Below are 57,671 nucleotides of genomic sequence, written 5' to 3'. Positions count from 1 at the left end.
TTGGCCAGGTAGTGGAGGTCCCAGCGCAAGAGGTTGGCCAGTAAGGCGGCGGCCATGTCGTCCAAGGTATGGCCGGTGGCCAGAGCATAGGCGTTAACGGCTAAAGCGTACTCGTTCATAAGGTGGCGTTTGGTTACCCCGCACAAAGCGCAAATCCGCTCCTGCCGACGGGCGACTTCGGGTATGGTCTTGCCGAACTTTTCTTTGAGGCTAAATACCTCCAAGGGGATCTCCTTTTCGCGACAAAAATCCTCCACCGCCCGGCGGGAGCTGGAGGAAAAATTATTCTCTTCGATTCCTAAATCGATAAAGAAGCCCAGTACCTCGTACCCCAGGCGCTTCAAGACAAAAGCCGTGACCAAAGAGTCCTTCCCCCCGGAGAGGGCTACCACCACCCGGGCGCCGGGAGGCAGCATCCGGTACTTCTTTATGGTGCGGCTTATCTGCCGGAGGAAGAAAGCATCGAAGTGCTCCGGGCAGAAGGCGGCATTGTGGGCCGGCAACTTGATAAAAGCCGGGCCCCGGCATACGCGACACTTCAAAGCTTCTCCAGTCTCCTTTCCGCTAGGCTCTGTTCCCTCCTTAAATTTTAAGGGCTACCCGCCGAAGGGGCAAAAATCTTCGCATGAAGTTAAGAAAGCGGCAACCTAGAAAGGTTGCCGCTCGGAGCTTGGGGAGCCGTTTTTTTACTTTATGGGTTGGGCGATTATCCCGCCGAAGAAGAGGTGGCTCAGGATAAAGCCCATGATCACGTTTACCAGCACTACTGTGGAGAAGGCGATTACCGGCTTTATCCCCTCCACTTTAAGATCTTTGAAGCGCGTGTTAAGTCCGATGCAGAGGAAGGCTAGGGTGAAGAGCCAGGTCCTCAATACGTTGAGGTTGCCTATCACGTGGGCGTTGACAGCCGTCCCGTAGGTGCTGACCCAGTAGGTGGAGAGAAGGGAAGCCACCAGGAAGGCCAGGACGAACTTGGGGAAGCGCTCCCAGATTACTCCGACACCAGGACGTCCGGCCTCTCCCTGACCGTTGCCCCAGCGGGTCACGGCCACGATGGCTAGCAGGAAGGCCACTATAGCCACCATAACGTCGCGGTTGAGCTTGACCAGGGTGAAGACCTGCACCGCCTTTTCCGACACCATGGCAGCTGCTGCCAGCCCGGCGGCGTCGGCCAGCTCCGAGCCGCCGATCCAAGCCCCGGCCACCACATCGGGCAGGCCCAGTAGACGGGAGAGAGCGGGCAGAAGGAAGATGAGCCCCAGGGCGTAAAGCACCACCAGGGAAGCTACGTACCCCACCTTTTTCTGGTCGGCCCCGATGGCGCAGCCCACGGCTATGGCCGCCGAAACGCCACATATGGAAGAACCGGCACCCAGAACTGCGGCGAATTCCCGCTCCAGGCCGAGCTTCCGGGAGATGAGGAAGGCTGTTGTGAACCCGGTGGCGATTATGAGGGCCGCCTCTAGGAATCCCCATACGCCACCCTTTACAATAGTAGTGAAGGGCAAAGCGGCTCCTAGAAGGACGATACCCGTTTTGATGTAAAACTCGGTGTGGTCGCTAGCCGCGCGGAGCCAGCGGGGTAGGGGAAGGAGGTTACCGATTATAAGCCCTAGAACCAAAGACCAGAAGGGATACTCCAGCCCGTAGTGCTTTAGCGTCTGCTGGCTACCTAAGATTAGTACTAGAAAAGCTCCTAGGAACAGTACGGTAAATCCTGCTATGTAGTGTAGCACATTTTCTCCCATAGCTCTGGCAGCTGTGGTGGTAAGGACCGTCAGTAGTGTGTATACTAATATATATGCCGGCAGGTTGCTAATAAGATGATTTGCTAAGTTTTTCTTGGGCCATTCTACCGGCATGGCATTTTTGATAATATCTGGGTTGGCAAAGTGCGTTACAAAGGCCATAAATACCAGCATAAGGAAGAAAATGCCCAAATAAACTGACCACCAGTCTTCACTGGTGATAAAGGGGCTTTTCTTTGTAGCAGGTTTGCAGACAATTTCGGCCATTGCGCTCTGTACCTCCTTGACCGTAGTGGTGCTTGTTGTAGGTTGTTTCCTTTTATTTCTTGTTTGGGCTTGTATCACCTCCTGGAGAGCCGTATGTGCTAGTAAAAACATTCGGATTGATGATAGCACATGCGACTTGCGATTGTTATGTATGCTTGATGAAGCAATTTTGTCTTCTTGCCGACAATAATGCCTTTAAGGTAATAAGAGAGGAGTCGACGAAAGGAAAGCGAAATCAAGAACAGGAGGAGATGAGGTTATTTATGCGCTTCTGGAACCGGAAGCTAGGTTTTGGTAAGCAACTTTTTCTCTTCACCTTCGTGCTCCTTGCTCTGCCAAGTTTTCTTACCTTTTACATGCTACACGTGATGCAGCGGGCAGAGCAGGGAATGATTGAAGGGGATAAAGCCAAATTGGAGCGGGCCATGGCTTTGCTGGATCACCGCTTTCATGGCACCTTTGAAGACATCTTGAAGGAGCACAACGTTCCGCCCGATGCCCGGACCCGAGATAAGGTGCGGGTGCTCAACGAGGCGCTCAAACCCATCATCGACTCGGTAGCGGTCGAGTACCCTGGGGTGGAGTTCGGCTTTTACTCCAAGGATCTGGACGTCATTCTTAATGGGCGCACCGAGACTTACGGGGAAAACTTTTCCACCCGGCGCAAGGCGGATATTGAACGCACCATCACTACCCGCAGTCCGGTGGCTACCGTGGTGGGACCTAGCGGCACGGGGCTTATAGAGACCTACCGGCCCCTCGTGCGCAACGGGGAGGTCATTGGTGCGGTGGTGGCGCAGGAGAATGCTAAAGACGTTTACCAGCGGCTGGCACGGGTGCGGCGGGAAGCCTACCTCACCATCGCCGCCGGTATTGTCATAGGAGTTGGAGGTTTTTTCTTTCTGCTTAACCGCTTTTTGGAAATTATCAGCCGAGTTAAGGAGGGGCTTTCTCACCTGGAGACCGATCTGAGCTACCGGCTCCCCCCGGCTTTCGGTGAGCTAGGGGAAATTGCGGCGGCCATTAACCATCTAGCTAACTGCTTGGCGGAAGTGAAGAGCTTCAACGAGCTTATCTTAGATAACGTCGAGGCGGGAGTCATAGCCCTGGATACCGAGGGCAAGGTAGTGCTGGTAAATCCGGCGGCTGCCCGGACCCTGGGGGTTAATGCCAAAGAGATGGTGGGGAGGCCGGTGGCGGAGGTCTTCCCACCGGGGCCGTTACGGGAGGTTCTGGAGCGGGCCTGGCAGAGAGGGGAAACAGTGCGCGAACTTTCTCTCAAGCACCCGGTAGGGGAAGGAGAAAGGGACCTTATCGTGGGAACCAACTTCCTCTCCGGTCCACAGGGGAACCCGGTGGGGGTGCTGCTCACCTTCAGAGACGTTACGGAAAGGCGCAGGCTGGAGGAAAGGGTGCAACGCCAGGAGCGCTTGGCGGCCTTGGGCAAGTTCGTGGCCGGCGTGGCGCACGAGATCCGTAACCCCCTGACCACTATAAGCGGCTATATCCAAATGTGGCAGCGCTACGGCAAGCCTACTCCTCACTCCCTTCCCTTGGTGGCTCAGGAGGTACGACGGCTTAATGCCATCGTGGACAAACTTTTGTTCTTCGCCCGCCCGGCAGAGATGAAGCTCAAACCTCACGATCTCAATCAGTTGGTGGTTCAGGTACTGCAGTTCATAGGCCATGCCCAAGACAATAAGGTAAAGGTGGAGATTTCACTTTCGCCGGAGCTTCCTAAGGTGTTCCTCGACCCCGAGCAGATGCGCCAGGTGCTCATGAACATAATCTACAATTCCTATCAGGCTATGCCTAACGGCGGGCTTCTCAGCGTCTCCACCGAGCTTACATCTGACGGCAAGTACGCAGTGGTGACGGTGAGTGATACCGGGTGCGGCATTCCGCCTGAGAACCTGCCCCGCATCTTCGATCCCTTCTTCACCACTAAGGCGCGGGGCAGCGGTCTAGGCCTGGCTCTGGCGCACGAAGTAGTTACCGCTCATGGGGGGCACATCGAAGTAGAAAGCAAGGTAGGGGTAGGCACCACCATGCGCGTCTACCTGCCCGTGGGAGAAAAGGAGGTGCTAGTAGATGGCCCGGCTGCTGGTGGTAGATGATGAGGAGAGCGTCTGCCAGATGCTGAGGGACCTTCTGGAGACCGAGGGTTATGAGGTAATCACGGCTTTGGAGGCCAAGGAGGCTCTGGAGAAGCTAGACCGGGAGGAGGTAAACGCAGCCCTGATCGATATCCGTATGCCGGACATCGACGGGCTGGCCTTTTTCAAGCTTCTGAAAGAGAAGGGGTACACTTTCCCAGTCATTCTCATGACCGCCTACGGCTCCACCGATACGGCGATAGAAGCCATGAAGCTAGGCGCTTTTGATTACGTGCTTAAGCCTTTCAACATAGAAGAGCTTTTGCTGACGGTGAAGAAAGCGGTGGAGGTGGAAGCTTTAGCGCGGGAGATGGAGGCGCTCCGGCGGGAGCTGGCGGGAGAGGCGCCTACTGAAGAGCTCCTTGGCCGTTCCCCGGCCATGATCGAGGTCTTCAAGCAAATAGGCAAGTTTGCCGACACCGATTACACCGTACTCATAACGGGCGAGACGGGCACGGGCAAGGAACTGGTGGCGGGGGCGTTACACCGTAACAGCCGCCGTCGCCAGGGGCCTTTTGTACGGATAAACTGCGCAGCTATTCCGGAGAATCTCTTGGAGAGCGAGCTTTTCGGCTACGAGAGAGGCGCCTTTACCGGTGCAGTCTCTCGCAAGATAGGTAAGTTCGAACTGGCCGAGGGAGGTACCCTCTTTCTGGACGAGATAGGGGAGCTCCCCCTTTCGATGCAGGCCAAGCTTCTGCGGGTGCTGCAGGAAAGGGAATTCGAGCGGGTAGGAGGCACCAGGACTATAAAAGTAGACGCCCGGATAATCGCGGCCACCAACCGAGATCTCGAGCGGATGGTAAAGGAAGGGAGCTTCCGCGAGGATCTTTACTACCGCCTAAACGTGGTGACCATCCACGTCCCGCCCCTCCGGGAGCGGAAGGAGGACATACCCCTCTTGGCGGAGCACTTCCTCCGGCGGGCGGCGGCCGAGCTGGGCAAGGCAGTGCAAGGCTTTTCCCCCGAGGCCATGAGGCTTCTGGAGGCCTACGACTGGCCGGGCAACGTGCGGGAGCTGCGCAACGTCTGCGAGCGGGCGGTGGTTCTGGCCCAAGGCCCCCTCATCCTCCCCGAAGACCTGCCGCTGACCTTGCGTCAGCCGGAAGAACTCGGCCTGGGGAAGGGGGAGATTGAGTTGCGGTTGCGCTCGGGGCAGACGCTGGCAGAGATTTTGCACGATGTGGAACGTACAGTCATCTTAAAGGCCTTGCGGGAGCACAACTACAACCGCACCCGTACTGCCCAGGCTTTGGGCATCAGCCGGCGCACTCTCCACTTGAAGCTTAAAGAGTACGGCCTGGGGGGGGAAGAGGATTCAGATTAAAATTTTGTGTAGTTGTCAGAAGTAGTGAGTTCCTATATAATTGATTAGTGAAAATTGTAACTTTCTCAGTTGGAGGGGTGGGAGCAATGAAGCTGCTGGTGCTCTATGACGGGTCCATGAACGCGCTGCGGGCAGCAGAGAGTGCGGCGAAGCTGGTAAAGGCCATGGGTGGCGGGGAAGTAGTCCTCTTGCAGGTGGTAGAGTTTTGGGAAACAGGGGCGTGGGGCTTTCTGACCTTGCCCGATGAGGAGCAGGAGCGGATCATCAACCAGGCCAAGGAAAAAGCATTGGCGGGTATGTGCAAGCCGGAACAGGTGCTTAAGGAAGTTGGAGCTAAGGTAGAGAAAGTGGTCCTGGTGGGCGAGGTAGTTCCTACAATTATCGAGTACGCCGATCAAATGAACCCTGATCTCATCGTTATGGGCAGCCGAGGTATGGGCCCCATAAAGGAACTGGTGCTGGGGGGGATTTGCCACAAGGTTCTGCAGTTAGCTAAACAGCCGGTTATGGTGGTGAAATAGCATCTTAGGACCGGGAGGGGGGTGTTAGGGAGGAGAAAGCTTTGAGAGGACGACCGGGACAAACAGAAACCTTTGATAAAGAAGAAAAAGCACTTTGTTTTTTGGCGTTATAGTTGCTTTTGGCTCACGATACTACCACGGTAGGGGGGAAAAACATGCTGGCTTTGCTTTCAGGCACCGTCCTGCTGGCGCAGGGTACGGCAGCGGGCCAGGCGGCTGCAGCTGCGGCTGACCCTAGCGGTTCCAACTGGTGGATTTGGCCTCTGCTCCTGTTCGTCTTTACGGTGGTTCTTGGAATAGTAGCTGTTTTGGGCGGCGTAGGCGGCGGAGTTCTTTTCACCCCTCTGGTGGGCGGCTTTTTCCCCTTCCACCTGGACTTCGTCCGTAGCGCGGGATTGTTGGTAGCACTTTCCGGATCTTTGGCGGCGGCACCAGGGCTTCTGCGCTCCAACCTGGCAAGCTTAAGATTGGCCTTGCCTGCCGCTCTGTTGGCCTCTACAGCTAGCGCCTTTGGCGCTCTGGTGGGCTTGGTCCTGCCCAAGAACGTGGTACAGGTTCTGCTTGGCATCACCATTCTCTTTGTGGCTTTCCTCTTCATCGTCTCCAAGCGGGCCGAGTTCCCCCACGTGCCCCACGCCGACAAGCTAGCGCAGGTCCTCAAGATCCACGGCATCTACTACGAGGCCTCTACTGGGCAGACGGTGGAGTGGACCGTCTGGCGCACACCTGTAGGGCTCATTCTCTTCGTCTTCATCGGGTTCATTGCCGGCATGTTCGGTCTGGGAGCCGGGTGGGCTAACGTGCCGGTGCTGAACCTGGTCATGGGCGCCCCCTTGAAGATCGCGGTGGGTACCAGCAAGTTCCTCCTATCCATCACCGATACTTCTGCGGCCTGGGTGTACCTCAACTCCGGGGCCTGTCTTCCCATGATTGTGGTGCCCTCGGTAGTGGGGATCATGCTGGGTTCCTTCATCGGGGTTAAGCTTTTGACCATCGTGCGTCCCAAGGCGGTGCGGTACATCGTCATCTTGCTCATGATAGTCGCCGGCATAAGGCCTCTGCTACAGGGCCTTGGCATCTGGAAGTAAGGGGGGAAGAAGATGAGCGACAAGGGCAAGGCGGTAGAGATTCCGCGGGAGCAGCAGGTTTACGCCACCGTTCTGTATTGGGGCATGCTTATAGGCATGGGCCTGCTCATAATGACCTTTATCCTCTATATGTTCGGAGTACTCAAACCTTTCATTCCGGTGACAGAGCTTCCCAAGCTCTGGGGAATGAAGGTAAAGAAGTTCGTCGAGGTAACACAGGTACCTACTGGTTGGAACTGGGTGTACCATCTAGACAAGGGAGACTTCCTCAACTATATTGGCATTGCCATACTGGCAGGTCTGCAGGTGCTAGGGTTTATAATACTCTTCCCCTTCTACGTCGCCAAGCGCGACGTACCCTTTAGCATCATCGTGCTAGCCGAGATAGTAGTGCTGCTGCTGGCCATTACCGGGGTCATCCACCTGGCGGAGTAAGCAGCCCGAAACGCTTTCTGGAAAGGGGGGAGGAAGCGCTTCCTTCCCCCTTTCTCTATCTTGCCGTTTTCCGTCGTCTCTTAATATAATCCCCCTTAAAAGACCTGGGTTTCGGGGAAAGGAGCGGTGATCTTTGGCACGGCGAGCTACGGCAGAAGAGGTCAGAGCCATTTGCACTGAGGAAGAGCTGGGTTCTTGGCTCAAAACCGATGAGATCGAACCGCTGGAGAGCATCATCGGTCAAGAGAGAGCGGTAAAGGCCTTAGAGTTCGGGCTGGAGATAGAGGATCAGGGGTTCAACATCTTCGTGGCCGGCCTTCCGGGAACGGGGCGGACCACGGCGGTAAAGAACTTTTTAGAAAACATAGCTAAAACCAAGCCCACCCCCTCGGACTGGTGCTACGTCTATAATTTCCGGGATCCTTACACCCCCCGAGCTATCGAGCTACCGGCGGGCAAGGGGGTGGAGTTTGCCCGGGATATGAAGAACTTTATCGCCTCTGCTCGCCGGGAGATTCCCCGGGCTTTTGAAAGTGAAGAGTACGCCAAAAAGAGGGAAGAGACCATCGAAACTTTCAACGCCCAGCGCAACCGCCTTTTCCAAGAGCTGAACGAGCGGGCGAGTGAGGCTGGTTTCATGATCCAGCCTACGCCTACCGGTCTCTTTATCATCCCGGTAATCGACGGCGAACCCATTAAAGATAAAGACTTTGCCGCTTTGCCCCGCGAGCAACAGGAGGAGATCATAAGACGGCGCGAGGAACTGGAGGCTGAGGTTGCCAGTACTTTCAGGGAACTGCAGAACATCGAGCGCATGGCGCACGAGGCGATAAGGGAGCTTGACCGGCAGGTGGCTGACTACGTGCTGGGGCTCCTGCTCAAAGATATGCGGGAGAAATACCGCTCCCTGCCGGCCGTGCTCAACTACCTGGAGGCGGTCAAGGCAGACATTTTGGACAACTTAGCCCTTTTCCGCGGCCGGGCGGAGGGGGAGCGGCCGGGGCCGCCGTGGCACCGGGAAGACCCCTTCCGGCGCTACGAGGTCAACGTGCTGGTCGACAACAGCGAGCTCCAGGGAGCCCCGGTGATAGTGGAGTACAACCCTACCTACAGCAACCTGGTGGGGCGCATCGAGCGGGAGGCGGTCTTCGGAGCTCTTATAACCGACTTCACCATGATCCGCCCCGGGGCTCTGCATAGAGCCAACGGCGGCTACCTCATCATTCCCGTGGAGGAGATGGTGCGCAACCTCTTCTCCTGGGACGGGCTCAAGCGGGCTTTGCGGGAAGGGAGGGTGGTCATCGAGGACATAAGCGAGCGGCTGGGGCTGCTGACCACCAAGACCCTGCAGCCCGAGCCCATACCCTTAAAGCTCAAGGTCATCCTTCTGGGCGACCCCTGGCTTTATTACATCTTCTTCCACTACGACCCCGATTTCCAGGAGCTCTTTAAGGTGAAGGCGGAGTTTGGCACCCGCATGGACCGGACGCCGGAAAACGTGCGCAAGTACGCCGCCTTTTTCCGTACCCTCTGCGAGAAGGAAAATCTTCTGCACTTGGATGCTTCGGCGGTGGCCAAGCTGGTGGAGTACGGCTCGCGCCTGGCGGAGGACCAGACCAAGCTGGCCACCCGGTTCTCGGAAATTGCCGATGTGGTGCGGGAAGCCTGCTACTACGCCCGTAAGGAAGGGGCGGCTTACGTCTCGGCTTGCCACGTGCGCCAGGCCATCGACGCCCGCTTCTACCGCTCTAACCTCATTCAGGAACGCATTCAGGAAATGATCACCCGGGGCTTCATCAAGATCGAGGTGACGGGGGCCAAAGTGGGGCAGGTCAACGGGCTGGCGGTCATCGATCTGGGGGATATCTCCTTTGGGCGTCCTCAGCGCATAACGGCCACGGTGGCTGCGGGCAAGGAGGGAGTAATCGATATCGAGCGGGAGGCGCGGCTGGGCGGGCGCATCCACACCAAGGGAGTGCTTATCCTCACCGGCTACCTAAACGAGAAGTACTACCGCGAGGCCCCTCTAAGCTTGGCGGCACGCCTGGTTTTCGAGCAGAACTACGAGGGGGTGGAGGGGGACAGCGCCTCCAGCGCCGAGCTTTATGCGCTCCTCTCGGCCCTTTCCGGTCTCCCCATCAAGCAGAACCTGGCGGTCACCGGCTCGGTCAACCAAAAGGGGGAGATCCAGGCGGTAGGGGGAATTAACGAAAAGATAGAGGGGTTCTTCGACATCTGTAAGGCCAAGGGGCTGACGGGCGACCAGGGGGTGATTATTCCTTCGGCCAATAAGGAGAACCTCATGTTGCGGGAAGATGTGGTGGAAGCGATAAAGCAGGGACTTTTCCACATCTACTTCGTAAATACGGTGGACGAAGGAATAGAGCTCTTGACCGGGGTGCCGGCGGGAGAAAGAGGACCTGACGGGAAATTCCCACCCGACACCGTACACGGGCGGGTGGCGGCCCGGCTTAGAGAGATGGCGGAACAGATAAACAACCTGGAGGAAGAAGAGGGTGAGGGGATCCCGGAAGAGGATGGAAACGGAGAAGAAGACGGGGAAACAGATAGCGCAGAAGATTGAGGTGCCCTCATGGGGTGAGTTTCTAGCCCTGTGGTCCACCGAGGGGAAGCTTAAGAAGCTTTCCTTCCCCGGCTTCTGGCAGGGCTTGGAGGGCCTCCCCGGCTGCCCTTCACCGGGCGAGAGGCTGGCTCTGGCCTTGAAGACTTACTTTGCCGGGGAGCAGGTGGACTTTAGCTGGGTGCCGCTCGATCTAAGTGCTTATACCCCTTTCCAGAGACGGGTGCTGGAGTTTGTCCGGCAGCTTCCCTACGGGAAATTGGTCTCTTACGGCGAACTGGCCCGGGCCTTGGGGGTGCCCGGCGGGGCGCGGGCGGTGGGCCGGGCCTTGGCGGCTAACCGCGTCCCCATTATCATCCCCTGCCACCGGGTGATCGCCCGCCGAGGGCTGGGGGGATTTAGTTTGGGAAAAGATTGGAAACGAAAGCTTCTGGCGCTGGAGAAAAGGGGCCTTTGCCCGGAACGATATTTGTGCTAAAATATCGCTTGGTCTGGCTTAGAGGAAGGAGTGGAAAGGAAATGTACGCCGTTATCGAAACGGGTGGCAAGCAGTACCGGGTAGAAGAAGGACAGCGGCTGAAAGTGGAAAAGCTGCCGGCAGATGTGGGGGAAGTGGTGAATCCCCGCGTGCTGATGGTGGTCAAGGACGGTGAGGTCAAGATCGGTGCGCCCGAGGTTGAGGGGGCGCGGGTGGACCTCAAGGTCTTGGGGCACGGGAAGCACCCCAAGATCGTGGTCTTCAAGTACAAGCCCAAGAAGAACTACCGGCGCAAGAAGGGGCACCGGCAGCTCTACACCGAGGTCCTGGTCGCCAAGATAGAGGCGTAAAACTCGCTTTTTAAGGAAAGGGGGGATACGTTATGGCCCACAAAAAGGGTGTCGGCAGTTCGCGTAACGGACGGGATTCTAACGCTAAATACCTGGGCGTGAAGTGCGGCGACGGCGAGTTCGTCACGGCGGGCTCGATCCTGGTGCGTCAGCGGGGCACCAAGTTCCACCCCGGCAAGAACGTGGGGCGGGGTGGCGATGACACCCTCTTTGCCCTGGTGGACGGCTTCGTGCGCTTCCACTCCCGGGGTCGGGAGCGCAAGTACGTGAGCGTGGTTCCCGCGCTGACAAGCTAAGCTCCAGAGGTTCGGGGTGTATATTTGCGAGGACGGATCGATCGAGGCGGGAGGGGTTAAACCCGCCTTTTTACTTTTTAAAGAGTCTTGGGGAGGTACGCTTTTTGGCCAAGGCTTTGATGGTTCAGGGAACCACCTCGCACGCGGGGAAGAGTTGGCTGGTGACCGCCCTTTGCCGGCTTTTGCGGCAGGAGGGCTGGCGGGTTGCTCCCTTCAAGGCCCAGAACATGTCCCTTAACGCCTATGTCACCCCCGAGGGTGGAGAGATCGCCTACGCCCAAGCCCTGCAGGCAGAAGCGGCGGGGATCCCTCCTTCGGTGGACATGAACCCGGTCTTGCTCAAGCCCCAGCGGGACACCATAGCCGAGCTGATACTCCAGGGTAAGGCGGTAGGTTTGCTTTCGGCGCGGGACTACCGGAGGGCGTGGCTGGAGAGGGCTTGGGAGGTGGTAAAAGAAAGCTTCGGTCGTCTAGCTGACCGGCACGAGATCATCGTCATCGAAGGAGCGGGTAGTCCGGCGGAGGTAAACCTCAAGGACCGGGACATCGCCAACATGCGGATGGCCGCTTGGGCCCAAGCCCCAGTCATCCTGGTGGCCGATATCGACCGGGGCGGCGTTTTCGCTCAGCTGGTGGGAACCCTGGAGCTCCTTTCCCCGGAGGAGCGCGAGCGGGTGAAGGGGCTGGTCATCAACAAGTTTCGCGGGGAGCTTTCCATCCTGGAGCCGGGCCTGCGCTTCCTGGAAGAGCGCACGGGCAAGCCAGTGCTGGGGGTGCTCCCTTACGTGGAGCTACCGGGCCTGGGGGCGGAGGATTCCCTTTCGCTCAGGGACGGTGGAGGGGAAGGGGAGATCGAGGTAGCGGTGGTCCACCTTCCCCGGATAAGCAACTTTACGGATTTCGAGCCTCTTTCCCTGGAACCGGACGTGTCCTTGCGCTTTGTCCGCCATCCGCGGCAACTAGGTCATCCTGACCTGATAATCCTGCCGGGAACCAAGAGTGCCATAGACGCGCTGAAGTGGCTCCGGCAGACGGGCTGGGACCGAGCTCTTCTGCGGGCGGCAAGAGAAGGGACTTTTCTGCTGGGCATCTGCGGCGGCTACCAGCTTTTAGGGAAGGAACTTTGCGACCCCGGGGGATGGGAAGGAGAGAAGGGTTCTTATCCAGGCCTGGGGCTCTTGGAGGTGAGCACGGTCTTCGGCCCGGAAAAGGTTACCAGGTACCGGCGGGCTAAAGTCATAGCCCGTGGCTGGCTGGTGGCGGAGGGCACGGAGGTGGAGGGGTACGAGATTCACCGGGGGATCACCTTCCCGGCGTCCAAGGTAACGCCCCTTTTTGCCGCTAGCGGGGAGGAGGAAGGGGCCTGGCGGGAAAATGTGGCCGGGACTTATCTACATGACCTTTTCGTATCCGACCGGTTCCGCCGGGCCTTTCTCGACGCTCTGCGCCGGCAGCGGGGACTTCCACCCCGCTCCTTCCCGACCCTGGCCTACCGGCAGCACCGGGAAAGGTGCTTAGACCGATTGGCGGAGCTTTTGCGGGAACACCTTCGGCTGGAGCTCGTTTGCCAGTGGCTGGAAAGGGGGTAAAGGCTTGAAGTATGTAGTGATTCTGGCGGACGGCATGGCCGATTACCCTTGCCCCTCCTTGGGAGGGCTTACCCCCTTGGCCTATGCCCGCACTCCCAATCTGGACGCCCTGGCCCACGCGGGGCTGGTAGGAGAGGTGAGAACCGTACCTCCGGGTTTCCCTCCCGGCAGCGACGTGGCCAACCTGGCGGTGCTGGGCTACGATCCCCGACGCTACTACACCGGGCGGGCTCCTTTAGAGGCGGCCAGCCAGGGGATAGAGCTTTCTCCTGCGGACCTCGCCCTGCGCTGCAACCTGGTCACCCTCTCCCCGGCGGAGGAATACGCTGACCGGGTCATGCTGGACTACAGTGCCGGGGAGATACCCACCGAGCGGGCCGAGGAACTCATAGCTTTTCTCCAGGAGAGGCTGGGGGATTTTCGCGTCCGGTTTTATCCGGGGGTGAGCTACCGGCACCTTATGATCTGGCGGGAGGGGCCGGACCCGGATAAGCTCAAACTTACCCCGCCCCACGATATAACGGGGCAGAGGATAGGACCCTACCTCCCTCAGGGGGAGGGGGCGGAGCTTCTGCGGGAGCTGATGGTCCGGGGAGCCGCACTTTTAGCCTCCCTTCCGGGAGAAAACGCGGCCAACGCCATCTGGTTCTGGGGGGCGGGGCGCCGGCCGCAGCTCCCCCTTTTCAGAGAGCGCTTCGGGCTTACAGGGGCGGTGGTGGCGGCCGTGGACCTCATCAAGGGGATAGGGAGGCTCTGCGGTATGCGCGTACCTTTGGTCCCCGGGGCTACGGGCAACACCCGCACCGACTACCGGGCCAAGGCCCAGGCGGCGTTAAAGGAACTCCAAGAGGGGGCGGACTTCGTCTTCGTCCACATTGAAGCTCCGGACGAGGCCGGGCACCAGGGGGACCTGGAAGAGAAGATCCGGGCCATCGAGTCCATAGACCGACTGGTGGTGGGTGAGATATTGAAAGGCCTCTGGGAAAGTTTTCCCTCCTGGCGCGTGCTGGTCCTACCTGATCATCCCACCCCGGTGGTCCGCCGCACCCATACTTCCGACCCGGTGCCTTTCCTGGCCGCGGGCGACCCTCCTTTGCCCGGTTCGGGCGAGGGGCGTCCCTTCACCGAAGAGGCGGCGGCCAGCTCCTCCTTCAAGCTGGAAGAGGGGCATCGCCTGCTTCCCTGGTTCTTGGGAAAGGAGACGGAAAATTGAAGCGGTTGGTAGTGGCAGGAGCGGGAAGCGGCAGCGGCAAGACTACGGTGACCCTGGGGCTGATGGCAGCCTTCAGGCGGCGGGGCCTTAAAGTGCAGGGCTTCAAAGTAGGCCCTGACTACATCGACCCGGGCTTTCACGCGGCCGTAACAGGGAGGGTGGCCCGCAACCTCGATCCCTGGCTCATGCCGGAAGAGGTCTTGTGCGAACTCTTTCTGCGCGGGAGCCGGGGGGCGGATTTGGCAATCGTCGAAGGGGTGATGGGGCTTTACGACGGCAGAGCCGGCTCGACGGAGGGGAGTACGGCCGAGCTTAGCAAGATCTTGCGTGCCCCGGTGGTGCTGGTGGTGGCGGCCCGGGGGATGAGCACCTCGGCGGCCGCCGTGGTCCTGGGCTTTAAGGCTTTCGACCCGGAAGTGAGGCTGGAGGGAGTAGTCTTCACCGGGGTGGGGAGCGAAAAACATGCTCGCCTTTTGCGGGAAGTGGTGGAGTCCCGGGTGGGGGTGAAGGTTTTTGGCTGCCTTCCCCGGCTGCCGGAGCTTGAACTCCCCTCCCGCCACCTGGGACTGGTGCCGGCGGCGGAGAGGTCGGATCTGAAAGAATATGCCGCCCGGTTGGCCGACGTGGTCGAGGCCAACTTCGATTTGGACGGGTGTCTAACCCTGGCCTCTGCCGCTCCTCCCCTCCTTCCTCCGGCCACTTCCCTTTTCCCCCCTTCTCCCCGGACCCCGCAAGCTAGGATAGCGGTGGCTTACGACCAGGCCTTTTCCTTCTACTATCCGGAGAACCTGGAGTTACTGGAAGCCTTCGGAGCGGAAATCGCCCCTTTCAGCCCCTGCGAGGCTCCTACCTTACCGGAGGGGAGCTCGGCTTTGTACCTGGGCGGCGGCTTCCCGGAAGTATTTGCCTCTAAGCTCAGCGCCAACCTGCCTATTAGGGAAGCGATAAAGGCGGCGGTGGAAAAAGGCATGCCGGTTTACGCCGAGTGCGGAGGGTTAGTTTATCTGTGCTCCTCCCTGGCCTGGAAAGGGGAGGAGTTTCGGCTGGTAGGGGCGCTTCCTTTCAAAGTGACGATGGGGGAGAGGCTCAAGCGGCTGGGCTACGTCGTGGCGGAGGTGCTTACTCCTTCTCCCTTTTTCCGGGCGGGGGAGAAGGTGCGAGGGCACGTATTTCATTATTCCCGTCTGGAGGGGGAGAGTGCCCTTCCCCCTGCCTTCCGCCTGCGCCGGAGCGGAGGGGAGGTGGAGGCGGAAGGGGTGGTCTACCGCCGCACCTTGGCCTCTTACCTTCACCTGCACTTCGCCTCTTTTCCTGCTTTAGCCGAACGCTTGGTGGAAGCCGCGGCGCTTTGTCGGCGGGAAGGAATTTTGTAAAGCTTGGCCGAACGATCTTAAAAAGCAGGAAGGACGAGGAAGGTCATGGAGGCGGCGGAGGCTCTGGCCCTCTTGCGGACCCAGTACCACGATTTCTTAAACCATCTGCAGGTCATCCTGGGCTTTCTGGAGCTCGGTCGCGAGGACCGCGCGCGGGAGCAGATAGGCCGGGCGGTGAAAGACATTGCTTCCCGCGGGCAGGTGGCCAAGTGCGGCCTGCCAGAAGTAGCCTGGCTTCTGCTTCTTTTTCAGGCAGAGGCACTCAAAGTAGGAATAAAAGTCTTTTTCGAGATAGAAAAGGTTTCTACTTTCCCTGTAGCTCCTTCCGGCCTGGCGCTTATTTCTCGCTGCCACCGGTTCATCCTGAAAGCGGGCAAAGATATGGAGCTTCTGGTGGTGGGCCGTCCCTGGCCGGAGGGTTACCTCTTGCGCTACGTGGGAAAGCTTAATTGGGAAGAGGTGGCAAGTAAGCTCAATTCACCCCAGGTCACCTTTGGTTCCGAGGACCTGCGTATAAGGCTTTTGCCAGGGGAGTTTTAGAAATATGTTCTACGATCACCTGAAGATTTACGTGAAGGCGGGAGACGGCGGGAACGGCTGTGTGGCCTTTCGGCGAGAGAAGTACGTCCCCTTCGGAGGCCCAGCGGGAGGAGACGGGGGGCGTGGGGGGCATGTCATCCTCAAGGCCGATGCTCGGCTGCGCACCCTCATCGACTTCCACTTCAAAAAGCACTTCAAGGCAGAAAGAGGGGGGCACGGGCAGGGGAACTGCCGCACCGGTCGGGACGGGAAGGATCTCATCCTGCGGGTTCCGGTGGGGACGGTGGTACGCGATGCCGCAACGGGAGAGATAATCGCCGATCTGGTGGAGGACGGTCAGGAAGTTATCGTGGCGCGGGGAGGACGCGGCGGCCGGGGTAATGCCCGCTTTGCCACCCCCACCAACCAAGCTCCCCGCTTCGCCGAAAAGGGGGAGCCGGGAGAAGAGCGCTGGATCGAGTTGGAGCTCAAGCTTCTGGCCGACGCGGGGCTTGTGGGCCTGCCCAACGCCGGCAAGTCCACGCTTCTGAGCCGGGTTTCAGCCGCCCGGCCCAAGATAGCCGACTACCCCTTCACCACCTTAGAGCCCTGCCTGGGGGTAGTCCGGGTGGAGGAAGGGGAAAGCTTTGTCCTGGCCGACCTTCCCGGGCTCATCGAGGGGGCGCACGCCGGGGCGGGCTTGGGGCACCGGTTCCTGCGGCACGTGGAGCGCACCCGCTTGCTGGTGCATGTTCTGGACATGTCAGAAATGGCGGCCATGGACCCCCTCAAGGCTTTCGAGGTGGTGAACCGCGAGCTTACGCTTTACGACCCGGAGCTGGCGGAAAGGCCCCAGATCATAGCGGCCAATAAGATGGATCTTCCCGGTAGCGAGGAAAACCTGAAGCGGCTGCAAGAAAGCTTGAAGGGATACGAAATATTCCCTATCTCGGCCGCCACCGGACAAGGTGTAGAGGCCTTGATCCGCCGTATAGCGGCCCTCTTGAAAGAACTTCCTCCTCCCAAGACTTTTGCCCCCGAGCACCCGAAGGAAAAGGTGGAACTGGAGGTGCGTCGGGAAGGGGAAGTCTTTGTAGTGGAAGGAGAGCTCAGTCGGCGTCTGCTCATGATCGACTGGGAGAATCCGGAGGCGCGGCGGGCGGCTGAGGAGCTCCTGCGCCGCCTGGGGCTGGAACGCAAGCTCCGCGAGGCGGGCGCCCGGCCTGGTGCCGTGGTGCGTATCGGCAAACAAGAATTCACCTTCCAGCCGGAGGAGTAAGCTTATGCGACGGGAGGAGTTTAAGCACTGTCGCCGCCTGGTGGTTAAAGTGGGCACGAGCTCCCTCACCCTGCCATCGGGAGAGCTCGATCTGGAACAAATAGCCAAGCTGGTGGACGAGCTAGCAGCTGTGCACCGAGAGGGAAGAGACGTGCTGCTGGTCACCTCCGGGGCTATCGGAGCGGGCATGGGGAAGCTGGGACTCAAGAGCCGGCCCCGCACCATACCGGAAAAGCAGGCCTGCGCCGCGGTGGGGCAAGGGCTGCTCATGCAGATCTACGAGCGCTTCTTCTCTTCCCACGGCATCACTGTGGGGCAAGTGTTGCTCACGCGGGACGACTTCGCCCACCGCCGCCGTTTCTTAAACGCCCGCAACACGCTTCTCACTTTGCTTGAGTACCGGGTGATTCCCATCATCAACGAGAACGATACGGTGGCGGTGGAGGAGATTCGCCTGGGGGACAACGACACCCTTTCTGCCCTGGTGGCCAGCCTGGTAAACGCCGAGCTTTTGCTCATCCTCTCCGACGTGGACGGGCTTTACACCGGCGATCCCCGCCGCGACCCGGAAGCCCAGCTGATTTCGGAGGTTAGAGAACTCACGCCGGAGATATGGGCTTTGGCCAGCGGACCCGGTTCGCAGGTGGGCAGCGGGGGCATGCTCACTAAACTGGAAGCGGCCCGCATTGCCGGCCGCTCCGGCTGTACCCTGGTGATTGCCCGGGCTTCCCTGCCGGGGGTGGTAAGGCGCGTTCTAGCCGGTGAGGAGATCGGGACTGTCTTTTTTCCTCGCGAGAGGCTACGCGCGAAGAGGCGCTGGTTGCTCTTTGGCGCTCAGGTAAAAGGAAAAATCTACGTGGATGCGGGAGCGGCCAAGGCTTTGCGAGAAGAGGGGAAGAGCCTTCTCCCCTCCGGCATCGTAAAAGTGGAGGGGAACTTCGAGGCGGGACACGCCGTTAGCATAGTCGACCCCGAGGGGAGGGAAATCGCGCGGGGTCTGGTGAACTACTCGGCGGCGGAGGTAGAGCAGATCAAAGGGTGCAAGACTTGCGAAATCGAGGCTGTGCTCGGTTCCCGCCTTTATGACGAAGTGGTGCACCGGGATAACCTGGTATTGCAAGAATAAGGGGGTTAAGCGGCGGTGGAGAGGTTGTGGGCTCCTTGGCGGGCGGTCTATGTCGGTAAGAGTACCGGTCGAACGGAATGCATTTTCTGTGCCAAGTTGCAGGACAACCGGGACGAGGAGAATCTCCTGCTGCTGCGGCGCGAGCACGCTTTCGTCTTAATGAACCTCTACCCTTACAACAATGGGCATCTGCTGGTGGCCCCTAACCGCCACGTGGGTGACGTTACGGAGCTCACGCCGGAGGAATGGCTGGAGATATTTACCTTAACCAAGGACATGGTGGAGATCCTGCGCCGGGTGATGCGTCCCGATGGTTTCAACATCGGCATTAACCTGGGCAAGGTGGCGGGCGCGGGGATACCCGAGCACTTCCACGTGCACATCGTGCCCCGCTGGGAAGGAGACACCAGTTTCATGACCGTCTTCGGTGAAGTGCGGGTGATCCCGGAAGCCCTAGGCGATACCTACGCTAAGCTTAGAAAAACTCTACAGGAGGTGGGGTTGGCGTGACTCCGATTGAGGAAGAGGTGGTAGCTAAGGCGCGAAGGGCCAAAGAAGCGGCCAGGCGGTTGGCCTACCTTCCCACCACGGTCAAGGACAAGGCCCTTATGGCCATGGCCGACGCCTTGGAGCGGGAAAAGGAGTTCATCTTAGAGGCCAACGCCCGTGACATGGAGGCAGCCCGGGCTAAGGGGCTATCCAAGGCTTTGCTCGACCGCCTTATGCTCAACGAGAAGCGCCTCCGGGAAATGGCCCAGGGCTTAAGGGACATAGTGAAGCTCCCCGACCCGGTGGGGGAGATCGTGGCCATGTGGAAGCGGCCTAACGGGCTGATGATAGGGCAGATGCGCGTGCCCTTAGGGGTTGTGGGGATGATCTATGAGGCCCGTCCCAACGTCACCGTGGATGCCGCTGGTCTTTGTCTTAAGGCGGGGAACGCGGTGGTCTTGCGGGGAGGGTCGGAGGCCCTTAACTCCAACGCGGCCATAGTCAAGGTCATAGCCCGGGCGGCGGTGGAGAGCGGGGTTCCGGAAGGAGCTATAGAATTTATCGATCGCCCGGAACGCGAGGCGGCCCAGGTGCTGATGCGGCTTAACGAGTACATAGACGTCCTCATTCCCCGCGGGGGAGCAGGGCTCATCCAAACCGTGGTTCGCACGGCCACCGTCCCCGTCATCGAGACGGGGGTGGGAAACTGCCACGTGTACGTGGACGCGGCGGCTGATCTGGCCAAGGCGGAGGCCATCGTCATCAACGCCAAGTGCCAGCGCCCCGGCGTGTGTAACGCCATGGAGACCCTACTCGTCCACCAAGAGGTAGCGCCGCGCTTCCTGCCCGCCGTAGGGGAAAAGCTGAGGGAACGTGGGGTGGAGATAAGGGGCTGCCCCGTTACCCTGCAGTATCTGCCCTGGGCCCGACCGGCTACCGAGGAAGACTGGGCCACCGAATTTCTCGACCTCATCCTCGCCGTCAAGGTGGTTCAAAGCCTCGACGAGGCTTTGGACCACATCTACCGCTACGGCACCAAGCACTCGGAGGCCATCGTGACCGAAGACTACTCTACCGCCCGGCGCTTCCTAGAAGCGGTGGATGCGGCGGCCGTTTATGTCAATGCCTCCACCCGCTTCACCGACGGGGGACAATTTGGCTTCGGAGCAGAGATCGGTATCTCCACCCAGAAGCTCCATGCCCGGGGGCCCATGGGGCTAAAAGAGCTCACCACCATAAAGTACATAATCTTGGGTGAGGGGCAAGTGCGGGAGTAACTTTTTCCCTCCCGCACTCGTAGACTGAGTCTGCGGGAGGGGGGAAAAGTGCGTATAGTGATTGATCCAGGGCACGGGGGAAGCGATCCGGGAGCGGTTTGCGGGAATTTGCGGGAGGCAGATCTCACCCTCAAGTTAGCCAAACTCATGGTGGAAAAGGTGGCTCCGCCGGCGACCATTATCCTGACGCGCAGGGAAGATCAAGACGTTTCGCTTAGTGAGAGGGTGCGGATAGCCAACTACCACAACGCCGACCTTTTCCTCTCCCTGCACTTCAACGCGGGCGGGGGGAGGGGCTTTGAAAGCTACGTTTATCCCTCCGCTCCTCCTCTCACCCGCTATTACCGACAAATCCTGCACGCGGCGGCCACCGGTTTCCTCCTCCCGCAAGGAACCCGAGACAGGGGAGGAAAGGAAGCCCCCTTTTACGTGCTTCGCTACACCCGCATGCCCGCAGTGCTTTTAGAATGCCTTTTTCTGGATCATCCCGAAGACGCAAGGCTTCTGTCCCAGGACGGCTTTTTGGAGGCGCTGGCTACGGCCATAGCTCAGGGAATAAGCGTGCTCAGGCGGGAGAAGGAGCTTTTGCGCAAATTCCTTGGCTGAAAGGGGAAAATTAGTCATTGATCGGGGGGCAGAAAAGGTTTATAATGGAGCCAAGCAGGATGGAGACCCCGGCATGCGCCTGGGTTTGTTGGGTGGGACTTTCGATCCCATTCACTTCGGCCACCTGGCAATAGCCGAAGCGGTGCGGTATGAGATGCGCCTGGATAAGGTGTATTTCATACCGAGCGGGCAACCCCCGCACAAGAGGAGGAGGGTTACGCCTGCCGAGCATCGCCTGGCGATGGTCAGGCTGGCCGTGGCCTCCAACCCGTACTTTGAGGTTTCGACCGTGGAGATCGAGCGTCCAGGTCCCTCCTATACCGTAGACACGGTAAAGGAGTTCCGTCGGCTCTTCCCGCAGGCAGAAGTCTTCTTTATCCTGGGGATGGATGCGCTGGCCGAGTTTTTGACCTGGCACCGCGTAGGGGAACTCTTAACGCTCTGCCACTTTGTGGTGGCTACGCGCCCAGGCTATCCCTCGGCGGTGAAAGGCGGACGGGGACGCAGGGTTACGGTGCTTCCGGTTCCAGGAGTAGCGGTTTCTTCCACGGAGATCCGGGAACGGGTCCGCGCAGGAAAGCCGATCAAGTATCTTCTGCCGGAAGCCGTAGAGGAGTATATCTACGCCCACGGTTTGTACCGGTAAAAGGCGCGGCGGAGGCAGTCATCCTGCGAGAACCATATCGAGTCAAGAGAGGTGAGGCAAGTGGCGCGGACCCTGTATGTGGGCAACCTGCCGTGGTCGACGCAAGCGGAAGAGCTGGCGGAGATCTTTTCGGCTTACGGCGAGGTGCTGTCCAGCCGGATCATCGTTGACCGGCAAACGGGTCGTTCGCGGGGCTTCGGCTTCGTCGAGGTGCGCGACGAAGACGCGGAGGCCATGATTCGGGCTCTCAACGGGGCCGAATATGGCGGGCGCGTGCTCGTAGTCAACGAAGCCCGCGAGCGGCAGAGCCGTCCTCGGCGCTAACCGGAGGACGATAAACTAGGGCGTAAGGGGCCAGGGGACGCTCGGGAGAAGAGCCGTCTTATGGCCCCTTATCCTCATATTATTAAAGCGAGGAGCGCGAGAGATCAAAGTGAAGCCTCGTGAAATAGTGGACCTCATTATCGAGGCTGCCCAGGAAAAGAAAGGCTACGACATCCTAGCTCTGGAAGTGGGCAAGCTTCTCCCCCTGTGCGACTACTTCGTGATCCTCAGCGGCAACAATCCCATTCAAGTAAAGGCCATAGCCGAGCACATAGAAAAGAAGCTGGCTGAGCAGGGCGTAAACCTGCTTCACCGGGAAGGGTTTCAGGAGGGGCGCTGGATTTTGCTCGATTTCGGCGACGTGGTGGTGCATGTCTTTCTGGAGGAGGAAAGGGAGTTTTACGGGCTGGAGCGCCTCTGGCGCGACGCACCGGTGTTCAGAAAAGAGGCCGCTCAGTTCGGCTAAGGAGGCTTTTTATGGTCGACCCGCGCGTATTGGAGGAAGTGGAGCGCCTGCGTGGCGAGATGGTGGAGGCGCTGGTGGAGCTCATCAAGATACCCGCTTTAAGTCCGGATAACGGGGGTGAAGGAGAACTCCGCAAGGCGGAGAAGCTGGAGGAAATCATCCGCCAGTGGCCCTTCGACCGAATAGAGCGCTACGATGCCCCAGACCCTAGAGCCTTGAACGGTATACGCCCCAACCTCCTGGCCTACTACTACGGCGAGCAAGGAGAGCAAAGTCCCCGCCTCTGGATTCTCACCCACCTGGACGTGGTCCCCCCGGGCGATCTAGAAAAGTGGACGGAGACTTCGCCCTTTAACCCTCTGCTCAAGGAAGGCAAGGTTTACGGCCGGGGAAGTGAAGACAACGGACAGAGCCTGGTAGCTTCCCTTTACGCGGTGAGGGCGCTTATGAACCTGGGTCTCAGGCCCAAGCGGACCTTTGTTTTAGCCTTCGTCAGCGACGAGGAGACGGGTAACAGGTACGGCATTGAGTGGCTCATGAAAAACCACCCGGAGCTTTTCCGCAGGGAGGACCTGGTTCTGGTGCCCGACGGGGGGAATCGGGAGGGGACTTTCATTGAGATCGCCGAGAAAAGCCTTCTCTGGCTGAAAGTAAAAGTAGAGGGGAAGCAGGTACACGGGAGCACCCCCCACAAGGGGTTCAACGCCTTTCGGGTAGCTTTGGATTACGCTCGGGTTCTCGACCAGCGTCTGCACGAGAAGTTCGACGTCGAAGACGAGCTTTTCGAATATCCGATAAGCTCCTTCGAGCCCACCATGGGGAGAAGCCTGAGCGACGCCCCTAATATAATTCCGGGGGAAGCGGAAGTCGTTTTCGATTGCCGGGTGCTTCCCTGCTACCGCTTGGACGAGATTTTGCACGAAGCCGAAACGCTGGCCCGGCGACTGGAAGGCGAGTACCGCCGGGAGCTTGGGGAGAGAACCTTTCCCCGGATCAAGCTTGAGGTGCTACAGCAGGTGGAGTCGCCCGCCACGCCGTCCGACAGCCCCATCGTGAAGCTCCTGCGTCGCGCGATAAGAGAGCTCAGGGGCAAGGAGGCCAGGGTGGGAGGTATCGGGGGAGGGACTTTTGCCGCCTACTTCCGTAGGCTCGGCATACCAGCGGCGGTCTGGGGTACTTTTGATGAACTGGCCCATCAGCCTAACGAGTACGCCCGGATCGACAACTTGGTGGAAGACGCCAAGGTCATGGCCTACTTGGGCCTCGCCGCAGAGATTTAACCTCTTCTTTTGTGCTTGACTTTGCCGGGGGGTTGAGCTATATTTAATAGTGGTTGCGGAGCTGTGGTGTAGCCTGGTTAACATACCTGCCTGTCACGCAGGAGATCGCGGGTTCAAATCCCGTCAGCTCCGCCATAAATGCCACGGTAGCTCAGGTGGTAGAGCAGAGGACTGAAAATCCTCGTGTCGGCGGTTCGACTCCGTCCCGTGGCACCAAAGCTTTAAAAGTGGTGAACGAGCGGAAGTGGCTCAGTGGTAGAGCATCGCCTTGCCAAGGCGAGGGTCGCGGGTTCGAATCCCGTCTTCCGCTCCATATAAGCAAGCCGAGGGTTTCCGCTCTACGCGGAAACCCTTTCTTGTTTTCTAGAGGGCTTATCAAAGTACCGGGCCACACTTTTCTGGCGGGGTTAATCTATCTGTCGCTTTTGAGGAAGGAATGAAGGTCAGGTGGTCTGAATCCCTTTAGAAAAAGTAGCTTTGTTCCGAAGGAAATTGTAGAAAAACGTCGAAGAAAAAGTTGGAAGCAATTTCGGCCTGGCCAGGAGGTGGGGTTTTTGCGGCGGGTGCCGGTAGACTTATTGCGGCCGGGGATGAAGGTCGGGCGGGCGTTGTATAGCTCCTCTGGCCAGCTGCTGGTGAATGCCGGGACACGGCTTACGGAGAAGGTAATCAACCGCTTGCGCCTCTTGGGCGTTTCCGCCATATACGTGGAAGACGGCTTTCTCGATGATGTCGAGGTAAAAGACGTAATCTCTGAAGAGCTGCGCTTGCAAGCACTTGTGAGGGTTAGGGAATTTTTCGAGAACCCGCCGCAAGGTGCCGGCCGGGCCGTCATCACAGTCAAAGCGGTGGTGGACACCGTAAAGGATTTGGTAGACGAGCTTTTAAGCTCTCCTAAAGTGGTTGTGAGCTTGGTTGACGTGCGGGCGCTAGATGACTACACCTTCGGACACAGCGTGAACGTCTGTCTCCTCTCCCTCCTCACAGGCATTTCTTTGGGCTACGATCGCAAAAGGCTTATCGCCTTAGGAGTGGGGGCTTTGCTACACGATGTGGGCAAGTCCAAAATTCCCCCGGAGGTACTGCAGAAACCGGGAAAGCTTACTCCTGAGGAATTTGCCCTGGTCAAATCGCACACGGTAGAAGGTTACCACCTGCTAAAGAAGGCAGGGATAGACAGTTCTGCGTGTGTAGTAGCCCATCAGCATCACGAGCGGTATTTGGGGCAAGGCTATCCGCAGGGACTGAAGGGCAAGGAAATTCACGAATTTGCTGCTATCTGCGGGGTAGCGGATGTCTTCGACGCCCTTACGGCCGACAGGTGTTATCGGCGGGCTTATCCGGTGCACGAGGCCTACGAATTCATTGCCGGTGCGGGCAATTTTCTTTTTGACTACCGGATAGTGCAGGCTTTTTTGGAAAATATAGCGGCTTACCCGGTGGGCACCGTGGTTCGCCTGTCCTCCGGAGCGGTGGGAGTGGTGGTCGAGACCAAGAGAGGAGCTACCCTGCGTCCCCGCGTACGCCTCTTTTTTGACGCCGAAGGAAACCGTCTCACTCCGCAGGAGATCGACTTAAGCGAAGCCAGGGACCTTACCATTGCGGAGGTTGTCCCGGAAGAGGAGTGGCAGAAAATGTTACGAGTGACAGGCGCTTCGGCTGCCGAGGCTGAATAGAGCCGGGAGGTAGAAAGCAAGCTATGGTCTAGGGAAGTTTTGAGGGTAATGGGGGAAGGCACATGGAGATGACCGAGAGGCAGAGGAGAGCTCTATACGCGCTGGTGGGGTGTTTGGTGCTCTTGTTCCTCGGCGCGGGGATAGGGGCAATGCGCAAGCCGGCAGTGCCGGCGCCACTTTACCGGCCGCAGGTGGTGGCCTTTTACGTGGACGAGCCGGGGCATCCCACCGATTCGTTCTCTTCGCTCAAAGCTCATGGCCGCCTGGTGGACGAAATTTCTCCACTTTGGTATAGCATTATGCCCGACGGAAGCTTGGATGTTAAAGTGAACCGGGAGGCTTTAAGAGTGGCCAGGTCTTACGGCTTGCGGGTGGTGCCGCTTATAAATGTGGGGAAAAATGACGATACTTTTCTGCGAGATCCTACTGTGCGCGACCGGACCATTGCCAACATAGTGGATGTGGTGAGAAGAGAGGGGTACGATGGGGTCAATTTGGACGTGCAGCTTATGCCGGTTAACGGCAAAAACTTCGCCCACGATCGTGACTTGCTCACCGACTTCGTCCGCAGGCTGCGAGACGCCTTGAAGCCCATGGGTAAGACGCTTGCCGTTTCGGTAGTGCCACACGTGCAGGTTTCTCCTGAAGTCTCGGGCATTTACGACTACGGGGCGCTGGCCCAGTTGGTGGACAAAGTGGCACTTATGACCTATGACCGCCACCAGGACTCTAGTCCTCCCGGTCCGGTAGCTCCCTTCGGTTGGGTAGAGGACAACATCAAGGAGGCTCTGAACCAAGGATTTAGGCGCGACCAGATTTTGCTGGGTATTGCCACTTATGGCTATGACTGGCCGGCAGGGCGGGCAGGGGGTTTTTCTCGTCCCACTAAGGAAATAATGGAGCACGCTTCTCGGTTAGGCGTGCCGGTAAAGTGGAGCGATCAGTACCAAGAACCCTATTACGTCTATACAGCACCCAACGGTAGGCAGCGGGAGATATGGTTTGAAAACAGCCATACTTTCCGACAGAAGATTGAACTCATGAAGAAGTATCGACTGGCTGGAATTGCTGTATGGCGGTTGGGCTTCGAGGAAAAGCGCTTCTGGGATACACTTAAGCGGCACTTCCCTGGGAAATGAGAAATTTTTAAAAAGCCTTTACGGTCTTGGCTAAAGCCAAGACCGTATTTTATAATCCCAAGCAGGGGGTGGGAAAATGAATTGGCGGCGCTGGATAGCGCCCGTTGCCCTTCTGGCCTTTGTAGCCGGTATATTTTTCACTGCCGGCTGCTTCTACGCTTCCAGCTCTAAGACTCCTGCGCTGGCGGACAACCAGGTGGCTCCCGGGGTGGGTCCGGAAGCCATCGCCAACATCGTGGCTCAGGCCAGCCCGGCGGTAGTGAAGATCGACACCATAGCTCCTAAGTTCGATCCTTTCTTTAACAACCCCTTTTTCCGGCAGTTTTTCGGCGATATTCCGCGGGTACAGGAATACCAGCAGGGGTTGGGATCAGGCTTCTTTATTTCTGACGATGGATACATATTAACTAACGAGCACGTGATCGATGGGGCTTCTCAAATCACGGTCACGGTTTCGGGTTTCTCCCAGCCTTTCAAAGCACGGGTGGTGGGTGCGGACTACGATCTTGATCTGGCCGTTTTAAAGATCGATGTGCCCCAGAAGGTGCCTTTTCTGAAGTTGGGCGATAGTGAGAAAATGCGGGTGGGGGATTGGGTGATCGCCATCGGCAACCCTTACGGTCTTGACCACACCGTCACCGTAGGTGTGCTCAGTGCCAAAGGCCGGCCGATCGATGTTGGCAACCGCCACTACAAGAATCTCTTGCAGACTGACGCCGCTATTAACCCGGGCAACAGCGGTGGCCCCCTTTTGAACCTCAAGGGTGAGGTCATAGGCATCAACACGGCGGTCAACGCCCAAGCTCAGGGGATAGGGTTTGCCATTCCCTCGGACACGGTGAAGAGCGTGCTCAACGAACTCATGACCAAGGGTAAGATCATCCGTCCCTGGTTAGGTGTGCAGATAGGACCGGTGGACGAGAATGTGGCCCAGTACCTGGGTCTGCCCAAGGCGGAAGGGGCGCTGGTGCTGGGGGTAGTTCCGGGCAGCCCAGCCGATAAGGCGGGCATCACCCGGGGGGATGTCATCCTGGAGATTAATGGAAAAAAGGTGAAGACTCCGGACGACCTAGTGGCGGCGGTCAAGGAGCTGAAGGTAGGGTCCCAGGCCAACCTCTTAGTCTGGCGGGGCGGCAAACTTGTAAGGGTGCAGCTTCAGGTGACGGAAAAGCCGGCAGGTTGGTAAGCTTAGGGCTTTGGTGACAGAAAGCGGGTAAGACTCTTACCCGCTTTCTCAGTTTTAAGAGCCGAGGAGGGTGAGTTTTGCGTCGAAGGGTGGCGGTAATAACTTTTATTTTTGTCTTTTTCTTGGGATTTGGTCGGGCTTGGGCCTCCCCGCCGGAGATCAAGGCGGAGGCGGCGGTGCTGATGGAAGCCGAGACCGGGCAAGTGCTTTACGCCAAAAACCCGGAGGAACACATGTATCCAGCCAGCACCACCAAGATCCTCACCGCCCTGGTGGTGCTGCAGTACGCACGGCTAAACGATCAGATTGTGGCTTCTCCGGAGGCGGTAAGCACCGAAGGCTCTTCCATCTGGCTCAAGGAGGGGGAGAAGCTTTCGGTCGAAGATGCGCTTTACGCCCTCCTGCTCAACTCGGCTAACGATGTGGCGGTGGCCTTGGCCCAGAAAGTGAGTGGCAGTGTTCCCGCCTTTGCTCAACTTATGAACGAAACGGCCAAGGCCTGTGGGGCTACTTCTTCCCACTTTACCAACCCGCACGGTCTACCCGATCCTGAGCACTACACCACTGCTCTCGATCTGGCCCGAATTACCCGGGTGGCACTGGGCAATCGCTTTTTTCGCGAGATAGTGGCTACCAAGACCTACACCCTCCACCGCCCGGCTCTGCCTGAACCCTTTGTCTTGGTCAACCACAACAAGTTGCTCTGGCGCTACGAGGGAGCCATAGGGGTGAAGACGGGCTACACCACGGTGGCCGGGCAGTGCCTGGTGGCGGCAGCCCGGCGTAACGGCCGGGAACTTATCGCCGTAGTCCTCAAGAGTGAGGGGACGGAGGTCTGGAACGACGCCGTAAAGCTGCTGGACTACGGCTTTAATGCCTTTAAGCCTGTAGAGCTTTTCAAGAAAGGGGAGGCTCTGGGCCAGGTCGGAATACCGGGGGGAAACCGGCCCCTGCTTCTGATCGCGGGGGAAAGCTTCACTTATTACGTTCCCGCGGAGGGGGGAGCTTTTTCTCTTCCCCGCTGGCAAATACACTTGAACCCGCTGCGCTTGCCGGTAAAGGCGGGGGAAGGGGTGGGAGAGGTGCTGGTGACCACAGGTAAAGGGGAAGGAATGAAGATCCCCCTGGTGGCTGGGAATGCGGTTTCCCTTCTCCCCTTTTGGCAGCGCACCGGCGGCAAGGTGATACTGGGCGTTCTGGGGCTGGCGGTTGGAGCCATTTACGCCTCCCGTCGGCGTCGGAAGCGGCGTCTCTAGCGGTCGGGCAAGAGTTTCTCCAGGAAGCGAGCTAAGGGGCGGCAAAAAGGGAGTAGCACAAGGCTGGTTATGAGATTATACAGGGTGTGGGCGTTGGCGACCTCGTGCGCTGGCCCGGAGCTAAGCCACCGGGCCAGCATCCCCCAAGGATAGAGTAAGGGAAAAAAGAGTAAGGCCCCTCCCAGGTTAACCAGGAAGTGGGCCAGCGCTACCCTCCTCCCGGCGTTGGAACTGACCAAAGAGACGAGAAGCGCTGTGAAGCAGGTTCCTAAGTTGTTGCCCAAGACGAATACCAAGGCCGTCTCGCGACTTACCATTCCCTGGGCGTAGAGGGTCATGGCCAGGCCGGTGGTCAGGCTGGAGGAGTGCAACAGGGCGGTGACCAGGGTGGATAGGAGGAAGGCTAGAAGGTGACTTTTTTCGGCGGCGTTGAGCGGGGCCAGAAGCCAAGGATGCTGCTCCAGTTTCCTGCACCCGATTTCGAACCAGGCGATTCCCGCGAATATCAAGCCCAGCCCTAAAAGCGCCATCCCGGCGTGCCGCCAAGGGGGGCGCTTCGGCAAGAGAAAAATCCCCAGAGTGCCCAGGTAATAAGCCAGTGATCCCGGTTTTAAAACCATGAGTTGCACCGTGAGAGTGGTCCCCACATTGGCTCCTAGGATGATCCCAATGGCTTCCGGCAAGGAAAGGAAGTGGCTATGCACCAAACCCACGGTCAAAACCGAGACAGCGGTGCTGCTCTGGGTGAGGGCGGCGGCTGCCAGACCGGCTAAAAATGAGCGCCAGGGACCGACGAGCAGGTTACCGAGCAAAGCGGTCGCCCGGCTGCCCGCCAGCCGAACCAGCCCCTCCTGAATAAGCTTTAGCCCTCCTAAGAGTAGAAGGAATCCTACTGCTACCTCGAGCATCTTCCCTCGGCGAAAAATTTTATGTCCTTAAGTTCTCCCCCATGCTAAAATAAGAATGAGCAGGAGAAAAATGGCGGGGAGTGGAGTGAATATGTGTGCATACCTTTGGAGAGAGGAGGCCCAAATATGGGGGAGTCGCGCCTCGCCGGGGGGTACGGGGATAATGTGCTAGTTTTGCTCTCCCGCGAGCCCTCGGTGCTGTTCGCTTATTGGGAGCTATCGCCTGCCACTCAGTTGGTGATTGTGGGTAAAAAGTGGGGTTTGCGCCTCTGGTCCCGTCGCGGCGCCCACCTGACGCTATTGCGCGAAGTGTTTCCCTCCTTCTTCTGCGGCGATTGGTACTTCACCGAACTGGAGGCCGGCGCGAGCTATCGGTGCGAGCTCGGCTGGTGGGAGAATAGTTTTTTCGTTCCTCTACTGGTTTCCGACTGGACCGAGACTCCGCCCGTACCTGTTCCCTGGCGACCTCCCTTGCCGGAGGAATTGCCGGAAGTGAGGCTTCTGGTGGAGGCGGAACTAGAAGTCGGGGTGGGTTATTTCTCCTGGATCAGTCCGCTAAAAAAGGAGTGAGAAAGTTTTGGCCCGCGGTTACCTGGCCCTGGTGTTGCACGCCCATCTCCCCTTTGTCCGTCACCCGGAGAAAGAGAGGCAGCTGGAGGAAAATTGGCTTTATCAGGCCCTCAACGAGTGCTACCTTCCCTTACTCGACCTCTTTCACCGGCTGGTGAAAGAGAAGATACCTTTCCGCTTGACCATCTCCCTTTCCCCCACTCTTCTTAGCATGCTCTCCGACCCTCTGCTCATGGGGAGGTTTGAGGCCTACTTAGAAAGGCTTTTGGCTTTAGCCTCCCGGGAAAAGGAGCGTACTTTCGGTACCCCCTTTTACCCCTTGGCGCTCTTCTACGAGGAGCGCCTGAGGCGCCATTCCCGGCTTTTTGCCGACGAGTGGAGGCGCGACTTAATCGGGGCATTCAAGCAGTTAAGGGAAGCAGGGGTGCTGGAACTCATCACCACCTGCGCTACCCACGGTTACCTGCCCCTCATCCGCGGGCGCGAGGCGCGGCGGGCGCAAATCCGCACCGGACTCGATCATTTCGCTGCTTGCTTCGGCTTCCGCCCCTCTGGTTTCTGGCTGCCGGAGTGCGGCTATACCCCTGGTGTGGACGAGCTCCTGGCGGAGGAAGGCATCCGCTACTTTTTCCTGGAAACGCACGGGATTTTGAGTGCTTCGCCCCCGCCGCCGTACGGGGTCTATGCTCCCGTTCTTACCCCGGCAGGGGTAGCGGCGTTGGGGCGGGATCCTGACAGTTCCCGGCAGGTGTGGGACCGGCACGTCGGCTACCCCGGCGACTACTGGTACCGGGAGTATTACCGCGACATAGGGTACGAGCTTCCCTGGGATTACTTGGCCCCTTATCTACCTTCCGATGCGGTCAGGATTGATACCGGCTTTAAGTACTACCGCATTACGGGGAGGGAGGAAAAGGAGCCTTACCGGCCAGAAAAGGCGCGGGAAAAAGCGGCCGAGCACGCCCGGCACTTCTGGCAGCAGCGCTCGGAGCAGGCGGAGTACCTTTACCGCTGCTTGGGCCGGCCGCCCATAATCGTGGCTCCCTATGACGCCGAGCTCTTCGGCCACTGGTGGTTCGAGGGCCCCTGGTGGCTAGAAGACTTGTTGCGTCTGGGGAAGACCGGAGAGGATGGGCTTTTGCTGGCCACCCCTTTTGATTACCTGCAGGTTCATCCCCCCACCCACCGGACTCAACTCGGCCTTTCTAGCTGGGGGGAAGGGGGGTATAGCCGCGTGTGGCTTAATCCGACCAACGACTGGATCTACCGCCACACCCATCGGATGGAGGCGAAGATGACCATCCTCTGCGATTTGTATCCCGAGGCAGAGGGGCTTAGAAAGCGGGCGCTTAACCAGGCGGCGCGGGAGCTTTTGCTGGCCCAGTCCAGTGACTGGGCCTTCATTCTCTACGTGGGCTCGACAGTGGAGTACGCCCGTAGAAGGGTGGAAGAACACGTTACCAACTTCTGGCGCTTGGTAGAAGGGGTGCTTCAGGAAAGGATAGAGGAAGCGTTTCTCCAACAGTGCGAGGCCAAAAATAACCTCTTTCCCTGGCTCGACTACCGGGTTTACAGCCGCTTCTGGCAGCGGGACGGACTCAGGAAACCGCGCCTTAAGGTGCTTTTCCTTTCCTGGGAGTACCCTCCCCGCGTGGTGGGCGGGCTAGGAAGGCATGTCTACGATCTCACCCGGGCCTTGGCCCGTTGGGACCAGGACATCACCGTGCTTACCGTGGGCTCTCCAGAGGTGCCCGCCTATGAGGAGATCGAAGGGGTAAAGGTCCACCGGGTCGAGGTGGAAGGAAGAGACTTTTTGGCCTGGGTGGAAAACATGAACCGGGCCATGGTCGAAAGAATGGAGCAGCTAAAGAACCAAGGAGAAAGTTTCGATTTGCTTCACGGACACGACTGGATGATAGCAGAAGCAGCCCTGTGGGCCAGAAGTGAGCTAGGTCTTCCGCTAGTGGTTACCATCCACGCCACCGAGTACGGGCGCCACGGGGGGATTTACACCCCCCTTCAGGCTTTTATTCACGAAAGGGAGGGGCATTTAGCCCAAGCTGCCGACCTCATCGTGTGCTGCAGCGAGTACATGCGGCGGGAGGTGAGTGGACTTTTCGGAGTAAAACGCGATAAGATTAAAGTGATACCTAACGGGGTTGATCCGAAAACGCTGGGGGTTGAGGGGTGGCGGGGACCAGCACCGCCTTCTCCTAAGCCGCTGATCGTTTTTCTGGGCCGTTTGGTACCGGAAAAGGGAGCGCAGGATCTGGTAAAGGCCCTTCCCCTTATCCGAAAAAAGATCCCCGGTGCTCGGCTGGTGCTTTGCGGCCGGGGCTATTATGAAGAGGAGCTGCGCCGCTGCGTGCAGCGGGAAGGGGTAGAAGACTGCGTGACCTTTGCCGGTTTCGTGGACGGCCGGACCAGGGAAGCTTTATTGCGCGAGGCGGCGGTAGCCGTCTTCCCTAGCCACTATGAACCCTTCGGTATCGTAGCCCTGGAAGCCATGGCGGCTCAGGTGCCGGTGGTGGTGGGGGACACGGGGGGCCTAGCGGAGCTGGTGGAGCACGGTGTCGACGGCTTTAAGTTCCCTCCCGGCGACTATCGCCTACTGGCCCGCTATGTGGTGGAGCTCTTGCGCCATCGCTCGCTAGCTGAGGAATTTTGCCGCCGCGCCTGGCTTAAGGTTCGTTCTCGCTACTGCTGGCGGCACTTGGCGGGCGTCACTTTGGAGGTCTACAACGAGCTTTTGGCCCGAAAAAGAGAAGTTGGAGGGGAAAAGATTGCCACGCCCTCTGGTGATAGGCAACGGTAGGATAATGGTTACCTTCGACGGAAACCTGGAGATGCGTGACTTCTTTTATCCGTATGTGGGGCAATGGAACCATCTCCAGGGCAACCGGAACCGTCTGGGGGTGTGGACGGAGGGAAGGTTTAGTTGGGTAAGCGAGCCGTCCTGGGAGAAGTGCCTGAGCTATAAAGAAGACACTCTGGTGACCGATTGCCGGGCCTTCAATGCCGAGCTAGAGGTGAGCCTCCTGATAAACGATACGGTGCATCGGCGGGAGAATATTTATCTCAAGCGTATAGTGGTGCAAAATCTGGCTAACCGAGAGCGGGAGATAAGGCTTTTTCTAGGGCAGGACTTCTCGGTGGACGAAAACGAGGTGGGAGATACCGTCTTCTTCGACCCCTTTCGGCACGTCTTATGTCACTATAAGCGCAATCGCTACTTCCTCATAGCCGGCCGGAGCAGCCGGGGGTTTTTCGATCAGTTCGCCACCGGGGTGAAGGGCTTTGCTGGAGCGGAGGGGACCTGGCGCGATGCCGAGGACGGGGTCTTAAGCGGCAATGCTATCGCTCAGGGTTCGGTGGACAGCGTCATAGGCTTCAACCTCTTTCTTCCCCCCTGGGGGGAAGAGACCGTCTTCTACTGGATCTGCGTGGGGCGCAACATCCAGGAGGTAAGAGCTTTAGATCATTTCGTGCGGGAGCAGACTCCGGAAGAGCTCTTTTTCCGAATGGAGACTTTCGGACCGGCTTTCCTTTCCGTGCGCCCGCGCGAGGAGCAGTTGGTGGAAGATCTTTCTCCCCAGCTTCTAAGCGCTTGCCGGCGCAGCTTGCTCATTGTCCGCTTGCATGTCGACGATGAGGGAGCCATCATCGCCTCCCCTGACTCCGATATTCTCTCCACCAACCGCGATCACTACTGTTACCTCTGGCCACGCGATGGGGCCTTTATCGCCTATTCCCTCATAAAGTCCGGTTACGGTCGGCTCACCCGGAAGTTCTTCGAGTTCTGCGCCGACGCCTTAACCGACAAGGGCTATCTTTTACACAAATACAATCCCGACGGCACAGTAGGGTCTAGCTGGCATCCTTGGCTGGCCGAAGGGGTCATTCAGCTTCCCATCCAGGAGGACGAGACAGCACTAGTCCTGTGGGCACTCTGGGAATATTACCAAGAAGAAAGGGATCTGGAGTTTGTTTTGAAGCAATACCACGCCTTCGCACGCCCGGCAGCTAATTTCCTCTGCGGCTATGTGGATAAGGCTTTGCATCTTCCTGCCGAGTCCTACGATCTCTGGGAGGAGAGGCGCGGCATTTTCACCTTCACGGCCTCGACGGTGTACGCTGGTCTCAGGGCAGCAGGAAATCTCGCGGAGCTTTTCGGGCAGCCTCGCCTGGCGGAGCACTACCGCCAGAGCGCGGAGGAGATAAGGGAGGGAATCCTTAAGCACCTCTACGATCCGGCACGAGAGTATTTTCTGCGGGGCTTAATCTTCAACCGGGAGACCGGCTGTTTCGAGCCCGACCCTACGGTGGACAGCAGCGTGGCCGGGGTATTCCTCTTTGGTGTGCTTCCCCCGCACGACTACCGGGTGGGGAAGACGATGGAAAAGGTGCGGGAGACCCTCTGGGTGAAAACCCCGGTGGGAGGGATTGCCCGGTACTATGGGGATTATTACTTCCGGCAGACGGAGGACCTGAGCAGAGTGCCGGGCAACCCCTGGATCATATGCACCCTCTGGCTGGCTCAGTACTATATCCGGGTGGCCCGGAGTATTGAGGAGCTGCGTAGGGCGCGTGAATTGCTGGAGTGGTGCGTGCGCCACTCTTTACCTACCGGTGTGATGCCCGAGCAACTGCACCCTTTTACCGGAGCGCCTCTCTCCGTAGCTCCTCTTGCCTGGTCACACTCTACCTATGTCACCGCTTTGCAGGAATACCGTGCCCGCTACCGCGAACTCCTGCGGGCGCGGGAAGAGCTACAGTTTACCTTTGGCTGATCAAGGGGGCTTGAAGCGTTGTTACACGGCTACGCTACGGGAATCGGCAGTCTACCCTACCGGGAAGTGGAACCGGCTTTAAAGCTTATTGCCCGTCACTTTCCCCTTTTTCCCCACTGGCCTCAACTACCGCGGCGCACTCCGGCCGAAGGCTTCGTCACCCAGTTTCTAAGCGGTCTTAAAGTACACGGGGTCCTGGGAGAAGGAGAGAAGCCCAGTTTCCTTAACCAGGCCGAGGACTGGCCCGATAGGCTCACTCGCTTCTACACCTTCTACCTGGGAGCGGAAGAGGGGAGCGAGGAGGCACTGGCCACCTTTATCCCACCGCGCGAGGCTATAAGCGGCTTTTATGCTTTCCAGGAGGCGGTGGAGCGGGGGGAGTTCGATCGGGCGCGGGCTTTCAAAGGGCAGATAGTGGGCCCCTTGACCGCGGGCTTTCAATTGACCGATGCGGCTGGCCGCCCGGCCTACTACGACCTGGAGCTACGTGAGCTCATCCTGCGCACCCTGCAACTGGCAGCTAGATGGCAGGCCAGGGAGCTCAAGCGCTGGGGCAGGCCGGTGGCGATCTTCATAGACGAGCCGGGCGTAAGCATTTACGGCCAGTCCACTTACATAACCGTCACCAGGGAGCAGATAATGGCCGATATGGGTGTCCTGGTGGCAACGCTCAAGGAGGAAGGGGTTTACGTCGGGGTGCATTCTTGTGCAGCGGTGGACTGGAGTCTGCTCCTGGACCTTCCCATAGACATCCTGAGTTTTGACGCCTACGGCTACTTTTCTTCCCTCTTCCCCTTCCGCCGGGAGTTGGCCGCTTTCCTGAAGCGGGGAGGGGTTCTGGCCTGGGGGATAGTGCCTACCAGCGAAAAGGCTTGGGAAGAAGACCTCTCCTCTTTGCGCCGGCGGCTGGAGGAAGATTGGGCGCAGCTGGTGGACAAGGGTATTCCGGAGAAGGTTTTGCGGGAGCAATGGCTGATAACGCCCAGCTGCGGCACGGGGCTCTTGCCCGAGGATCTGGCCGAGCGCATCTACACCCTGACTAGCATCCTGGCGGCTTCCCTGGGAGGATAGGATGGGCTTGGTCGACTATCACGTGCACACCGCGCGTTGCGGGCACGCCGTGGGCGAGGTGGGTGAGTACCTGCGGCAGGCGGAAAAGGTAGGGCTTAAGGAACTGGGCTTTGCCGACCATTTGCCCCTTTACTTCCTCCCACCAGAGGAGCGGGACCCGGGACTGGCCATGCCGCAGGCCCAGTTGGGTGATTACGTGAGGGAGATTACAGGGCTCAAAGGGAAGTCGGTAGTGGAAGTAAAGCTGGGCATTGAGGCCGACTATGTTCCCGGTTGGGAAGAGGAACTGAGAAAGCTTCTTTCCGCCCACCCTTTCGATTACGTGCTGGGCTCGATACATTTCCTTGACGGCTGGGGTTTCGATAATCCGGCGGAGATCGAGGGATACCGAGGCAAGGATCTCGACCTTTTATACGAGCAGTATTTTTCTTTGCTGCAAAGGTTGGCTAGCAGCCAGCTTTTCGATGTCGTAGCTCATCCTGACCTCATAAAGAAATTTGGTTTCTTACCCAGCCGCGACCTTAAGCCCCTTTACCAGGAGACGGTGAAAATCATAGCTGCGGCCGATCTGGCAGTGGAGGTAAACACGGCGGGGCTACGCCACCCGGTGAAGGAGATCTACCCGGCGGCGGAGTTCCTTTTCCTCTGTCGGCGCTACCGAGTGCCAGTGACTTTGGGTTCGGACGCTCACCGACCCGAGGACGTGGGGCGCGACTTCGACCGGGCACTGGAGCTCCTGCGGGAAGCGGGCTATTGCGAAGTGGCTGTCTTCACCGCCCGAAAACGGCGCTCTCACCGGTTACCTATTTAAATTTTCCCCCGAGGGCTAGCGGTCGGGAGGAGAGGAAGGTATAATTATCACCGTTATGAGGGATATCCACTTCACAAACGCCAAAGGGGAGTGTGGAAAGAAGTGGCGCCAGGCTTGCCTACGCCCAAAAAGTACTTCGTGACTGCTGGGGCTGCCGAAGGATCGACGCCGCTAAACGCTTTCGACAACGCTTTGCTGGCGGCCCGCATCGGTAATGTGAACCTCATTCGGGTTTCCAGCATTCTCCCGCCCGGAACCGAATTCGATCCCAATCTGGAACTTCCCCCGGGGTCGCTGGTTCCCACGGCCTACGGCTATATCATCTCCACCACCCCGGGAGAGATAATCTCCGCCGCCTGCGGGGTAGGGATTTCGCGGGAGAGCTTTGGAGTGATTATGGAATTTTCCGGTAAATGCACCGCGCAGGAGGCCAGGGCCCAGATCGAGAACATGATAAGGGAAGCCTTTGCCCGCCGAGGCATGGAATTGGTGGACATGAAGATAGAGGCAGTGGAGCATGAGGTCAAGCGCATCGCTTGCGCCTTGGCAGCCGTGCCGCTCTGGTACTAGTCGGGGGAGGGGAGAAGCGGCGTGGAGCTCTGGTACACCGAAAACCAGAACGACGACCTGCGCTTCAGCTGCCGGGTGACCAGAACCCTGCACGTGGAGAAGACCCCCTTTCAGCACTTGGCTGTGTTGGAAACCCCCTGTTTTGGTCGGGTGTTGGTGCTGGACGGGATCGTGCAGACTACGGTGTGGGATGAGTTCATGTACCACGAGATGATCGCCCACGTCCCTCTCAATACCCATCCCCGGCCGGAAAAGGTGTTGATCATCGGGGGAGGAGACGGCGGCACGGCCCGCGAGGTAGTGCGGCACCCAAAGGTTAAAAACGCGGTGATGGTGGAAATCGACGAGCGCGTGATCGCGGTTTCCCGGCAATACCTACCGGAGCTCAGCCGAGGGCTGGACGATCCCAAGCTGGAGTTGCGGATCGAGGACGGCATTGAGTATGTGACCAAGCACCCGGGGGAGTATGACGTGATCCTCATAGATTCTCCCGACCCTATAGGTCCGGCCAAAGGCCTTTTCGGGCGCCAGTTCTACGAGGGGGTGGCGGCGGCGCTGAAGGAAGACGGGCTTTTTGTGGCCCAGACCGAGTCCCCCCTCTTCAACCCTGATCTCATAGCCGAGATTTACCGCAACTTGAGGGAAATCTTCCCTATAGTGCGGCTTTACCTTACCTGCGTACCTACTTATCCAGGGGGGATGTGGAGCTTCACCTTGGCCTCCAAGAAGTACGATCCACTGGAGGTAAAGCCGGAGGACATCCCGGCCCTTCCCTATCGTTATTACAACGCCGAAATCCACCGCGCTGCCTTTGCCCTTCCGCAATTCTTGCAAGAGATCTTGCGTCGGGCGTAAAGGTTGTATGGAAGTAAAAAGCCATACCTTTCTGGGGGCCGGAGAAGACTACGAAGGGGCGAAGGCGGTGCTGGTGGGGGCGGGGCTGGATGTGACCGTGTGTTTCCGCCCGGGGACGCGCGAGGGTCCATACGCCATCCGCCACCTATCCCAATGTCTGGAAGAATATAGCCTGGATCTGGAGGGGGATCTGCGCCAAGTTCCCTTCTGCGATCTAGGGGACATAGAACTGCCGCTGGGGCATGTGGAAAGTGCCTTGGAGGCGATCGAAAAGGTCGTTTCCCGGCTGGTAGAAGAAGGCAAGCTCCCCATACTTTTAGGAGGGGAGCACCTGGTGTCCCTGCCGGCCATTAAGGCTGTTTACCGGTTTTATCCGGATCTGATGGTTTTGCATCTGGACGCCCACGCCGACCTGCGCGACGAGTACCTGGGGACACCTCTTTCCCACGCCACGGTGATGCGGCGGGTGGCCGAAATCCTAGGCCCGGGGCGTGTTTTTCAACTGGGAATACGCTCGGCCGACCGGGAGGAATTAGACTTCGCCCGGAGTTGGACGCGCCTTTACCGGCACGAGGTCTTTCGGCCCTTCCAGACGGTGCGGCCGGAGCTGGAGAACAAGCCTGTCTACCTCACTCTAGACATCGACGTGGTAGACCCGGCTTTTGCTCCCGGCGTGGGGACGCCCGAGCCCAACGGAATCACCCCGGCCGAGCTTCTTAAAACCATCCACGCCCTGATGGGTTTGAGGCTGGTGGGGGCCGATGTGGTGGAGGTCAATCCGGCCTTCGACCGGGCGGGGCTAGCTCCTTTGCTGGCAGCTAAGGTCATAAGAGAGCTTCTCATTATCTGGGCGCGGGGAGAAGGCAAAACTGGTGTTTGATTCCGGGATCTTGCGCCCCTCCGCACATTGTGATAACATAACAGTAGAAAAAAGCCCTGCGGTGAGCGTGGACCTCTTGAAGTCCTGAGCCAACACCAAAAGAAAGGGAGCCCGGACTCTGGTCGCGGCTCGCACGCCTCCGCGCGAGGTAGCGAAAAGTGACCAGGAGGGCACCCACCTGTCGGGAGACGGGTTCACGGAGACTTTGAGGGTTCACGTCACGCGCGGGGTTTTTCTTTTGCGGCAGAAGCTAAAGGGGAGGTTTGTCCGTGCCTTTGACCCGCGTGGCGGTAGCTCTTTCCGGCGGGGTGGATAGTGCTGCGGCCGCCTATCTCCTCCTGCGGTCCGGCCATGAGGTCTTCGGGGTGACCATGCTGGTGACCGGGGAAGAGGGAAAAAGGGCGGCGGAAGTAGCGGAAAAACTCGGCATTCCCCATTTTGTCTTTGACCTGCGGCGGGAGTTTGTTCAGGAAGTTGTAAAACCCTTCGTCGAGGCCTATCTTGCCGGCCTCACCCCCAACCCCTGCGTCTGGTGCAACCGCAAACTCAAGTTTGGTCTCCTGCTGGAGGAGGCGCTAAAACTCGGCGCCGATTTTCTGGCTACCGGCCACTACGCGCGGGTGTGGTTTGATCTTGACCGTAAGCGCTACCTCCTGGCCAGAGGAAGGGACAGGCGTAAGGATCAAAGTTACTTCCTCTACCCTCTCAGCCAGCGACAGCTGGCCCGCGTGCTTTTCCCCTTGGGGGAGCGCACCAAGGCCGAAAGTCTAGCTTTGGTAAAAGAACTGGGTCTTTCCTTGCGGGAAGAAAGCCAGGATATTTGTTTTCTCAAGGGTGGCGATTACCGGGAGCTCGTGAAGGCTATGGCCCAGGAAAAGGTAAAGCCCGGCCCCATTTTGGACCCTCAGGGGAAAAGGATAGGTACCCACCGGGGCTTGGCCTTTTATACCGTAGGGCAGAGGCGGGGGCTAAGGTACGCCTGGGGAAAGCCCTACTACGTCCTGGCCCTTGACCCCCGCCGCAACGCCCTCATCGTGGGACCGGAAGAGATGCTTTATCGTCCTTTCTGCCGGGTCGAAGAGGTCAATTTCATCCTTTTCGAGCGTCCTACCGGTCCTTTTGCGGCTGCCGTGCAGGTGAGATATACTTCTCCTCCCGTCCCGGCCACCGTTCTCCCCGAAGGAGATAGGGTAGCTAAAGTTGAGTTTGCCTCTCCCCAGCGTGCCGTGACCCCCGGACAGGCGGCGGTCTTCTACCAGGAGGACTTGGTGGTGGGTGGCGGTACTATTGCTCCTTACGAAAGCGACGGGTGAAGATGAGCGCCTCCTGGTCTTCGTAAAGTGGTGCTCCCTTCATCTCTTCTTCGTGCCGGAAGAAGTTATCGTCCACCGTCTCTATCCGGAACATGGCCGAGCGGTACCAATTGTAGCGCGGCCAGGTCTGCACGAAGGAAAGGTCGTTGCGCACGCTCTCCAGGAGGTAGTCCCAGTTGACATACTCGTTAAAATCGTGGATGATGTCGGTTATCACCACGTTGAACTGGCCGGTGAGTTGGGCTTGGAAGGCGCGCCACTTGGTCAAGGAGGACTCGGCGCGGGTGAGCCCGAAGTAACCGGCTCCCCCGGCTCCTCTGAGCCCCGACAGACCTCTGCCGATGAAGATGGCCAAGGCCTCCAGGGTCTCGGGCGGATCGGTGAGGAAGGTGTCAAACTGGCGCCTGAGTTCTGCAGGAAGGGGGTGTACGAGATCGAAAATGTGGGCCTCCACGGGCAGATTTTCTTTTTCGGCTACCTGCCGGATGAAGTTGACTAGGCGCTCATCCACCTCTAGAACCACTACCCGCCGGGGGAGGCCGGAAAGGCCAGCGGCCAAGCTTACCAGGTCGTCGTCTCCCAGTACTAGCAGGTCTTTGCCCTGGATGTCGCCGCGGTCAGCCATCAAGGCTATCCGGGCTACGGTGGTCTCCTCGGTCACGAACCCCTGATCGTAGTCGATAATGGGAAGCGGTCTCTCTGCCACCACTTCTTTGAAGCGTTGCAGTAGATTCTGCCACCGCTCGATGCTTATGCCGCGCCGGTTGCAGGCTTTACACCCCGACTCGATGGGCGGCTTTATTCCCTGTTCATTTACCAGTTCGCGGCCGGCCGGGGTGAGCTCCAGGTGCTGGTTTTCCACTTTGACCCAGCCGCGCTCGGCAAAAAACTTGAGGCTTTCCGCCACCACGTTGAAGGGGCGGCCAGAAAGATGGGTTATGTGCCAGAATTCTTTGGCACAAGCCAAGGCGCTCAGAACTTTCTTTAGGTCGGCGCTCGTAATAGGGATTCCCGTCCTTTTGCTAAGCTCAGCGGCGTAAGCTTCCATAATCCCCTCCCTTTACCCCGGAAGTTTTTTGGCGAACCAAACAAGAATACTATATGCTTTGCTCCTGAAAAGCAAGGGGTTGCGTGGTATAATAAAGGTATGGTTACCAAGAAGGAAATTTTGGAATTCATGAAAGCTAAGGCCTACCGCCCGCTGACCCTTAACGAGTTGGCGCGGATCTTTCTTCCTGACGGTAAGGGTCTGGGAGCCTTTAAGCGGCTTTTGCGGGAGATGGAGGAAGAGGGGCTTATATACCAGACGCGGGCGGCGCGCTACGGCCTACCGGAGCAGTTTAACCTGGTGGTGGGGCGCCTGGAGTGCCACCCCCGGGGTTACGCTTTTCTGGTGCCCGACCGCGAGGGAGAGCCCGATGTGTTCATTCCTCCAGGCTGCCTGGGAGGGGCTATGCACCAGGACCGGGTGGCGGTAAGGCTCTTCCCCAGCAGTCACGGGCGGACCCGGGAGGGAGAGGTGGTGCGGGTGCTGCGGCGGGCCCACCGGCAGCTGGTGGGCACGCTTTACAAGAAGCGTCGCTCGGTTTTTGTGGTCCCCGACGACCTTCGGCTCACTCACCAGGTGGTAATTCCCAAGGGCAAACTTAACGGGGCACGCAACGGGGAAAAAGTGGTAGTGGAGCTCACTACTTACCCCGGCCCTCACACTCCAGCCGAAGGCCGGGTGGTGGAGGTCTTGGGGCCGGAGGATGCCCCCGGCATGGATATGCTGGTCCTCTGCCGGCGTTACGGGCTGCCGGACAGCTTCCCTCCGGAGGTGGAGGAGGAGGCGGAAAACGTCCCCTTGACCATAAGGCCGGAAGAACTGGTGGGGAGAAGGGACCTGCGGGAGTGGCTGATCGTAACCATCGACGGGGAGGACGCCAAGGACCTCGACGATGCGGTGAGCCTGGAGCTCTTGCCCGACGGGACCTACCGTTTGGGCGTGCACATAGCCGATGTGAGCTACTACGTGCGGGAGGGGAGCGCGCTCGACCGAGAGGCCTTCCAGCGAGGTACCAGCATTTATCTACCCGACCGGGTCATACCCATGCTCCCTCCCCGGCTCTCCAACGGGATATGTAGCCTTAACCCGGAGGAAGACCGGCTCACCCTGTCGGTGCTCATGCGCGTTGACTCCAAGGGGGAGGTTCTGGAGTACGAGCTCTTCCCTTCGGTCATCCGTTCCAAAGCGCGGCTCACCTACCGGGCGGTCAACGACTACCTGGCGGGAAGGGGCGGGGTTCCCGCTCCCTTGCCGGGTCTGGGCCGCATGCTGGAACTCATGCAGGAACTCTGCCTTTGCCTCAGGCGCCGGCGTTTGAAGCAGGGGGCGATAGATTTCAACCTGCCGGAGACCAAGGTGGTCTTAGACGAAGAAGGACGCACCGTGGACGTCTACCCGGCAGAACGGGGCATTGGGGAGCAAATTATCGAGGAATTCATGCTCCTGGCCAACGAGACGGTGGCTCGGCACGCGGCCAAGCTCCAGCTCCCCTTCATCTACCGGATCCACCCACAGCCCGACCCGGAGAAGGTGGCCAGTTTAGAGGAGCTCTTGGCCAGCCTGGGCTACCAGAACACGCGGCTGGGCACCCTGGAGCCGGCGCGTTTCCAGGAGGTGCTAGAGGCCGTGGCCGGCAAGCCGGAGGAGCGGCTGGTGAACGCGGTGATGCTCCGCTCGCTCAAGCAGGCACGCTACGCGGCGGAGAGGAGCGAGCACTTCGGCCTGGCTTCCGAGTACTACACACACTTTACTTCCCCCATTCGCCGCTACCCCGATCTCTTCATTCACCGGGTTCTACGGAGCTGGCTGGAGGGGGCTAATCTTTCTCCCAAGCGGCGGGCCCGGTTGGAGAAGCTGGCGCAGGAGGCAGCAGCGCAGGCTTCCGAAAGGGAGCGCCTGGCCATGGAAGTGGAGCGGGAAGCGGTGGACATTAAGAAAGTGGCCTTTATGGTAGATAAGGTGGGCCGGGAGTACGCGGGCTTCATAAGCGGGGTCACCAACTGGGGCCTCTATGTCATGCTGGAGAATACGGTGGAAGGTCTGGTACACGTGCGCCATCTCACCGACGACTTCTACTTCTACGACGAGAAAAAGTACGCTCTGGTGGGGCGGCACACCGGGAAGCGTTGGCGGCTGGGCGATCCGGTGCGGGTACGGGTACTGCGGGCTTCGGTACCCGAAAAGCTGGTGGAGTTCAGCCTCTTGACAGAGGCCGAGGCCGCCGGTAAACTTTCATGTGTATGATTTCCGGGAGGTTAAAGAAGATGCGAACTTACATGGCCAAGCCGAACGAGGTGGAAAGGCGCTGGTACGTTATCGACGCCACGGGTAAGCCTTTGGGCCGTCTGGCCAGCATGGTGGCGCGTATCCTACGGGGCAAGCATAAGCCTATTTTCACCCCGCACGTGGACACGGGGGATCACGTTATCATAGTCAACGCCGAGAAAGTGGTGCTTACGGGGAAGAAGCTGGAGAAGAAGCTTTTCATCCGGCACTCCGGCTACCCCGGCGGCCTTAAGGTGATGAATTACGCGAAGCTTATGCAGACCCGGCCGGAGTTGGCTGTGGAGAAGGCGGTCAAAGGGATGCTTCCCAAGAACCGTCTGGGCGCACGCATGCTGCGCCGGCTGCGGGTCTACCGGGGGCCGGAGCACCCGCACCAGGCCCAGAAGCCGGAAAAGCTGGAGTTTTGAAGCGGGAGGTGAAAGGGACCGTGGCAGTGGTGCACTTTTACGGCACGGGAAGGCGTAAGGAATCGGTGGCCCGGGTCTTTCTCACTCCCGGCGAGGGTCGCATCGTGGTCAATAATAAGCCTCTAGAAGACTACTTCGGCGGGCGAAAGACCCTGACCATACTGGCCAGGCAGCCGCTGGAGTTGACTAACACCCTCGGCCAGTTCGACGTCAAGGCTACCGTCAGCGGCGGTGGCATATCAGGGCAGGCGGGAGCCCTACGCCTGGGCATAGCGCGGGCGCTGGTACAGGCCGATCCCAACTTGCGCCCGATACTGCGCAAGGCGGGCATGCTCACCCGCGATCCGCGCATGAAGGAGCGGCGCAAGTACGGGCTTAAGAAGGCGCGGCGGGCACCGCAGTACTCCAAGCGTTAACCTTCATATTTTCCACCCCGAAGGCGTAGGTATCTTCTTGATACCGGGCAACCTACTTGGGCCGGGAGGGGTGGATATAGCACGGAGTTCGGTGGTCAAACAAGCCCCCAGATTCCTACTTTTGGCGGTGGGGGCTTATTTATTTCTGCAGACCTCGGTCTGTCTCTGGGAGAAGCTGTTCTTCGATCGCCTTGCCCGTGAAGTAAGTGCTTTAGGTTCCCCCCTAATGGGGAAGCTTGTAGTAGTAGATCCGGGGCACGGGGGTCCCGACCCCGGGGTAGTGCGCGGGGGAGTGCGGGAAAAGGACATAACCCTGGCGGTGGCACGGCGGCTAAACCACTTTTTGCGACAGGCGGGGGCGGAAGTGGTCATGACGCGCGAGGAAGATCGGGATCTGGCCGACCCCGACCTTTGGGACATGAAGGAGCGGAAGCGCCAGGACCTGGAGCGCCGCATAGCCTTGGCCAACCGGCTCCAGGCCGATGTGTTTTTGAGCCTACATGTTAACAGTTTTGAGGAAACGGATGAATATGGCGCCCAAACTTTTTACCAGGCTGGTTCAGAGGAAAGCCGGCGGCTGGCGGAAGCCATCCAGCAAGAGTTACAATCCCTTTTAGGAAACACCGAGCGTCTGCCCAAGGCAGGGGACTACCTGGTGGGGAGACTGGCCCAGATGCCGGCGGTGGTAGTGGAGATAGGCTTCCTTACCCACCCGGAGGAAAAGAAGCTTTTGCAGGATCCTGCTTATCAGAGCAAGGTGGCCTTTGCCGTCTACGCCGGACTGACCAAGTTCTTTGCTCAGGGGAGGTGATCCTTTTGGCTCTGGTGGCCATGGTTATGTACGGTGCCGAAAAGGGGAGGATTTGCTTTGACGGAAAGAAGATCTTTGTTCAGGGGGAAGCTCCAGGGCTGGAGGCTGCTGTAGCTCCCTTCCTCAACCGCCCCCTCACCTACAGGGCACGGGAGGTGGTGGAGGGGAAGGAAGTCAAGGCGGAAAAGACGGCTCTGCCGGGCACGCTGGAGCACTTTTCGGCTCTTATCTGGCACTATCTCCCCTTTCACGCCGGGGTCAAGGTTCTGGCGGTCACCGGATCGCTGGAAGGTGGCTCTTAGCGGCGGCCATCCCGCTCCCGGTCGTAGGGGAAGGGTATGTACTGTACCGAGGGGCGGCGCATGCCGGGCTGCGGATAAAGGTCCATAAGGTCATAGATTTCCCGGGGCAGTTCGGTGCGCACGGGCAGTCCCAGTTCTTTGAGCTGCTCGTAGGTCAGCGGGTAGTCGTGGGTGAAGCGCCCGCTGGTGAGGTAGCGGGCTACCGCCAGCGCCTTCTCTTCCGGCATCTTCTCGCGCAGCAGGGAGAAGACGAACTCCTCCACCTGCCTTACCGCCTTGCGCGAGATGTCGGCCAGGATCATGGTAGTGTCGTCCACCTTGTCTATCCCTTTCTGGCGCACCACTTCCAGAATGGAGGCGGCAGGGTAATTGCCCAGTTGCGGGTCCACCGGGCCCAGCACGGCGTTTTCGTCCATGACGATCTCGTCGGCAGCCAGCGCGATCATGGTCCCGCCCGACATGGCGTAGTGGGGGACGAAGACGGTCACCTTGGCCGGGTGCTTGCGCAAAGCCCGAGCTATCTGCTCCGCAGCCAGTACCAAGCCTCCGGGAGTATGTAGCAGGATGTCTATGGGCATGTCCGGCGGGGTGTAGCGGATGGCGCGAAGGATCTGCTCCGAGTCCTCGATGTTGATGTAGCGGCTGAGGGGCAGGCCCAAGAGGCTTATGAGCTCCTGCCGGTGGATCATGGTTATGAACCTGGTTCCCCGGCGGCGCTCGATGGTCCTTATAAGCCTCAGCCGCTGCATTTCCAGGTGCTGTTGCTTGAACATCGGCCAGAAAGCCGAAAGGATAAAGATAGTCCACAGTATTTCGAAAAAGGACACCGCCATTTGCCTCTCAGCCTCTTTCTTTTCTTTTGTATTTGGTGTTATCATTCTAACAAGCGTAGCCAAACCCGAGCAAGCAAGGGAAGGAGAAAGAGCGAGTTGTTACCTGCAGCAGATCTTTACTCAGCGTTAGTATTTGCTCGCAACCAGGGTATTTTAGGCGTTCTTTCCCGCCTTTACGCCGAACTGCCTCCGGCCGCTGTTCCCTCGCCGGACTTCTGCCGGAGCCCCGCTCCGGCTGCTCTGGTGGAGTACCTGAACGCCTACCGCCAACTCAAAAATCTACCGGACAAGCAGGCAAGGGTGCTCAAAGCAACGGCGGAGTTTTATTTCCTGGAGCTGGTGGACCCCAAGCAGGTATGCCCCTTTTACGAGGGAGAGTGTCTTTTGGGGCCGGCCCGTCCCCTTTTCTGCCGGGCCTTGGGGCTTTTGAGTGAAGAAGAGTTTGCTAAGTGGGAAGAGGAGCGGGTGCGAAATCTCAAGGCGGTGGCGGAGCACTTCGAGAAGGAGTGGGGTCTGGAGATACCGGCGGCAATCCTGCTCCCTCGCCCTCACCCTGACGGGGCAGGAAAGGGGCGGCTCACCCTGCTCGATCTGGAGGGCTACCGGCTGCAACTGATGGAGCTGGACGCGCGCATCGCTCCCCCGGATCTGGCCTACCACCGCTTCACCTTCCTGCCTTTGGCCACCCATTTAGCCATGACCATCTTTAACCCCGGCATAAGAGGGAAGCGGGCGGAAGTGATGCGAGCCTACCTTGCCGGCTCGCGAGATTTGCTCGACAAGTACGTCAAGCGAGCCCAGGGATTTAGGTTTTAAGCTCGGTGAAGCGCATGAACCTATTTGCTGTTTTTGGAACTTCTTTCTTGGTGGCCCTGACGGGGGCCATGGCACCCGGTCCCCTGCTCACGGTGACCCTGGCCGAGAGTGCGCGCAGGGGAAAGAAGGTTGGCCCCCTTTTGGTGGTCGGGCACGCTGCTTTGGAGCTTTTGCTGGTGGTCCTGCTGGTCCTGGGGCTGGCTCCTTTCCTCTCCCGACCCCAGGTGGTGGCCGTGATCGGTATGGTGGGGGGTCTTTTTCTTTTCTGGATGGGAGCCAGCCTTTTGCGGGACGTTATAAAAGGCAGGCTGGTTTTAGACCTTGGAGCGGCTGGCAACCGGGAACTAGGTGGAGGTGGAGCCGGGAAGCTCATCGGGCTGGGAGCGGCGGTGAGCCTGGCCAACCCTTACTGGAGCCTCTGGTGGGCCACGGTGGGCTTTGCCTACTTGACGATTGCCCTACCGATGGGCCCGCTGGGGGTAGGGGCCTTCTTTACCGGGCACATCTTGGCCGACTTTCTCTGGTACTCGGTAGTGGCTTGGGCGATTGCCTCCGGCCGCCACTTTTTGGGACCTAGATTCTACCGAGGGATCCTGGGGCTGTCCGGCATCTTTCTTCTAGGGCTGGCGGGCTACTTTGTTTTGAGCGGCCTGCACTTTCAGGGCGTCTTTTAGGGGGTGTCACGGGCTATGTGGGTGCTGGGCGGAGGTTTGGTTCCTCATCCTCCCATTATGGTGCCGGAGGTAGGGGGAGAAGAGGCCCACCGCGTGCAACGCACGCAGGAGGCGCTCAAGGCGCTGGGCAGAAGGCTAAGTGAAAAGGGGGCCGAAGCGGCGGTGCTCATCACCCCTCACGGGCCAGTACTCTGGGAAGCGGTTCCCCTGGTGCTCCAGCCCCGTCTTGAGGGGGATCTGGGGCGCTTCGGGGCTCCGGAGGTGAGCTTTGCCCTCACCACCGACGAGGAGTTGGCCCGGGCTCTGGTGGAGGCGGCTGGAGAGCTGGAGGTGCCGGTGAGCCTGGTTCGCTCCGGGTACCGGCTGGATCACGGCGTCACCGCTCCCCTTTACTGGCTAGAGCAGGGAGGATTCAAGCTGCCCCCCGTGGTGTTATGCGGCATGGCCTTTCTCTCTTGGCGTCGGCTTTACCGCTTCGGGACGGCGGTAAGGAGGGCGGCGGAGAGGTGCCGCCGCCGTGTGGTGGTAGTAGCCAGCGGTGATCTTTCCCATCGTCTTTCCCCCGAGGCCCCTTACGGCTACGACCCAGCCGGGCCGCAGTTCGACGCCCGCATCCGCGAGATAGTGGCAACGGCCGACGCTAAAGCTCTCCTCTCCTTGGACCCTGCCTGGGCGGAGCGGGCGGGGGAGTGCGGCCTGAGGCCCCTCATCATGCTCTTTGGTACCTTCGACGGCTACCGCCTCAGGACGGAGATCCTCTCCTACGAGGGTCCCTTCGGGGTAGGGTATCTGGTGGCTTATTTCGAGCCGGGAGAGGAGACGCCGGAGCGGTGTCTGGTGGAGGAATTGGCAAATAAATTTAGAAAGCAGGAAAGCTACCTGGTAAAGGTGGCCAGAAAGGCTATCGAAGCTTATCTCAACCGGGGAGAGAGACTTAAGGTGAAGGATATACCACCGGAGTTTAACCGCCGGGCGGGGGTGTTTGTGTCGCTCAAGAAGGAAGGGATGCTGCGGGGCTGCATCGGCACGATATCCCCCACCCAGCCCAACATCGTAGAGGAAGTGATCGAGAACGCCATCAGTGCCGCCACGCGCGATCCGCGCTTCGAACCGGTGGATCCCCGGGAAATAGAGGACCTCACTATATCGGTGGACGTGCTGGAGGAACCGGAGCCGGTAGAAAGCCTCGCGCAACTCGATCCTAAGGAGTACGGGGTGATCGTGGTGAGCGGCTCGCGCCGGGGGCTGCTACTTCCCGACATCGAAGGGGTGGATACCCCGGAGCAGCAGCTGGCCATCGCTCGCCGCAAGGCGGGTATAGGTCCGCATGAGCCAGTTAAGATTTACCGCTTCCGGGTGACGCGATACCACTAAAACTTGATCCGGGGGAGAGGGGAGCTTGCGGGAAGCGCTTTTTTACGAAAAAAGGGACGGGAAGGTCGTTTGTCATCTCTGCCCTCACGAGTGCGCAGTCAAGGAGGGGAAGACCGGGCTTTGCCGGGTAAGACAAAACCGGGAAGAAAAGCTTTATACCTTGAACTACGGTGCCTGTTCCAGTTGCGCCGTCGATCCGGTAGAGAAGAAGCCCCTTTACCACTTTTATCCGGGGCATACCATCCTCTCTTTGGGGACCTGGGGCTGCAATCTTCGCTGTCTTTTTTGCCAGAACTGGGAGATATCCCAGGGAAACCCGCCCACCGTTAACTTGGAGCCTGCCCAGGTGCTGGACATGCTCAGAGCTCAGGGTCCGCGCTGTATAGGGGTGGCCTATACTTACTCGGAACCGGTAGTCTGGTACGAGTTCGTGCTGGACACGGCCAAGCTGGTTAAAGAGGCTGGCTACAAGAACGTGCTGGTGACCAACGGCTTCATAAACGAGGAGCCGCTTTGCAAGCTCCTTCCTTACGTGGATGCCATGAACATCGATCTTAAAAGTTTCCGGGACGAGTTTTACCGCCGGCTCTGCCGGGGGAGGCTGGAGCCGGTAAAGCGAACCATCGAGCAAGTTCACCGCCGCTGCCACCTGGAAGTTACCACCCTGCTGGTGACGGGAGAGAATACCGGGGAAGAGGAGATAGAGGCCCTAGCTTCCTGGCTGGCCGGGCTTAGTCCCGACATTCCCCTACACCTTTCCCGCTACTTTCCCAACTTTGAATTCACGGCTCCGCCCACACCGCTGGAGGACCTTTACCGGGCGCGGGACATTGCCCGGCGCTACCTGCGCTACGTTTACCTGGGAAACGTTTGGGACGAAGAGGGGGGCATTACTTACTGCCCGGAGTGCCGCCGGCCAGTCATTAAGCGGGAGGGCTATAAGATCCGGGAGGTGGCTCTGAAAGAGGGGGAAGGGAGTTGGCTCTGCGCCTCTTGCTCTGCTGCGCTGCCCCTGGTGGGAAGGGTTTTTGTCAGATAAAGTGCGGCAAAAATTTAAGGTGCGGATGTTGACATCCGCTTTTTGTTTTTTGTATACTGTGGGGAAAATTATCCGGGCCAAAGGCGAGGAAGGGGACAGGGCCGCGGACTCCTGCTCAGAGAGCCGGGGGAGGTGCGAGCCGGCCAGGAGGAGGCGGGAACCCTATCGCCCCGGAGCTGCGGGTCGAAAGAGGGTTTTACTCCTCCAGTAGGCCTTAGCCGGGTTGGTTACCCGTTACCAAAACCGCGTGTTGTTTCGACACGCAGCGAGTGGCCGTCTTTCCGTAAGGGGGCGGCAATCCAGGTGGTACCGCGGGAGCGAAGCCTCTCGTCCTGGGACATTAGGCTCTATCTGTGCGCCCAGGAAGAGAGGCTTTAGTTTACTTTGCACGTGGGGGGAGAAGCGTTGGGACTTATCGTTTATCTGGACGGCAGGTTCGTGCCCGAGGAGGAAGCCGCAGTCTCCGTTTTCGATCACGGTCTTCTCTATGGCGACGGAGTCTTCGAGGGCATCCGGGCCTACCACGGCCGGGTCTTCAAGCTCAGGGAACACATCGACCGTCTCTACGACTCGGCCAAGGCCATAGCTCTGACGATTCCCTTAAGCCGCGATGAGATGACAGAGGTGGTGCTGGAGACCTGCCGCCGCAACGAGATAAAGGACGGGTACATCCGACTGGTGGTTACCCGGGGCAAAGGGGACCTGGGGCTGGATCCCAGGAAATGCCCCAATCCTACCGTATTCTGTATCGCGGCTTCGATCCAGCTTTATCCTCCTGAGCTTTACCAGCGGGGGATGAAGGTGATCACCGTACCCACCCGGCGCAACGTGCCGGAGGCTTTAAACCCCCGCATAAAGTCGCTTAACTACCTCAACAATATCCTGGCCAAGATCGAAGCCAACCTGGCGGGGGTGCCGGAGGCCATCATGCTCACCCAAGAAGGCTACGTAGCGGAGGCCACGGGGGACAACGTCTTTATCGTACGCAACGGCGTGCTCATAACCCCTCCCCCCCACCTCGGCATCCTGGAGGGGATTACGCGGAACACGGTCATGGATCTGGCGCGGGATATGGGGGTGGAGGTAAGGGAGGCTGTCTTCACCCGCTACGACCTCTTTACCGCCGAGGAGTGTTTCCTCACCGGCACGGCAGCAGAGATCGTGCCGGTCATCGAGATCGATGGGCGCCCCATAGGCGAAGGTCGCCCCGGGGAGCTTACCTTAGAGCTCATCCGGGCTTTCCGGGAATTAACTAAGGTAGAAGGGGAACCCATTTACAAGTAAATCTTTTGAGGAGGGTTTTAGATCTTGCGCAGCGGGCGGGCAAAAGAGGGTTTAGAAAAGGCTCCCCACCGCTCTCTCTGGAAAGCGCTGGGACTCACCACGGAAGAGCTCAAACGACCCTTCATCGGTGTGGTCAACGCTTTCAGCGAGCTCGTCCCCGGGCACGTACACCTGCGGGACATAACCGAAGCGGTCAAGGCGGGAGTACGTTTGGCGGGGGGCGTGCCTCTGGAGTTCCCCGTCATCGGGGTCTGTGACGGGATCGCCATGAACCACGAAGGGATGAAGTACTCCTTGGCCTCGCGCGAGCTTATCGCCGACAGCGTGGAGGTCATGGCGGAAGCCCATGCCTTGGACGGCCTGGTTTTGGTGGCGGCGTGCGACAAAATAGTTCCCGGCCTGCTCATGGCCGCCGCCAGGCTTGATCTGCCCGCCATCCTGGTTTCCGGGGGCCCCATGCTGGCGGGGCGCTTCCGGGGGGAGGATGTCTCCCTGAGCACCGTCTTTGAGGCGGTGGGCCGGGTGAAGGCGGGGAAGATGTCGGAGGAGGAGCTGATGGAGCTGGAGGAGGTGGCCTGTCCCGGCTGCGGCTCCTGCGCCGGCATGTTCACCGCCAACTCCATGAACTGCCTGGCGGAGGTGCTCGGACTGGCCCTCCCCGGAAACGGCACCATTCCGGCGGTGAGCGCGGCCCGGCGGCGCCTAGCCAAACTTGCTGGCATACGGGCAGTGGAGCTGGTCAAAGAGGGGCTTACCCCTTCCCGGATACTCTCCCCCGCTTCTTTCCGCAACGCCCTGGCGGTAGACATGGCCCTGGGATGTTCCACCAACACCGTGCTGCACCTGGCGGCCATCGCTCATGAGGCGGGGGTTCCCTTCTCCTTGGCCGAGGTGAACCGGATAAGCGAGCGGGTGCCTAACCTGTGCCGCCTCGACCCTGCTGGGGTGCACCGGCTGCAGGACTTGGACGAAGCGGGAGGCATACCGGCGGTGGTCAATCTGCTCCTCGAGGCTGGGCTTATCGAAGGGGAGGCGCTTACGGTCACCGGCCGCACCCTGCGCGAAAACGTGAAAGGCGCGCAGGTCAGACGCCCCGAAGTGATAAGGCCTGTGGAGAATCCTTACAGCCCCACCGGAGGCTTGGCGGTGCTCTTCGGCAATTTGGCGCCTGAAGGGGCGGTGGTGAAGCAGGCGGCAGTGGCTCCTGAGATGTTGCGGCACACAGGCCCGGCGCGGGTGTTCGACAGCGAGGAGGAGGCGGTGGAGGCCATCCTGACTGGCAACTTCCGCGCGGGTGAGGTGATCGTCATTCGCTACGAGGGTCCCCGCGGCGGCCCGGGCATGCGGGAGATGCTGACCGCCACCGCCGCCCTGGCGGGCATGGGCCGGGACAAAGAAGTGGCCCTCATAACCGACGGGCGCTTCTCCGGTGCCACCCGGGGGGCTTCCATCGGGCACGTTTCCCCGGAGGCAGCGGCGCGGGGTCCCATCGCTGCCCTCAAGGACGGCGACCTCATCACCATCGACATCCCGGCCAGGCGCTTAGAGGTACATCTGGACGAGGGGGAACTGGCTCGGCGCCTCGAGGCCCTTCCTCCCTTCCGCCCGCGGGTGACCCGGGGTTACCTCTCTCGCTACGCTAGCCTGGTTTCGTCGGCCGCTCAGGGAGCTGTATTTCCCAGGTAATATATCAAATATCTGGGGGTGAGGGTTGTATGCGGCTCACAGGGGGAGAGATTCTCCTTAAGTGCTTACAAGAAGAGGGTGTAGAGGTGGTATTTGGTTATCCGGGTGGTGCCGTCCTCCCCATTTACGACGCCCTCTATGAAGGGGAGATAAGGCACATCCTCACCCGTCACGAGCAGGCGGCGGCGCACGCTGCCGATGGCTACGCCCGTGCCACCGGTCGCCCGGGAGTATGCCTAGCCACCTCCGGCCCGGGAGCTACCAACCTGGTAACCGGCATCGCTACTGCCTATATGGACTCCAGCCCCGTGATAGCCTTCACGGGGCAAGTGCCCACCAGCTTGATCGGCCGGGATGCTTTTCAGGAAGCGGACATCACGGGGATCACCATGCCCATAACCAAGCATAACTTTCTGGTCAAGGACGTCAAAGACCTGGCGCGGGTGGTAAAAGCGGCCTTCCACATCGCTACCACTGGCCGCCCCGGACCGGTGCTGGTGGACATCCCGCGCGACGTCTCGGGGGCGGAAACCGAGTACGAGCCGGTAACGGAAGTCAAACTTCCGGGATACCGGCCCGTTTACGATCCCGACCCGGAGCGGATCAAGCAGGCGGCCAAGCTCATTGCTACCTCCGAACGCCCGGTTATTGTCGCCGGAGGTGGGGTCATCCACTCGGGAGCCACCGAGGAGCTGGTGCGGCTGGCCGAGCTCATCATGGCCCCGGTGGCCACCACCCTCATGGGTATAGGCGGCTTTCCCGGTAACCATCCCCTCTCTTTGGGGATGCTGGGGATGCATGGCACCCGCTACGCCAACTACGCCGTGAGCGAATCGGACCTGCTCATAGCCGTGGGTACCCGGCTGGACGACCGGATAACGGGCAAGATAGAGACCTTCGCACCAGAGGCCAAGGTCATCCATATCGACATCGATCCGGCCGAACTGGGTAAAAACGTGCGGGTAGACGTTCCCATAGTGGGAGACGTGAAGCGGGCGCTCAGGGCTTTGATAGAGTTTCTGCAGAAGAACCCTCACCCGGCCTGGCTGGAGAAGATTGAGACCTGGAAGCGGGAGTACCCTCTGACCTTTGAGGCGAACGGCAAGCTCAAGCCGCAGTTCATTGTGCGGCAAATATGGGAAGTGACCGAGGGCAAGGCCCGCATTGCCACCGAGGTGGGGCAAAACCAAATGTGGGCGGCGCAGTTTTACACTTTCACCCGCCCGCGCTCCTTCATCACCTCCGGGGGCCTAGGAACTATGGGTTTCGGCTTCCCGGCAGCCATAGGGGTACAGGTGGCCTGTCCTGAGGAGGTAGTCTTCGATATCGCCGGGGACGGTTCCATCCAGATGAACATCCAGGAGCTGGCCACGGCGGTGAGCTACGACCTTCCCGTGAACGTGGCCATCTTGAACAACGGCTTCCTCGGCATGGTGCGGCAGTGGCAGGAGCTCTTCTACCAGCGCCGTTACTCCTACACCGAGCTTTACAATCCCGACTTCGTCAAGGTGGCCGAGGCTTACGGGGCGGAGGGAATAAGGGTAACCAAACCCGAAGAGGTGCGGCCCGCCCTGGAGCAGGCTATCGCTTCTCCCAAGCCGGTTTTCTTGGACTTCATCATCGAGCGGGAGGAAAACGTCATGCCCATGGTGCCTCCCGGAGAATCCATCGGGAAGATGCTGGGTTAAGGGGGTGGGAGGTATGCGGCACACACTTTCAGTCCTGGTGGAGAACCATCCGGGAGTGCTGGCGCGGGTGGCCAATCTCTTCCGGCGCCGGGGCTACAACATCGAAAGCCTGGCAGTGGGGAGCACCGAAAATCCGGCCCTTTCCCGCATGACCATTGTGGTGGAGGGGGACGACCGGGTAATCGAGCAGGTGACCAGGCAGCTCGACAAGCTCATCGAGGTCATAAAAGTGGAGAATTTTACCAAAGAGGAGCACGTGAACCGGGAGCTGGCCCTCATAAAGGTTCAGGCCGATCCTCCCCGGCGAGGAGAGGTCATTCAGATCGTGGACATTTTCCGAGCGCACATCGTGGACGTGAGCCCCGAGACGCTTATCGTGGAGGTGACGGGGGACGAGGGGAAGGTAGCGGCCATGATCGAGGCCCTGCGACCCTTTGGCATAAAAGAAATGGTGCGCACGGGGAAACTCGCCCTCCTGCGGGGCCCGCGCGCCCTCACCGCCGAGTAAAAACGTCTTCCAGAAGGAGGTTTTACCCTTGAAGGTCTTTTACGATGAGTCAGCCGACCTCAATCTCCTTAAGGGAAAGAAAATAGCCGTAATAGGCTACGGCAGTCAGGGAAGGGCTCAGGCCCAGAACCTGAAAGACAGCGGCCTCGATGTGGTGGTGGGTTTGAGGCCCGACTCCCCTTCGCGTGACCTGGCGGAGCGGGACGGCCTGCCGGTTATGACGGTGGCCGAGGCGGCGGCCAGCGCCGACATCATTCAGATCCTCATCCCGGACGAGAACCAGCCGGCGGTCTACCGGGAGGAGATCGCTCCGCATCTCACGCCCGGCAAGGCCTTGGGTTTCTCCCACGGCTTCAACATCCACTACGGCCAGATAGTGCCCCCACCTCATGTGGACGTCTTTCTGGTGGCGCCCAAGAGCCCCGGTCCCATGTTGCGCAGGCTCTATGCCGAGGGCAGGGGGGTGCCGGGCCTCTTCGCCGTGCACCAGGACTACACCGGTCAGGCACGGGGGCTGGCCCTGGCTTACGCCAAGGCGATAGGGCTTACCCGCGCCGGGGTGTTCGAGACCACCTTCCGGGAGGAGACCGAAACCGATCTGTTCGGGGAGCAGTGCGTGCTCTGTGGCGGGGTGACGGCCCTCATCAAGGCCGGTTTCGAGACCCTGGTGGAGGCGGGCTATGCACCCGAGATCGCCTACTTCGAGTGCTTGCACGAACTTAAGCTCATCGTCGACCTCATCTACGAGGGCGGGCTTACGGAGATGCGCCGGCGAGTGAGCAACACGGCAGAGTACGGGGACTACCGGGTGGGGCCCCGCATCATAAACGATTACGTTCGGGAAGAGATGCGCCAGGTGCTGAAAGAGATCCAGAGCGGGGAGTTTGCTCGCGAGTGGATCCTGGAAAATCAAGCCAACCAGCCCGTACTCAAGGCCTGCCGCCGGCGGGAGCAAGAGCACCTCATCGAGCGAGTGGGGAAAGAACTCAGGCGCATGATGCCCTGGCTGGGGCAGAAATGAGAAGAGACGAGGAGGTTGGAGCTTAGTGGAGAGAGTTTACATCTTCGACACCACCCTGCGCGACGGGGAGCAGTCGCCGGGAGTGAGCCTCAACGTCAAGGAGAAGGTGGAGGCGGCGCGGCAGTTGGCCCGCCTGGGGGTGGATGTGATCGAAGCGGGCTTTCCTGTGGCCTCGCCGGGGGACTTTAGCGCCTGCCGGGAGATCGCCCGGGCGGTGCGGGGGGTAACCATCTGCGCCCTGGCGCGGGCCCGACAGGCCGACATAGACCGGGCCTGGGAGGCGATTAAGGAGGCGGAGGCACCGCGCATCCACACCTTCATCGCCACTTCCGACATCCACCTTCGGTACAAGCTGCGGATGACGCGGGAGCAGGTGCTGGAAGCGGCGCGGGAAGCGGTGGCCTACGCTAAAAGATATACCTCCGACGTAGAGTTTTCCGCTGAGGACGCCTCCCGCTCCGATCCCGACTTCCTTTGCCGGGTATTGGCCGAGGCCATAGCGGCGGGGGCTACCGTGGTCAACATTCCCGATACGGTGGGCTACGCCGTCCCCGAAGAATTCGGGGAGCTCATCCGCACCATAAGGGAGAAGACGCCGGGGATAGAGAAAGTGGTGATAAGCTGCCACTGCCACAACGATCTGGGGCTGGCGGTGGCCAATACCCTGGCGGCCATCCGCAACGGGGCGCGGCAGGTGGAGGTGACCGTCAACGGCATTGGAGAGCGGGCGGGCAACGCTGCCCTGGAGGAGGTGGTCATGGCCCTTTACGCCCGCCGCGCCTTATACCAGGTGACCACCGGCATTAGGACCGAGGAGATATACCGAACCTCCAAGCTCATTTCCTCCCTCACCGGCATGCCGGTGCAGCCCAACAAGGCCATTGTGGGCAAAAACGCCTTCGCGCACGAGTCGGGTATCCACCAGGACGGTGTGCTCAAGGAGCGCACCACCTACGAGATCATCGACCCGGCGGTGATAGGGGTGCCGCGCTCCCGCCTGGTCCTGGGTAAGCACTCCG

General features: G+C 59.4%; 55 protein-coding genes, 3 tRNA genes and 1 other RNA gene (2 of these 59 cut by a window edge). 54 read left to right on the top strand and 5 right to left on the bottom strand.

Annotated features, from left to right (window positions below):
- Together DXX99_RS03185 and DXX99_RS03180 are read right to left on the bottom strand one after the other, a co-directional pair.
- Positions 1 to 542, bottom strand: partial view of a PP-loop family protein gene (locus tag DXX99_RS03185; RefSeq protein ID WP_240610792.1) — the 5' portion only. 448 nt of this gene lie to the left of the window's left edge; only the first 542 of its 990 coding nucleotides appear in the window; the start codon lies at positions 540 to 542; its stop codon lies off the left edge, out of view.
- A 144-nt stretch (positions 543 to 686) separates the two neighbouring features.
- Positions 687 to 1,736: a YeiH family protein gene (locus DXX99_RS03180; RefSeq protein ID WP_240610791.1), complete on the bottom strand. Its 1,050-nt coding sequence runs from the start codon at positions 1,734 to 1,736 to the stop codon at positions 687 to 689.
- A 542-nt stretch (positions 1,737 to 2,278) separates the two neighbouring features.
- On the opposite strand from DXX99_RS03180, the gene atoS reads away from it, so the two are divergent.
- From atoS to DXX99_RS03035, 29 genes are all read left to right on the top strand, one after another.
- The gene (gene atoS / locus DXX99_RS03175; RefSeq protein ID WP_165847676.1) at positions 2,279 to 4,132 is read left to right on the top strand and encodes a two-component system sensor histidine kinase AtoS; all 1,854 of its coding nucleotides are present in this window, start codon (positions 2,279 to 2,281) and stop codon (positions 4,130 to 4,132) included.
- Positions 4,107 to 5,498, top strand: coding sequence for a sigma-54-dependent transcriptional regulator (locus tag DXX99_RS03170; protein ID WP_115792061.1), 1,392 nt, complete (start codon positions 4,107 to 4,109; stop codon positions 5,496 to 5,498). Before atoS ends, DXX99_RS03170 begins: the two co-directional genes overlap by 26 nt.
- 86 nt (positions 5,499 to 5,584) lie before the next feature.
- Positions 5,585 to 6,019 (top strand): universal stress protein, encoded by a 435-nt coding sequence (locus DXX99_RS03165; RefSeq protein WP_115792060.1) that lies wholly within the window; start codon positions 5,585 to 5,587, stop codon positions 6,017 to 6,019.
- Positions 6,020 to 6,174: 155 nt separating this feature from the next.
- Complete coding sequence (locus tag DXX99_RS03160; RefSeq protein WP_115792059.1) at positions 6,175 to 7,107, top strand: sulfite exporter TauE/SafE family protein; 933 nt, start codon at positions 6,175 to 6,177, stop codon at positions 7,105 to 7,107.
- 12 nt (positions 7,108 to 7,119) lie between these two features.
- Positions 7,120 to 7,542: a DUF1634 domain-containing protein gene (locus DXX99_RS03155; RefSeq protein WP_115792058.1), complete on the top strand. Its 423-nt coding sequence runs from the start codon at positions 7,120 to 7,122 to the stop codon at positions 7,540 to 7,542.
- A 133-nt stretch (positions 7,543 to 7,675) separates the two neighbouring features.
- On the top strand, positions 7,676 to 10,126 hold the full coding sequence (locus DXX99_RS03150) for a Lon protease family protein (protein ID WP_115792057.1): 2,451 nt from the start codon (positions 7,676 to 7,678) through the stop codon (positions 10,124 to 10,126).
- Positions 10,080 to 10,601 carry a methylated-DNA--[protein]-cysteine S-methyltransferase gene (locus DXX99_RS03145; protein ID WP_115792056.1) on the top strand — a complete coding sequence of 174 codons (522 nt, stop codon included), beginning with the start codon at positions 10,080 to 10,082 and terminating at the stop codon, positions 10,599 to 10,601. The genes DXX99_RS03150 and DXX99_RS03145 overlap by 47 nt, the downstream gene beginning before the upstream one ends.
- 41 nt (positions 10,602 to 10,642) lie before the next feature.
- Positions 10,643 to 10,951, top strand: coding sequence for a 50S ribosomal protein L21 (rplU, locus tag DXX99_RS03140; RefSeq protein WP_115792055.1), 309 nt, complete (start codon positions 10,643 to 10,645; stop codon positions 10,949 to 10,951).
- Positions 10,952 to 10,983: 32 nt separating this feature from the next.
- Positions 10,984 to 11,247: a 50S ribosomal protein L27 gene (rpmA, locus tag DXX99_RS03135; protein ID WP_115792054.1), complete on the top strand. Its 264-nt coding sequence runs from the start codon at positions 10,984 to 10,986 to the stop codon at positions 11,245 to 11,247.
- Positions 11,248 to 11,351: 104 nt separating this feature from the next.
- Complete coding sequence (locus DXX99_RS03130) at positions 11,352 to 12,836, top strand: cobyric acid synthase (protein ID WP_205664620.1); 1,485 nt, start codon at positions 11,352 to 11,354, stop codon at positions 12,834 to 12,836.
- Positions 12,837 to 12,840: 4 nt separating this feature from the next.
- The gene (locus DXX99_RS03125) at positions 12,841 to 14,049 is read left to right on the top strand and encodes a cofactor-independent phosphoglycerate mutase (RefSeq protein WP_115792053.1); all 1,209 of its coding nucleotides are present in this window, start codon (positions 12,841 to 12,843) and stop codon (positions 14,047 to 14,049) included.
- On the top strand, positions 14,046 to 15,422 hold the full coding sequence (locus DXX99_RS03120; RefSeq protein WP_115792052.1) for a cobyrinic acid a,c-diamide synthase CobB: 1,377 nt from the start codon (positions 14,046 to 14,048) through the stop codon (positions 15,420 to 15,422). Before DXX99_RS03125 ends, DXX99_RS03120 begins: the two co-directional genes overlap by 4 nt.
- Positions 15,423 to 15,467: 45 nt before the next feature.
- The gene (locus DXX99_RS03115) at positions 15,468 to 15,962 is read left to right on the top strand and encodes a Spo0B domain-containing protein (protein ID WP_115792051.1); all 495 of its coding nucleotides are present in this window, start codon (positions 15,468 to 15,470) and stop codon (positions 15,960 to 15,962) included.
- Between the two features lie 4 nt (positions 15,963 to 15,966).
- Positions 15,967 to 17,220 carry a GTPase ObgE gene (gene obgE, locus DXX99_RS03110; RefSeq protein WP_115792050.1) on the top strand — a complete coding sequence of 418 codons (1,254 nt, stop codon included), beginning with the start codon at positions 15,967 to 15,969 and terminating at the stop codon, positions 17,218 to 17,220.
- A 4-nt stretch (positions 17,221 to 17,224) separates the two neighbouring features.
- Entirely contained in the window at positions 17,225 to 18,346 is a 1,122-nt protein-coding gene (proB, locus tag DXX99_RS03105; RefSeq protein ID WP_115792049.1) for a glutamate 5-kinase, read from the top strand.
- 15 nt (positions 18,347 to 18,361) lie between these two features.
- A complete protein-coding gene (locus tag DXX99_RS03100) occupies positions 18,362 to 18,856 on the top strand; it encodes an HIT family protein (protein ID WP_115792048.1) in 495 nt (164 codons plus the stop codon).
- Complete coding sequence (locus DXX99_RS03095; protein ID WP_115792047.1) at positions 18,853 to 20,112, top strand: glutamate-5-semialdehyde dehydrogenase; 1,260 nt, start codon at positions 18,853 to 18,855, stop codon at positions 20,110 to 20,112. The genes DXX99_RS03100 and DXX99_RS03095 overlap by 4 nt, the downstream gene beginning before the upstream one ends.
- A 48-nt stretch (positions 20,113 to 20,160) precedes the next feature.
- Positions 20,161 to 20,718, top strand: coding sequence for an N-acetylmuramoyl-L-alanine amidase (locus DXX99_RS03090; protein ID WP_115792046.1), 558 nt, complete (start codon positions 20,161 to 20,163; stop codon positions 20,716 to 20,718).
- Positions 20,719 to 20,791: 73 nt separating this feature from the next.
- On the top strand, positions 20,792 to 21,364 hold the full coding sequence (gene nadD, locus DXX99_RS03085; protein WP_115792105.1) for a nicotinate-nucleotide adenylyltransferase: 573 nt from the start codon (positions 20,792 to 20,794) through the stop codon (positions 21,362 to 21,364).
- Between the two features lie 60 nt (positions 21,365 to 21,424).
- Complete coding sequence (locus DXX99_RS03080; RefSeq protein ID WP_015738241.1) at positions 21,425 to 21,688, top strand: RNA recognition motif domain-containing protein; 264 nt, start codon at positions 21,425 to 21,427, stop codon at positions 21,686 to 21,688.
- Positions 21,689 to 21,797: 109 nt separating this feature from the next.
- A complete protein-coding gene (gene rsfS / locus DXX99_RS03075; protein WP_205664619.1) occupies positions 21,798 to 22,154 on the top strand; it encodes a ribosome silencing factor in 357 nt (118 codons plus the stop codon).
- A gap of 11 nt (positions 22,155 to 22,165) precedes the next feature.
- A complete protein-coding gene (locus DXX99_RS03070; protein ID WP_115792044.1) occupies positions 22,166 to 23,434 on the top strand; it encodes a M20 family metallo-hydrolase in 1,269 nt (422 codons plus the stop codon).
- A gap of 57 nt (positions 23,435 to 23,491) precedes the next feature.
- Positions 23,492 to 23,569: transfer RNA gene (locus DXX99_RS03065), tRNA-Asp, on the top strand.
- A gap of 5 nt (positions 23,570 to 23,574) precedes the next feature.
- A tRNA-Phe gene (locus tag DXX99_RS03060) sits at positions 23,575 to 23,650 on the top strand.
- 22 nt (positions 23,651 to 23,672) lie between these two features.
- Positions 23,673 to 23,747 (top strand) — tRNA-Gly (locus DXX99_RS03055).
- 250 nt (positions 23,748 to 23,997) lie between these two features.
- A complete protein-coding gene (locus tag DXX99_RS03050) occupies positions 23,998 to 25,110 on the top strand; it encodes an HD-GYP domain-containing protein (protein ID WP_240610799.1) in 1,113 nt (370 codons plus the stop codon).
- 62 nt (positions 25,111 to 25,172) lie between these two features.
- Complete coding sequence (locus tag DXX99_RS03045; protein ID WP_115792042.1) at positions 25,173 to 26,249, top strand: glycosyl hydrolase family 18 protein; 1,077 nt, start codon at positions 25,173 to 25,175, stop codon at positions 26,247 to 26,249.
- A 76-nt stretch (positions 26,250 to 26,325) separates the two neighbouring features.
- Positions 26,326 to 27,435, top strand: a complete 1,110-nt coding sequence (locus DXX99_RS03040; RefSeq protein WP_115792041.1) for a S1C family serine protease — start codon at positions 26,326 to 26,328, stop codon at positions 27,433 to 27,435.
- Positions 27,436 to 27,512: 77 nt separating this feature from the next.
- Positions 27,513 to 28,691 carry a D-alanyl-D-alanine carboxypeptidase family protein gene (locus tag DXX99_RS03035; protein WP_115792040.1) on the top strand — a complete coding sequence of 393 codons (1,179 nt, stop codon included), beginning with the start codon at positions 27,513 to 27,515 and terminating at the stop codon, positions 28,689 to 28,691.
- Here the strand turns inward: DXX99_RS03035 and DXX99_RS03030 are convergent.
- Positions 28,688 to 29,599 (bottom strand): Na/Pi cotransporter family protein, encoded by a 912-nt coding sequence (locus tag DXX99_RS03030; protein WP_115792039.1) that lies wholly within the window; start codon positions 29,597 to 29,599, stop codon positions 28,688 to 28,690. The genes DXX99_RS03035 and DXX99_RS03030 overlap by 4 nt on opposite strands.
- A 126-nt stretch (positions 29,600 to 29,725) precedes the next feature.
- On the opposite strand from DXX99_RS03030, the gene DXX99_RS03025 reads away from it, so the two are divergent.
- The 10 genes from DXX99_RS03025 to mnmA all read left to right on the top strand — a co-directional run bounded on the left by DXX99_RS03025 (position 29,726) and on the right by mnmA (position 40,459).
- On the top strand, positions 29,726 to 30,169 hold the full coding sequence (locus DXX99_RS03025; protein ID WP_115792038.1) for a DUF4912 domain-containing protein: 444 nt from the start codon (positions 29,726 to 29,728) through the stop codon (positions 30,167 to 30,169).
- A gap of 7 nt (positions 30,170 to 30,176) precedes the next feature.
- The gene (locus DXX99_RS03020; RefSeq protein WP_115792037.1) at positions 30,177 to 32,984 is read left to right on the top strand and encodes a 1,4-alpha-glucan branching protein domain-containing protein; all 2,808 of its coding nucleotides are present in this window, start codon (positions 30,177 to 30,179) and stop codon (positions 32,982 to 32,984) included.
- Complete coding sequence (locus DXX99_RS03015) at positions 32,953 to 34,959, top strand: glycoside hydrolase family 15 protein (RefSeq protein WP_115792036.1); 2,007 nt, start codon at positions 32,953 to 32,955, stop codon at positions 34,957 to 34,959. Before DXX99_RS03020 ends, DXX99_RS03015 begins: the two co-directional genes overlap by 32 nt.
- A gap of 18 nt (positions 34,960 to 34,977) precedes the next feature.
- Positions 34,978 to 36,030, top strand: coding sequence for a uroporphyrinogen decarboxylase/cobalamine-independent methonine synthase family protein (locus tag DXX99_RS03010; protein WP_115792035.1), 1,053 nt, complete (start codon positions 34,978 to 34,980; stop codon positions 36,028 to 36,030).
- Position 36,031: 1 nt separating this feature from the next.
- Positions 36,032 to 36,841 carry a histidinol-phosphatase gene (locus tag DXX99_RS03005; RefSeq protein WP_115792034.1) on the top strand — a complete coding sequence of 270 codons (810 nt, stop codon included), beginning with the start codon at positions 36,032 to 36,034 and terminating at the stop codon, positions 36,839 to 36,841.
- 114 nt (positions 36,842 to 36,955) lie between these two features.
- Positions 36,956 to 37,411, top strand: coding sequence for a pyruvoyl-dependent arginine decarboxylase (locus DXX99_RS03000; RefSeq protein WP_165847675.1), 456 nt, complete (start codon positions 36,956 to 36,958; stop codon positions 37,409 to 37,411).
- A 21-nt stretch (positions 37,412 to 37,432) separates the two neighbouring features.
- Positions 37,433 to 38,266 (top strand): polyamine aminopropyltransferase, encoded by an 834-nt coding sequence (gene speE, locus DXX99_RS02995; protein WP_115792033.1) that lies wholly within the window; start codon positions 37,433 to 37,435, stop codon positions 38,264 to 38,266.
- 7 nt (positions 38,267 to 38,273) lie between these two features.
- Positions 38,274 to 39,146, top strand: a complete 873-nt coding sequence (speB, locus tag DXX99_RS02990; RefSeq protein ID WP_115792032.1) for an agmatinase — start codon at positions 38,274 to 38,276, stop codon at positions 39,144 to 39,146.
- 50 nt (positions 39,147 to 39,196) lie between these two features.
- Positions 39,197 to 39,381: non-coding RNA, 6S RNA (gene ssrS, locus DXX99_RS02985), on the top strand.
- A gap of 34 nt (positions 39,382 to 39,415) precedes the next feature.
- Positions 39,416 to 40,459: a tRNA 2-thiouridine(34) synthase MnmA gene (gene mnmA, locus DXX99_RS02980; RefSeq protein WP_240610790.1), complete on the top strand. Its 1,044-nt coding sequence runs from the start codon at positions 39,416 to 39,418 to the stop codon at positions 40,457 to 40,459.
- Here mnmA and DXX99_RS02975 read toward each other — a convergent pair.
- Positions 40,431 to 41,507, bottom strand: coding sequence for a bis-aminopropyl spermidine synthase family protein (locus DXX99_RS02975; RefSeq protein WP_115792031.1), 1,077 nt, complete (start codon positions 41,505 to 41,507; stop codon positions 40,431 to 40,433). The two genes, mnmA and DXX99_RS02975, sit on opposite strands and share 29 nt — an antisense overlap.
- 99 nt (positions 41,508 to 41,606) lie before the next feature.
- Here DXX99_RS02975 and rnr point away from each other — a divergent pair, with 99 nt between their 5' ends.
- The 5 genes from rnr to DXX99_RS02950 all read left to right on the top strand — a co-directional run bounded on the left by rnr (position 41,607) and on the right by DXX99_RS02950 (position 45,729).
- Positions 41,607 to 43,751 (top strand): ribonuclease R, encoded by a 2,145-nt coding sequence (gene rnr / locus DXX99_RS02970; protein ID WP_115792030.1) that lies wholly within the window; start codon positions 41,607 to 41,609, stop codon positions 43,749 to 43,751.
- A gap of 20 nt (positions 43,752 to 43,771) precedes the next feature.
- Positions 43,772 to 44,200: a 50S ribosomal protein L13 gene (rplM, locus tag DXX99_RS02965; protein WP_115792029.1), complete on the top strand. Its 429-nt coding sequence runs from the start codon at positions 43,772 to 43,774 to the stop codon at positions 44,198 to 44,200.
- A gap of 20 nt (positions 44,201 to 44,220) precedes the next feature.
- Entirely contained in the window at positions 44,221 to 44,616 is a 396-nt protein-coding gene (gene rpsI / locus DXX99_RS02960) for a 30S ribosomal protein S9 (RefSeq protein WP_115792102.1), read from the top strand.
- Positions 44,617 to 44,686: 70 nt separating this feature from the next.
- Positions 44,687 to 45,427: an N-acetylmuramoyl-L-alanine amidase gene (locus DXX99_RS02955; protein WP_240610788.1), complete on the top strand. Its 741-nt coding sequence runs from the start codon at positions 44,687 to 44,689 to the stop codon at positions 45,425 to 45,427.
- A 5-nt stretch (positions 45,428 to 45,432) separates the two neighbouring features.
- Positions 45,433 to 45,729, top strand: a complete 297-nt coding sequence (locus DXX99_RS02950; RefSeq protein WP_115792027.1) for a hypothetical protein — start codon at positions 45,433 to 45,435, stop codon at positions 45,727 to 45,729.
- Here DXX99_RS02950 and DXX99_RS02945 read toward each other — a convergent pair.
- Positions 45,726 to 46,562 carry an SDH family Clp fold serine proteinase gene (locus tag DXX99_RS02945; protein ID WP_115792026.1) on the bottom strand — a complete coding sequence of 279 codons (837 nt, stop codon included), beginning with the start codon at positions 46,560 to 46,562 and terminating at the stop codon, positions 45,726 to 45,728. The two genes, DXX99_RS02950 and DXX99_RS02945, sit on opposite strands and share 4 nt — an antisense overlap.
- 96 nt (positions 46,563 to 46,658) lie before the next feature.
- On the opposite strand from DXX99_RS02945, the gene DXX99_RS02940 reads away from it, so the two are divergent.
- The 10 genes from DXX99_RS02940 to DXX99_RS02895 form a co-directional block, all read left to right on the top strand.
- On the top strand, positions 46,659 to 47,378 hold the full coding sequence (locus DXX99_RS02940) for a hypothetical protein (RefSeq protein ID WP_115792025.1): 720 nt from the start codon (positions 46,659 to 46,661) through the stop codon (positions 47,376 to 47,378).
- A gap of 14 nt (positions 47,379 to 47,392) precedes the next feature.
- Positions 47,393 to 48,052, top strand: a complete 660-nt coding sequence (locus DXX99_RS02935) for a LysE family transporter (protein WP_115792101.1) — start codon at positions 47,393 to 47,395, stop codon at positions 48,050 to 48,052.
- A 15-nt stretch (positions 48,053 to 48,067) separates the two neighbouring features.
- On the top strand, positions 48,068 to 49,426 hold the full coding sequence (gene amrA / locus DXX99_RS02930) for an AmmeMemoRadiSam system protein A (protein WP_115792024.1): 1,359 nt from the start codon (positions 48,068 to 48,070) through the stop codon (positions 49,424 to 49,426).
- A gap of 25 nt (positions 49,427 to 49,451) precedes the next feature.
- Positions 49,452 to 50,465, top strand: coding sequence for an AmmeMemoRadiSam system radical SAM enzyme (gene amrS / locus DXX99_RS02925; RefSeq protein ID WP_115792023.1), 1,014 nt, complete (start codon positions 49,452 to 49,454; stop codon positions 50,463 to 50,465).
- 405 nt (positions 50,466 to 50,870) lie between these two features.
- Complete coding sequence (ilvE, locus tag DXX99_RS02920) at positions 50,871 to 51,749, top strand: branched-chain-amino-acid transaminase (RefSeq protein ID WP_115792022.1); 879 nt, start codon at positions 50,871 to 50,873, stop codon at positions 51,747 to 51,749.
- A gap of 24 nt (positions 51,750 to 51,773) precedes the next feature.
- Positions 51,774 to 53,435: a dihydroxy-acid dehydratase gene (gene ilvD, locus DXX99_RS02915; protein ID WP_115792021.1), complete on the top strand. Its 1,662-nt coding sequence runs from the start codon at positions 51,774 to 51,776 to the stop codon at positions 53,433 to 53,435.
- Positions 53,436 to 53,464: 29 nt separating this feature from the next.
- A complete protein-coding gene (gene ilvB, locus DXX99_RS02910) occupies positions 53,465 to 55,123 on the top strand; it encodes a biosynthetic-type acetolactate synthase large subunit (RefSeq protein WP_115792020.1) in 1,659 nt (552 codons plus the stop codon).
- Positions 55,124 to 55,136: 13 nt separating this feature from the next.
- Positions 55,137 to 55,631 carry an acetolactate synthase small subunit gene (gene ilvN, locus DXX99_RS02905; RefSeq protein ID WP_115792019.1) on the top strand — a complete coding sequence of 165 codons (495 nt, stop codon included), beginning with the start codon at positions 55,137 to 55,139 and terminating at the stop codon, positions 55,629 to 55,631.
- 28 nt (positions 55,632 to 55,659) lie between these two features.
- Positions 55,660 to 56,652, top strand: a complete 993-nt coding sequence (gene ilvC / locus DXX99_RS02900; protein ID WP_115792018.1) for a ketol-acid reductoisomerase — start codon at positions 55,660 to 55,662, stop codon at positions 56,650 to 56,652.
- Between the two features lie 25 nt (positions 56,653 to 56,677).
- Positions 56,678 to 57,671 carry the 5' portion of a 2-isopropylmalate synthase gene (locus DXX99_RS02895; RefSeq protein WP_115792017.1) on the top strand. The gene runs 554 nt beyond the window's last position, so the window shows 994 of its 1,548 coding nt (coding positions 1-994); its start codon is at positions 56,678 to 56,680; its stop codon lies beyond the right edge, outside the window.

It is taken from the genome of Ammonifex thiophilus (genome assembly GCF_003368535.1).
Taxonomy (GTDB): Bacteria; Bacillota; Desulfotomaculia; order Desulfotomaculales; family Ammonificaceae; genus Ammonifex; species Ammonifex thiophilus.
The sequence above is the reverse complement of the archived record's forward strand: the minus strand, read 5'-3'. Positions and strand labels throughout refer to the sequence as shown.

Coding starts and splice junctions, on each gene's coding strand:
- DXX99_RS03070 (WP_115792044.1), top strand. CDS start 22,166: ATGGTCGACCCGCGCGTATTGGAGGAAGTGGAGCGCCTGCGTGGCGAG.
- amrA (WP_115792024.1), top strand. CDS start 48,068: ATGTGGGTGCTGGGCGGAGGTTTGGTTCCTCATCCTCCCATTATGGTG.
- DXX99_RS03115 (WP_115792051.1), top strand. CDS start 15,468: ATGGAGGCGGCGGAGGCTCTGGCCCTCTTGCGGACCCAGTACCACGAT.
- obgE (WP_115792050.1), top strand. CDS start 15,967: ATGTTCTACGATCACCTGAAGATTTACGTGAAGGCGGGAGACGGCGGG.
- rplM (WP_115792029.1), top strand. CDS start 43,772: ATGCGAACTTACATGGCCAAGCCGAACGAGGTGGAAAGGCGCTGGTAC.
- nadD (WP_115792105.1), top strand. CDS start 20,792: ATGCGCCTGGGTTTGTTGGGTGGGACTTTCGATCCCATTCACTTCGGC.
- proB (WP_115792049.1), top strand. CDS start 17,225: ATGCGACGGGAGGAGTTTAAGCACTGTCGCCGCCTGGTGGTTAAAGTG.
- speB (WP_115792032.1), top strand. CDS start 38,274: ATGGAAGTAAAAAGCCATACCTTTCTGGGGGCCGGAGAAGACTACGAA.
- DXX99_RS02935 (WP_115792101.1), top strand. CDS start 47,393: ATGAACCTATTTGCTGTTTTTGGAACTTCTTTCTTGGTGGCCCTGACG.
- DXX99_RS02945 (WP_115792026.1), bottom strand. CDS start 46,562: ATGGCGGTGTCCTTTTTCGAAATACTGTGGACTATCTTTATCCTTTCG.
- DXX99_RS03025 (WP_115792038.1), top strand. CDS start 29,726: ATGGGGGAGTCGCGCCTCGCCGGGGGGTACGGGGATAATGTGCTAGTT.
- DXX99_RS03170 (WP_115792061.1), top strand. CDS start 4,107: ATGGCCCGGCTGCTGGTGGTAGATGATGAGGAGAGCGTCTGCCAGATG.
- DXX99_RS03145 (WP_115792056.1), top strand. CDS start 10,080: ATGGAAACGGAGAAGAAGACGGGGAAACAGATAGCGCAGAAGATTGAG.
- rpmA (WP_115792054.1), top strand. CDS start 10,984: ATGGCCCACAAAAAGGGTGTCGGCAGTTCGCGTAACGGACGGGATTCT.
- DXX99_RS03160 (WP_115792059.1), top strand. CDS start 6,175: ATGCTGGCTTTGCTTTCAGGCACCGTCCTGCTGGCGCAGGGTACGGCA.
- DXX99_RS03165 (WP_115792060.1), top strand. CDS start 5,585: ATGAAGCTGCTGGTGCTCTATGACGGGTCCATGAACGCGCTGCGGGCA.
- DXX99_RS03045 (WP_115792042.1), top strand. CDS start 25,173: ATGGAGATGACCGAGAGGCAGAGGAGAGCTCTATACGCGCTGGTGGGG.
- rnr (WP_115792030.1), top strand. CDS start 41,607: ATGGTTACCAAGAAGGAAATTTTGGAATTCATGAAAGCTAAGGCCTAC.
- DXX99_RS03040 (WP_115792041.1), top strand. CDS start 26,326: ATGAATTGGCGGCGCTGGATAGCGCCCGTTGCCCTTCTGGCCTTTGTA.
- DXX99_RS02975 (WP_115792031.1), bottom strand. CDS start 41,507: ATGGAAGCTTACGCCGCTGAGCTTAGCAAAAGGACGGGAATCCCTATT.
- DXX99_RS03155 (WP_115792058.1), top strand. CDS start 7,120: ATGAGCGACAAGGGCAAGGCGGTAGAGATTCCGCGGGAGCAGCAGGTT.
- ilvB (WP_115792020.1), top strand. CDS start 53,465: ATGCGGCTCACAGGGGGAGAGATTCTCCTTAAGTGCTTACAAGAAGAG.
- atoS (WP_165847676.1), top strand. CDS start 2,279: ATGCGCTTCTGGAACCGGAAGCTAGGTTTTGGTAAGCAACTTTTTCTC.
- rplU (WP_115792055.1), top strand. CDS start 10,643: ATGTACGCCGTTATCGAAACGGGTGGCAAGCAGTACCGGGTAGAAGAA.
- DXX99_RS03005 (WP_115792034.1), top strand. CDS start 36,032: ATGGGCTTGGTCGACTATCACGTGCACACCGCGCGTTGCGGGCACGCC.
- ilvN (WP_115792019.1), top strand. CDS start 55,137: ATGCGGCACACACTTTCAGTCCTGGTGGAGAACCATCCGGGAGTGCTG.
- DXX99_RS03030 (WP_115792039.1), bottom strand. CDS start 29,599: ATGCTCGAGGTAGCAGTAGGATTCCTTCTACTCTTAGGAGGGCTAAAG.